Here is a 57,671-nt window from a genome sequence, read left to right on the forward strand (position 1 = left end):
TTATTAAAATAATACAGCACTTGGTAGAACAAATCATCTTTGTCAAGTGCTTTATTATTTTGCCGTAAAAGGTATATTCAAAATATATTGCACACTTGGGTAATTTCGATATAATTCCCGATATAATTTATGTCCGAATGCTGAATATTAAAACGGAAAAGTATTAAATTAAAAGGTATCTGTGTTATAATGTTATGTATGTATTTAGTTGAGAATTGCTAATAATAGCTGAAAATAAGTATATTCAATCAAAGTATTGGATTTTGATTGTGAGTTTAAACAATGAGTGTTAAAAAAACTTATTGGAGTAAGAATGAATAGAGTGTGAGCGAGGGCAGTCAGCCTTGAACGAGCCAGAAAAGGAGTATAATAGATGTCAGATTCTATTTTTGAAATTAAAGATTTGTCATTTAAATATTTTGACTCAGAATACCAAGCATTAAAGGATGTTTCTTTTTCAATTAAAAAGGGAGAATGGATTGCGATTATTGGACCTAATGGTTCAGGTAAATCAACTTTGGCAAAAATTTTGAATGGGTTATTAGTTCCAGATGCCGGAGAAGTGTATGTCAATGGACAATTACTTGATGAAAATACCGTTTGGGACGTCCGCCGTACAGTCGGTATGGTTTTTCAAAATCCTGATAACCAATTTGTTGGGGCAACTGTGGAGGATGATGTAGCATTTGGTTTAGAGAATCATGGTGTGCCACGTTCGGAGATGATACAACGTATCGAAGAAGCCTTGGCAGAAGTTAGAATGGAATCGTTTCGTAAAAGTGAACCGGCAAGATTGTCGGGTGGACAAAAACAGCGTGTGGCGATTGCGAGTGTTTTAGCCTTGCGTCCAGATGTTATCATTTTAGATGAGGCGACAGCGATGTTAGACCCACTTGGTCGTCGTGAAGTGATTGAAGCGATAAAGAAAGTAAAAGAACATCATCATTTGACGGTGATTTCCATTACGCATGATATTGATGAGGCGAGTTATGCTGACCGTATTTTAGTAATGAATCAAGGGGATTTGGTGGAGCAAAACACACCGGATAAGATTTTTGAGCGAGGTGATGAATTAATTCAGATGGGATTAGATGTGCCATTTGCTCAAAAATTAAAAGAAGGTTTAGCAAATAGAGGAATTAATGTTCCGGAAGAATATTTATCAGAGGAGGCACTACTTGAATGGTTAACAACATCGTATTTGAGCAAGTAGGCTATACATATAATGCAAACTCTCCGTTTGAGTACCGAGCGTTATATGATATTAATCTTGAAATACCAGCAGGAAAGATTACAGCGATTGTTGGGCATACAGGTTCAGGTAAATCTACTTTACTGCAACATTTGAATGTGTTAGTGAGACCGACAACTGGGTCTGTAACGATTGCAGGAGAAAAAGTTACGGCTACGTCGAAACATGAGTCATTGAAACCATTGCGTAAAAAAGTAGGAGTTGTCTTTCAATTTCCAGAGGCGCAGTTATTTGAAGAAACGGTCTTAAAAGATGTGATGTTCGGGCCGTTAAATTTCGGTGCGACAGAGGAAGCAGCAGAAAGGATTGCACGTGAAAAATTAGCATTAGTGGGCATATCCGAAACTTTATACAGTCGGTCGCCATTTGATTTGAGTGGCGGACAAATGCGACGTGTTGCGATTGCTGGTGTACTAGCTCTTGAGCCTGAAATATTAGTTTTAGATGAACCGACAGCTGGATTAGACCCAATGGGACATGTTCAAATGTTAGAAATGTTTGTGAATTTACAAAAGACACAAAATTTAACAATGGTAATGGTAACGCACCATATGGAAGATGTGGTGTCGTATGCAGAGCATGTGATTGTGATGAATCAAGGAACGAAATTAACGGAAGGTTCGCCAGAGGCATTGTTTCAAGATGATGAATGGTTAAATGATTATCAATTAGGATTACCAAATACATTACATTTTATGAAGCGTTTGGAAGAACGACTAGGTATTGCACACACACATTATCCATTATCAGTTGAAGCCTTAATTGATGACATTATTGCCTTGAAAGATGAGGAGGGAACTGATGTTAGATAAATTATTATTAGGTCGCTATATTCAATCGGATTCATTTATTCATCGTTTAGATCCACGTACGAAATTATTAGGTAGTTTTTATTTTATTGGGATTATTTTCTTAGCTAATAATTTATGGGGTTATGGTTTACTGATTCTATTTACTTTTTTAGCGATTGCATTGACAGGGATTAAGCTATCTTATTTTATTAATGGTGTCAAACCGATGATTTGGTTAATCTTGTTTACGGTTGTCTTTCAAATATTTTTCACTATTGGTGGTGAAGTTTATTTTCAATGGGGGCCGATAGTGATTACGTCATTAGGGGTAATTAATGCTATTTATATCTTTTTACGATTGGTATTAATTATTATGATGTCAACGATTTTAACTTTGACAACAGCACCATTGGAATTAGCAGACGGGATTGAACATATGTTACGTCCATTAGAAAAAATAGGTTTTCCGTCGCATGAAATTGCACTAATGCTTTCAATAGCCTTACGTTATGTACCGACATTAATTGATGAGGCACAAAAAATTATGAATGCTCAACGTTCTCGTGGTGTAGAATTTGACCAAGGGTCTTTTATTCAACGAATGAAAGCAGTGGTACCAGTACTTGTACCATTATTTGTCAGTGCATTTAATCGTGCCGAAGAAATGGCGACAGCTATGGAGGCACGTGGCTATCGTGGTGGCGAGGGACGCACAAAGTTCAGACAATTACAGTTTACAAGACAGGATTTTTGGGTTGTGTTGGCATTTGTTATTGTGACAGTTGCGTTGATTGCACTTCGTTTGTATGTGTAAGAGGTTGTTATGCCAAGATATGCAATAAAATTACAGTATGACGGTACGCAATACGTGGGGTATCAAGTGCAACCGAATGGGCCAACGATTCAAGCGGCCTTAGAAAAAGCACTTGCCACAATGGCAAAATTAAAAAAAGGAGAGCATATTCCGACATCTAGTTCAGGACGAACGGATTCAGGTGTGCATGCATTGGGGCAGGTAGTGCATTTTGATTATCCTGCTGCCATTCACCCTGAGGCTTTGCAGCGTGCACTCAATAGTTTATTGGACGATTCTATTTGTGTGGTGGCTGCTGCACGAGTTGCTGATGATTTTCATGCTCGGTATCATAGTGTAGCGAAAGAATATATTTATCGAGTGGATATCGGGCAGTTTCCGAATCCATTTAAACGTTTATATACAACGCACCATGGGTATCGCTATGATTTACAACGTATGCAGATAGCTATTCAATCCATTATTGGAACACATGATTTTACGAGTTTTTGCTCAACCAAGACGGACAAGGAAGACAAAGTCCGTACGATATATGAGGCACAAGTGTATGAAGATTTAGACAATCAAGAATTAGTCTTTCGTTTTTATGGCAATGGTTTTTTATATAATATGATTCGGATATTGGTTGGAACTCTATTGCAAATAGGTGACGGATTAAAGCCAGTTGATGAATTGGTACGCTTAATTGAAGTAAAAAATCGCAATCAAGCGGGGCCAACAGCTCCTCCACAAGGTTTGTATATGAATCGTGTGGAGTATGAAAATGAAATTTTTTAAAAAGATAGTCGTTGTTGTTCGGATAAAAAGACGAACGATACGGCTATTTTTTTGCGTTATTTCAATATTTGGTAGCGATTAGGATAGGATTAGGTCATAATAGGAGTATAGTAATTACGTTTATACAGAGATAGAAAGGATTCGTTAAGTATGAGTTATTTAAAAGAACGCATTTTAAAAGACGGAAAAGTATTGCCTAACAATGTCATTAAAGTGGATTCATTTATGAATCACCAAATCGACCCACAAATTATGCAAGAGATTGGGATTGATTTTTATTATCGTTTTCGTCAAGCTGGGATAACAAAAGTATTAACGATTGAAGCATCGGGGATTGCTCCGGCAATTATTACAGCTGCTCATTTTAAAGTGCCGATGTTATTTGCTAAAAAGACGCAGCCGTCTACATTGAAAAATCAAGAACGTTATGAAACAGATGTTCATAGTTATACTAAAAATGTAACTAGTCGTGTGATTATTTCAAAACAATATTTAAATGAAAATGACCGAGTGTTAATTATTGATGACTTCTTAGCGAATGGAGAAGCTGCGTTAGGTTTGATTGATTTAGTTGAGCAGGCAGGTGCAACTGTTGTTGGTGTTGGTATTTGTATTGAAAAATCATTTCAAGCTGGGCGTCAAAAACTAGAAGCAAAGGGCGTGCCAGTACATTCGATTTGTCGTATTTCTTCACTTGAAAATCAACAAATTCAGTTTTTAGAAAGCAATTAAAAAACAGCGAGAAACATAGCTTTTGTTTCTCGCTGTTTTTGTTAAAGTTATAGTGATTCTAAGGTCAAGATTGCTTGGTAAACATCGTCGCTAGTACAATCTGGTTTGGCTAAGTTAAAGGTTTCAGCGTCAGATGCAGCAAAATCGGCGATTGTGCGTGCATGAGTTTCAAGATTATCTGTTACATTAAATTCTGATAATTTTGCTTTGAAACCATTGGTATGATAGAAGTCTAACAGGCGATGAACTTCGTCCATTTGATTGAGTGCTACTAGTTGGACTAAAATGCCGTAGGCTACTTTGACTCCATGCTCAAATTCATGAGTTTCATGAACGAGCGACATTCCATTATGAACAGCATGTGCACCGGACATTCTTCCGTATTCACCGGCAAAACCACCGACAGAACCGGCAATGGCAAATATCGCATCGACCACACGATGAAATTCCGGTGAATATTGTTTTGTTTGCAAACTTTGAATAGCTAATTGGCTGTCACGCAGTAAGATTTCTTGCGTTAATTTTGCACTATTAAGCCCCATTGATACCATAGCTGGCCATGACTCAAGACGTTCAGCAATAGCGATTGCCTCATACCATTTTGCCAATGTATCGCCAATGCCACCCATTAAATATTTCAATGGAGAGTCTAAGAGTAAATCTAAATCAACTAAGCAAACATAAGCTGCACGTGGATAGTAGTCGACTGTTTTAAATGAGTGATTAGGGTGATAGACAGCAGATAATGGTGTGTAGGCTGCACATGTACCTAATACGGTAGGAATTGTGATATATTCGACATTCAATAATTCTGCTGTTCCTTTAGCCGTATCGAGCACCTTGCCACCACCAATTCCGATGACAATATCCGTATCGACAGGTGCTTGTTGAGCTAAATGAGCCATATTTTCATTGGAAGCTGTTCTATCGTATTTCAATACATTAAAGGCCCGAGTCCCGGGATAAAATTTCAAAAAAGCATCATAAGATAAATCGCCTGTAATAATTAAAGGCTGCTTAAACATAGAGATTTTTTCATCTAAATAACGTAAAGCCCCTGATTCGCTAATATATTGACCGACACCAGGACGTGTGACTTGAGCAAGTGTTAACATAAAGTGTTCCTTCTTTCTAAAATTATGATGCAGATGTTACAGATGATTTGGCTCTTTTACTGAACGGTAGGCTAAATGAATCACGTGCATCTCTTGCTGCACAAAGATTGGCATAAAGGCTACCAAATAAGGTATGTACGACTGCACCAGCAGCACCGGCTACGGCAACTATTGGTGAAAAATGAGCTAATCCTAGACTAGCAGCTAATCCAGTGTTTTGCAAGCCGATTTCAACAGCCATTGCACGAGTTGTTTTTTTATCTAACTTAAATAAAAATCCTAATAAGTAGCCGAAGCTATAACCACTTAAATTATGTAAGAATACAACGAAAAACATTAAGGCTCCTGTTGATAGTAAAGTGTCACGATTTACAGCAACAGTACCCATTAACACAACGAGTACAGCAACGGAAGATAGTGTAGGTAATGTTGCTCCGATTTTTTGCGTGTGCGAACCGAAGAAATAGTTAACTAATAACCCTAGTACCACAGGCACTAAAACTACTTTGACAATTGATAGAAACATTGCCATAAAACTTACTTCTAAATAAGCTCCACCATATAATGATAACATGAATGGTGTTAAAAGTGGGCTTAATAAAGTTGAAACACTAGTGGCACTAATTGATAAGGGAACATCACCATTTGCTAAATAGGTAATTACATTTGATGATGTACCACCAGGGACTGAACCAACTAGGATTAGCCCCAATGCCATTTCACTAGGCAAATGAAAGAGTTGCGATAGCATAAAAGCTGAAAATGGCATGAATAAATATTGGGCTACTTCAACTAATAAAATGCGAGTAGGTTTACGGAAGACTTCGCTAAAATCTTTTAAGGTCATGGTTAATCCCATTGTAAACATGATGAATTGTAAAAGATAAGTGACAATCGCTGTTGCCCATGTAAAATAATTTGGTAAGAATAGGGCAATCCCAGTCGCTGCTAAGACAGTCCAAGATAAGTAGTCACGGAATAATCGGTTAAAGTTTGTAAATAAATTCATTGTAATCGCTCCTTATATTTTTTATTAAGACAAAAGAAAAACCTTTCTCATTCACTATGAATGGGAAAGGCTGAAACTTATAAATCCCATTCTAGATTAACACGAATAGGACTTGTTTAATTGAATGAATCAACTAACTAAGTCCTGAAGTTAATAATAATAATGACATTATTAAAAGAATGGTATAACATTTGATAAGCTCCTCTCGCTGAATTAATGTAAGATTAATTTAACACACATAAAATTAAAAATCAACTATAAAATTAAAAAAACTCACATTTTCAATCGTTTGACTGTTAGGTAGTTCCTTAAATTACTTTACTACGTTAATTATATCAACTATAATGAAAGCGGAATAATATTGAGGGGATGATGAAAATGACAGAAACTGTAGTATTTCATAATGGCGTAACTATGCCAAGTATTGGATTTGGTACATGGCAATTACCGGAAGCTGATAATGTTGCCTATGATGCAGTGAAGCATGCGTTAAGTGTAGGGTATCGTCATATTGATACAGCACAAATTTATGGGAATGAAAAGGCAGTCGGTCTAGCGATTAAAGATAGTGAGTTAGCAAGAGAAGAAATTTTTGTTACGACTAAGGTTTGGAATAATCAGCGTGGTTATGAAAATACGAAGCAATCACTTGAAGAATCGCTTGAAAAATTACAATTAGAGTATATTGATTTAGTGTTGATTCATTGGCCAAATCCAAAAGCATTACGTGAGATTTCTCCGGATGAGTGGAAAAAAGCGAATGCAGAGTCTTGGCGTGCAATGGAAGATTTATACGAAGCAGGCAAAATTCGTGCGATTGGTGTGTCGAATTTCATGGTACATCATTTAGAATCATTGAAAGAACAAGCTCGTATTCAGCCAATGGTCAATCAAATATTATTGGCACCTGGTCTATTACAACAAGATGTTGTGAACTATTGTCGAGCGAATCATATTGTATTGGAAGCATACAGTCCTTTCGGTAGTGGTAAATTATTTAGCAATGAAATCGTAGCTGCAATGGCAGAACGTTATAATCGTTCAGCGGCACAAATTGCATTACGTTGGAGTTTAGACCATGGTTTTGTACCATTGCCACGTTCAAGCTCAGCTGAAAACATTCAAAATAACTTAGATGTTGATTTTGAATTAGCAGCAGCAGACCGTGAAATTTTGGATACATTAAAAGGTATTGCTGAATATCAAAGTCCTGATGAACGTGATTTTTAATTGAATAGAGAAAGAGCCCCTAAAGTATATAAAATACTTTGGGGCTTTATTTGAGTTTAAACTAATCTTATTGCTGATTAAATGCTGCAATAAAACGCATAAGAGCAGCGATACCTTGCTCGTCTTGTTTGAAGACACCTGCGTCTTCTAAGACACGACCAAATTTGTCAGCAACAGCTTGTTCAATAAGTGCTTGAATATTGTTTTCATTGATTTCTGTATGACGAGATTGAAGTTCTTGTGCCCACTCTTGGTGCATAGTTGCAACGGTTGAAAGTGGCGTAGCACCTAATAAGTATTGTTTTACTGCTTCTAATTCAGCGACTAAGCGTGGTGGTAGGATAGCGAGTCCCATTACTTCGATTAAACCGATATTTTCTTTTTTGATGTGTTGAACATCTTGATGTGGGTGGAACAATCCGTCTGGGTGTTCTTCCGTCGTACGATTATTTCTCAATACAATATCTAACTCAAAAGCATTGCCACGACGACGTGCAACCGGTGTGACCGTATTATGTGGCGTGTCATCAGTATAGGCGATAACATCTACGCTTTCATCAGAGTACTCACGCCAAAAGTTTAAAATAGCTTCTCCGGCATCTGCTACATCTTGACGTTTATCAGCAGTAAGTCGAATCACCGTCATTGGCCATTTGACCAATTGTGCAGAAACTGTCGGATATTGAGATAATTTAACAGTATCAAAGACAGTTGCACGTTCCATTGGGAAAGTATAGCGTCCACCTTGATAGTGGTCATGAGCTAATATAGAACCACCAACAATTGGTAAATCAGCATTTGAACCAGCAAAATAATGTGGTAAGCGTTCAACGATTGCAAGTAAATTATCAATCGCTTTGCGGTCAATTTTCATTGGAGTATGCTTTTCGCTTAAAAAGATACTATGTTCATTATAGTAAACGTAAGGCGAATACTGCATACCATAGTGGCGACCGTCTAAATCCAGACGTACCAAACGGTGTTGCTGACGAGCAGGGTGATTGCTGCGTCCTTTGTAGCCCTCATTTTCCATACAGAGTAAGCATAATGGATAATTAGATTGCTTTGCTGTTTTGGCTAGAGCAATTTCTTTAGGGTCTTTTTCAGGTTTAGATAAGTTAATGGTAATATCTAAATCTCCGTATTGTTTGTATGATGCGCTAAATTGAATGTTTTTAGCGATATTGCGTGTTTTAATATAATCATTTGTTTGCGATAAATGATAAAAATAGTTTGTCGCTTTTTCAGGATGTTCTTGGTATAATTTCCAAAATGTTTCATTTAATTGTGACGGACTTGGTGTAATTAAATCCATTACGGCTGCTTCAAATTGTTCTTTTGCATAGCCGATATTTTCAATCACATTATTTTCAACAGCATATTGTGTCAAATTATCCATTAAAGTTAGTAAATGTGTTTTATTGCTTACTTCATTGGTTAATTCATCAATATTTACTAAAGCCATTAAGCGATTCGTTATATAGTGGCGGTCAATCGGATTAATTAATTCTTGTTCAATTGCACTGTTGACAAAGTTATTAATGGTTACAGAGATGGCGTTTGTCATGAAAAGCCTCCTAATATTTTTTTAATCTAAATTTATTATACAATGTGTGGGCATCGCTTTCAAGACAACGGCGAGAAAGGTATCCTGTAAATTTGAAAGGCTGTCTCTATATAACAAAACAGCCAATTTTGTTAATCGGCTGTTTGCTGTTTATTTTTCACCACTTAATTTCCAAAGGAGCTGTATAGTCAGGAAGTTCGTGGTCAATTCGTTCGATGTAGTGTTTAAATATACGACTGCCGTTAGATTTGATGAGCTGATGAATTTTATCTAAATCACTAAAGTGACTTAAATCAAAGGACTGAATCGGTTTTCCTGCAAAAAATGCTAGATTGACTAGAGCGATATAATCAGCTACTTCTTCAAGAATTGGCTCATCGTCATGATACCAACCACCGTCAATCATTTCACGAAAAGCAAATTGACGGCTACTAATATTGAATAATTCTGCCATATAAGTAGAATATTCTGTTAAATTTTTGTCCGTTTGTTGAGTGGCTTTTGCCCACTGCTCTACCTTTAATGGCTCAGCCGTATAGGTGATTTTTTCATGGTTGAGTTGATACTTGCCGATATAGGACGGATATGATGAAAATGCTCCGGTCACAATATCGGTTAAGTGATGCCCACGTTCTTCGAGATGTGCCACATGTTGTGTGTGAATATGTCCACTGATAGTCAAAGGGATATTGTATCGGAATAATAATTCACGAAAATCAACTGCATTGTCCAGTGTATAGTTTTTTTCTAATTGAGAAAAATGGGTAATCGAATTATGGTGGACAACAGGTAGCACGTTTATATTTTTATCTTTGGCTTGCTTTAAAATGGATTCAATCCAAGTGAGTGTTTCTTTTTTGATAATACCATTGGTAGCTGGTACGCCATGCCCCTCTGTTTGTGTATAAATATTACTGTCAATCATCAATAGCCACAAAGAATCATTGAGTGAAGCAACATAACTTAGACTATGCTCATCTTGTTCGATTGCTTCATCGTAACCATGATTGGCATAAAGGGCTTTGAAATCTGGTGGCAATACTTGGCGTGTATGAAGAAAGTCCTCGCCGTCAAACTTTCGAGCCCAGCCACTGGAAATATCATGATTGCCAGGGATAACATAGACTTTTGTACCAAGTTCTTCAATTTTATCGAAAAAATTAGCTAAATCAGCCATGCTTTGATACTCGCCATTCAAACTTAAATCGCCGGATACAATTAAACTATCTGGTTTAGCTACTTGAATTTCGCCAATGAGTGCCTCCATGCGTTCCACTCCGTAGTCAAAGTCTTTTCCAGCACTTGTTTTTTGGATATGCTGATAAGCTTCGCCTTTATCATGTAATGACGGAGATAGGTAATGGACATCGGTGATGACCCAAATAGTTGTATCTTCTTGTGCTATGACTGGGGCAGGTATTAGCCATAGGAGTATTGTGAGTAGAAATAGGACTGTATATTTATTTAACATAAGAAAAACTCCTTAGTTAGACTTTTATGAGTTGAAAAGATATCTCATTGTCGTATTGTGTTTTATAGTTGATATGAAAATTTTATCAGACAATGGTAACAATGTACAAAAATAACGGATTGTTTGATACAAAAAGGAACTCACCTACCCTGTTAAAATCTTTTATACTTCTTGATTTCTGAATATGCCGTAAAGGAAGAATTATTGATGTGATAAGATTGCTTTGCTATATATTTGTCGCCTAACCATACTAACGACGGTTAGGGGGTGAGTGCTATGCGTATGGAAGAGCTCTTCATACTTATCTTCATTCCATTACTTGTCAATGTGGTATCAAATATCCTTTCTGAATGGTTAATCAGAATGTTTGAAGATAAAGGCGACAAAAAATAACCTGAGTAATTAGCCTTGCCTAATTACAAAAAAGAGTAGATGATTGCCCTCATCTACTCTTTTTGCTATACGCAAAAGCTCTTCACACTTCTTGCACCTTTAATGTACCATAAGATATGTGAGGAGTCAAAAGAATTGTTTTCTTAGGGGATAAACTCAGTGATTTCTATTAATATAAATCCATGTGAAATAATTAGTTTGAATGTGAAAAGTAGACAACTTATTTAAAAATTGTTATACTGAAAGCAACACACAAGGGGTGCCATTGGCTGAGATGAGTGATATTACTTGAACCCTTATAACCTGATCGAGTTAGTACTTGCGTAGGAATGTGGTTTGTTTAAGTATATATAACAAAACAGATGACACCTATCTTGTGCACTTTTATGGGGTACAAGGTAGGTTTTTTGTGTGATTCTACAATCGAAAGAAGATGATGAATAGCAGAAGAATCATAAAAATATTAAAGATAGTGTGAGCTAGGGTGTTTTACGAAGTGGACGTTAAGGCAACCTAAGCGACACAGAATAGGAGTGTTTTAAGTGGATATCAATTCACACTGGAAAAAAATAATGCCAGCTATCGTAATGAGTATAGTATTGGTAGGATTATGGGAGTTTACACAAAAACAAGGTTGGTTGCCACGTTTTATTATTCCAGCTCCGTCTGAAATCGTACAAGTTTTTATACATGAATGGAGAACCTTATGGGATAACAGTTTAGTGACTCTTGCACAAGCATGGTTAGGATTACTGATAGGTATTGCATTAGCATTTTTATTAGCGTTTATTATGGATTTAGTGTCATGGCTCAATCGTGCTATTTATCCATTATTAATTATTTCGCAAACGATTCCGACCGTTGCGATTGCTCCGATATTAGTGCTAGCACTCGGATATGATATGACACCTAAAATTGTACTCGTTGTACTAACCACCTTATTTCCTATCGTTATCAGTTTACTGGACGGTTTTGCTCATGCTGATAAACAGGCGATTCAATTGTTAGAATTAATGGGTGCTAGTCGTTGGGCAATTTTATGGCATGTGAAATTGCCGGGAAGTATGACTTATTTTTTCAGTGGACTTCGAGTGAGTGTTTCCTATGCTTTTGTCAGTTCTGTTGTAGCAGAATGGTTAGGTGGTTTTGTTGGATTAGGTGTGTATATGATTCAATCCCGTAAGGCATTTTCCTATGATAAAATGTTCGCCGTCATTGTATTGATTTCATTATTAAGTTTATTTTTTATGAGCTTAGTAAGTGTTGTTGAACGCTGGTTATTACCATGGCAATATCAAGAGAAAAAACGTAGCGGAGTAATACGCTAAGTTGGATTACAGAAAGGAGAACCAACAAGATGAAAAAACGAGTAATATTACGAATGCTGCTGTTTAGTATTTTATTAAGTTTACTGACAGTTAATGTATCAGCAGCCTCAAAGGTTGATTTAATTTTAGATTGGGTTCCAAATACGAATCATACTGGTCTATATGTTGCGAAAGCGAAAGGCTATTTTGACGCAATTGGGGTTGATTTAGAAATTCGCCGACCACCAGAAGGAAGTACGACTGAATTAGTCGGATTGGGTCAAGCACAATTTGGGATTAGTTTTCAAGATTCGCTAGCACACCGTTTTGCGAAAGGCTTGCCTGTGACGGCAGTTGCAGCGATTTTAGAACATAATACTTCTGGTGTGATTGCGAATGAATCTACTAATATCAAGTCTCCAAAAGATATGGCTGGTTTTAAGTATGGGACATGGAATGACCCAACCGAATTAGCGATGTTAAAATATATTATCGAATTAGACGGTGGCGATTATAGTAAAATGGAACTTGTTCCGAATCAAGCTGATAATTCAGTAGTTGGTTTGGCGAATAATCAATTTGATGCGGCATGGATTTATTATGCATGGGACGGAATTATGGCAGAACATCAAAAAGTGCCAACCAATTTCTTCTTTTTCAAAGATTATGCTAAAGAATTAGACTTCTATTCTCCAGTTATTATTGCGAACAATGATTATTTAAGTAAGCAACCAGAGCAAGCGAAAGCCATTCTTCAAGCCATTAAAAAAGGGTATCAATATGCAGCAGAACACCCAGAAGAAGCTGCAGATATTTTGATTCAAGCAGCTCCAGAATTAAAAGACCAGCGTGATTTTGTTGTAGCCTCTCAAAAATGGATTGCTGCTCATTATGCTGATGATGTGAGTAAATGGGGTGTGATTGACAAAACTCGTTGGGATAGCTTTTATCAATGGTTAGTAGACCATGAATTAGTTGATAAAACTTTATTGGACGGCACGTATTTTGATAATTCATTTATTCAATAATCATTAATAGGGGGGGACATATGTTAAAGGTAGAAGCTGTTAGCTATGCATATGACAATCATGATGTGTTAGCAGATATCAATTTAAGTGTTGAGAAAGGTCAAACAGTCGCTATTTTAGGTAGAAGTGGGGTAGGGAAAACTACCTTATTCAATTTGATTGCAGGGCATTTATCACTTCAGACTGGACATATTTCAATTGAGGGGCAAACAGCTATCAAAGGTAAAGTGAGTTACATGCTACAAAAAGATATGTTATTACCCCATAAATCAGTGGTTGAAAATATTATGTTGCCTTTGTTACTGCAACATGTTCCTAAAAAAGTAGCATACCAGCAGTCTGTTGAGTTACTAAAGCAATTTGCTTTAGAGAAATGGACGGATTATTATCCGAGTGCACTCAGTGGTGGAATGCGTCAAAGGATTGCTTTTTTACGCACAGCTACTTTTAAACGAGATTGGGTGTTGCTCGATGAAGCTTTTAGTGCATTAGATGCAGTCACTCGGCGTGAAATGCATCGGTGGTTTATCACTTATCGCCAAGTGATGAACTGGTCGACACTGCTGATTACGCATGATGTGGAAGAAGCACTATTACTTGCAGATAAAGTTTATGTATTAAATGGACAGCCTGGTCGTATCACGACAGAGTTGACGGTTACAGGTGAGCGAGATAAGTTTGAAGAAGTCGTTTTTCAGCCCGAATTTTTAGAACAAAAACGGATTCTTCTTCAAGCGTTAGATAATAATGTGTACACAAAAAGTCCGGTCTAAGCCGGACTTTTTTGGTGGTTAAAGTTCTGTTGTCTAATTTTGTTTCGAAAATTAAACAAGCAGTTCTGCGATGTTTTTTGAAAATAAGTCGTGTAAATCAAGGCAGTTTGCTAAGCGAAAGATTGATAAGGAATCTTCTATTAATTGATTTCCTACAGCGATATTGATATTGAATTTCTTTAAAAAAGCACCTTTGTACAGACGTAATAAAGTATTTTCAAACAACATCACTTCAGGTAGTTCCAAAGACTCTAAACTCGTAACAAAATATTGAGCACTTTCTCTGTAATTATTTTCGATACACAAACTAAGTGAATTTAAAATGACATTGAAACCAATTTCTAACATTTTTCCTGAGTCTTTCATCAACAATATTTTTTGTGGAACGGATTTCGAAAATGAGATGACAGATTCTAAAGGCAAAGCTTCCATACTATTGCCATATAGGATAAGTTCATAGAGTCCCCAGTTTTCACATCTAAATAAATAATCTAAAATATAATCCAATTCTTGAGAATTTAATTTATAATCAGAGTTTCCCATACCGTATAAGACAGCTTTAATCATGATGATATTTAACTGATTGTATTTATCGCCATGTGCTGAGTAGGCTTTACGTTCCATATCTAATAACAGAACTAATTTTTTCGTGTTGCCTGATAAGGCACTTGCTTGGATAGTTGACAATATTTCTTCAAAACCGTCGGCTTTATATTGATTTTTTAGAAAGAAAAATTCATTGGGTGATACTTTAATTTTTTCGAGCAAGTGAAAAAAACGAGTAATGCTAATATCTGAATCACCACGTTCAAATTTAGATAGCATTCCCTTTGATATTTGGTCATCTGCTAAAGAAGAAAGACTAATATTTTTACTTTCTCTAATGATGCGAAAATACAATCCTAAGTTATCCACCAAAGTCACTCCGTTTCATATAGTAATCATTTTTCTCATTGTATTATTTTAACGGTATATTAGCAATATCCACTGCGTGATATGTATGAACGAATGGAGAATGAATATGAGGAGGATTTACAATGTATAAATTAATAAAAGCACTAATTAGAAAATTGGAACAATTTGAACAGTTAAGCAATCAAGAACAGGTGAATCAATTCATCAAGCTGAAAAAGAGATTTCCGCAAATAAGTGTATGGATTGGAAAGGAGGAAATTAAATGATGCGAGTATTCATAAAACGTTACCGAAAACAGAATATCTGTGTTTTATTTCTAACCTTTGTGATGACATTAATACAAACTATTTCAGCAGTTATTCACACTATTTCTACGGATTCCTTGATACAAGGTGATGTGAAACGCTTTGTCGGTTGGAATTTAATCAGCTTAATGATGTGGGGGCTACTTTTTATCATTAATTATTTTGCGTCTGCCTATGAGGAAAAAGTCATTCAGTTAATTAGTAGTGATATTAGGGAGCATATTGTCAATAAGCTGGCAATCACATCGTTTCAAAATGTTAAAATGAATAATGACGGTACATATATATCTTGGCTAAATAATGATATTCAACAGATAGAGATGAATGGAATCAGACAATATTATGCTTTATGGGGGAATGTATTTTCAGTGGGATTATCAATTGTGGCACTTGTTTCCTATCATTATTCATTGGTGCTCGCGACATTTTTATTAATGGGACTTATGATGAAGTTTCCGTCATTGTTTGAGCAAAAAATGAATCGTTCGACAGAACACTTAGCTGCTGCGAATGAAACCTTTTTATCAAAGATTCAAGATATGATTTCTGGTTATGATATTTTTTATAGTTTTAATATTTTTACTCATATGAAACGTAATATTCAAAAGGCATCTTATAGCTTGATGAATGAGAAAGTCCAATATGTTAAAACAACAAAGTATGCTGAGGGATTTATTGGGTTTGTTAATATCTTTAGTCAAGTTGGTATTGTAACAGTAACTGGTATACTAGCTTTTTTTAATGTTGTAACACTCGGTGCGTTAAGTTCTACGGGTAGTTTAGCATCGGCAATATTTAATAGTGTGTCGCAAGGTAGTCAAAATCTCATGATGTTTAAAACAGTAGAAGTCTACTTTGATAAATATCAAGAATTTGAGCCTAAGCAAGCGGAGAATAATCGAGAAATTTCCTTTACAACAGCCATTGAACTTAAGAATATTCATTATGCGATTGCGGGGAAAACAATTCTTAAGGATATAAACTTTACGTTTGAAAAAGGTAAAAAGTATGTGGTATTAGGGGATAGCGGTTCAGGAAAATCAACGTTGTTAAATATTATTTCAGGGCGAATCCATGATTTTGACGGAAGTATTTTAGTAGATAATAGACGTATTGCAGATGCAAAAAATTTGCGTAATATCATCGGCTATATAGCACAACAACCACATATTTTTAATGCCACATTAAATCATAATATTTCATTGTGGCGTCATCTTGATTTAGGTGTTATCAATACGATAGCGTCTAAATTGCAACTCGATTCATTCGCAACATTGGATATGATGATTGAAGAAAACGGCAAGAATTTGTCAGATGGGCAGAAACAACGTATTGCATTTGCAAGAATGCTGCTTAATCAGCATAAAGTTTATTTGTTAGATGAAAGTACAGCAAATTTAGATAAAGAATCAGCGATTATGATTGAAAATATATTGTTGAATGATAAAGATGCGACGGTCATTATGGTGACACATCATTTGTATGAAGAAAATAAAGATAAATTTGATGATGTATTGTATTTATAATGGGTAGGTGATAACTTAAATAGCCTGTTTTCGATTTAATTTGAAAACAGGCTGTTGATAAAGTTCGTCTATTTATAAAGTATCGCCATAGATTTCTCGGTTTGACTGTCAATATTAGTGAAAGGTAAGGCTTTTTCCAGTTTATTCGCCATGTTGAATTTGATGATTAATTTTTGATTGGTTTCATCGTAATGTGTTTTCGCTGAGTGAACTTTGCCAATGGAATTAGTACCTAAAAATTAAACAAAATCATTTTTCCAACGCATCAAATTTGGCTTTCATGGTAGGGTTATTACGAGTTAATTTTTTAACCGTTAAATCTTCGGCTTTATTATTGGCTAAACGCAAATTATTTTCAGAAGATAACAGGGCTTGTTTTGTTTTCTCTAGATGAGAAATGGTTTTGTCGATTTCATCAATAGCAGTTTTAAACTTACGGCTGGCTAATTCATAATTTTTGGCAAATGCTTGTTTAAACACATTTAAGTCATCTTCAAAATTAGCGATGTCAATATTTTGTTCACGCATTAAAGCAATTTCTTGTTTGTATTGCAATGAATTAAGGGCAGCATTGCGTAATAAGGTAATCATCGGAATAAAAAATTGTGGGCGGATAACGTACATTTTTTCATATTCATACGATACATCGACGATACCACCATTATATAATTCGCTATCGGATTCGAGTAGGCTGACTAAGATTGCGTATTCGCATTTCTTTTCACGACGGTCTTTATCGAGTTCTTTAAAGAAGTGTTCGTTTTTCTTCTTCGTTGCCGTTTCATCGCCCTCGTTTTTCATTTCAAACATGATGGAGATGATTTCAGTCCCTTGCTCATCAAATTCACGATAAATGTAGTCACCTTTACTACCGGATTTCGCATCATTATCTTTACCGAATATAGCTTTTGGAAAGGCAGTAGCTCGTAAACGATTAAATTCGATTTCACAATGTTGTTCTAAACTTTCACCAATCATTTTGGTTGATTGTTTTGCTTTGAAATCTTTATAAAAGGCAATGGTTTCGTCCTTTTGTTTGAGTTGCAATTCATATTTTTCTTTTAAGTTATTTTGTTCTAAAGCAACTTCTTTCTCGTGTAATTGTAGTTGAGCCGTCAATGCGTCAATTTGCTTATCTTTTTGCGACTGCATTTCGAATAAGGTTAATTGATTTTGTTGACTGATTTGTTGCACTTGATGTTCTAGTTGTTGCAATTGTTGGTCTTTTGCATGGAGTTGTTTGGCATATTCCTGTTCTAATTGTTGCTTTATTTCAGTGATTGCTTGGCTATTTTTTTGCTTTTCTAATTCCAATGTATGTGTTAGCTCATTAAATTCTTGTTGTTGTTGGGCAAGTTTTTGTTGAAATTGTGTATTTAATTGTTCTTCTTTTAGTGCGATAGTTTGTTGATGTGTTTGTTCAATCTGAGTTAGGCGTTGGTGGATTTCTAAATCAAATTCTTGCGTCCTTACTTGACTGACAATCGCTGCATAATGTGTTTTATCAATTTGAAATGTTTCGCCACAATGTGGACATTTAATTGCGTGCATAATGATAACTCCTTTTATGGTTTGCATGAGCAGTTATAATGTTCGCTTTAGTAATAAGCTCTGTTTGCAAGGGGCATATCTTCAGTTTTTCCTGTCCCTATTTACTAAAAGTAGTGTAACACAAAAGTGCTTCAATGCGTAAAAAAACACCCTCCATTCCAAAGGGTGTTGTCATTTATATTTTTCGTTGTAAATAAGGATAGACACGTTGCGTAATCAAAATAGCAATAATAATTTTAAGGAAGTCGCCTAATAAAAAGGGAGTAAGCCCAATTGCTAGAATGTCACTAGCAGATTTTCCTAAATTCATTACATGATTGAGTACATAAGCTAAGTATGGCACTCCAATCGCATAGATGACGATGCTCGCTAATAGACTGTATAAAAATAAGGCTTTGTGATTTTGACGTGAGATTGATTTAAGTCCGATACTCATCAGTAAAGTTGCTGGAATAAAACTGATTGAAAAGCCTAGTGTTGGTAACAATGGGCCGGATTTAAAGCCAGCAAAGACTGGTAAGCCAACAATACCTAGTAATACATAACTAATCGTAATAATCGCTGCTTGTTTTGGAGTAGCTAGCATTCCAATGAGTAGTACCACTAAGGTTTGCAGTGTAATTGGAACTGGCCACATTGGGATAGAGAGTTGAGAACCAACAATGAGTAGGGCTAGTAATAGGGCAGTTAATGTGATTTCTTTTGTTTTCATATTAAGACTCCTTTTTTGTTCGTTTGGATTGCCTATGTTCTGTTTGTAAATTGTTTACTATCAAAATGTATTTCTTGACCTAGTAAAGTTTGAATATCACCATTATCAGTTTCGACAATGAGATGACCGTATTCATTGATGCCTTTAATCGTGCCATAGTGACTGCTTTGTTGTTGCTGATAATGAATGCGTTGATTGATACCAAGTAAATGTTGTTGATAAAAGGTTAAATAATCACGAGTATCGACTTGTTGATGATACTGTAAAAATAATTGTAAAAAGCGTTCGAGTAATTGAATATAATTAAAATTTTCTGGCAATGAGTTGCCAAATAGTGTACCGGCTACTTGTTGTGTGGCTGCATCTGCTTGACTAAAATCACCGGCTAAATTTAATCCAATTCCGATAATAATTCCATTTACTTGTCCAGATTCCATATCCATAATCGACTCACATAAAATGCCACCGACTTTACGATAATTAAAAAATAAGTCATTGACCCACTTAATTTGTATCGGCTGATTGAGAAATGGCGATAGGGATTGTCCCATAGCACTAGCACTCAATAGAGTGTACAGTGGAATGTCTTGTATCACTTTCGTATTGGGCTTAATGACGAGAGATATATACAAACCATGTTCAATTGATGAATGGAATTGACGTCCATGACGACCACGCCCTTTTGTTTGTTCGGTTGCGACAATCAGTGCTGGTTGATTGGGGTGCTGACCTAAATGTATTTTTGCTAAATCATTGGTAGAAGTGACTTGGTCATACAGTTGAATGTTTAATTCCGGCCAAATCGCTTGTAGTGAATAGGTCAGTTGAGCTTGGTTTAATGTGTTTGGTAAATGCGTTAAAGCATAACCACGTTTATGAAATTGTTCGATAGGATACCCTTGATTTTTTAACTCTTTCATTGCTTTCCAAACTGTATTGCGTGAAACATGTAATTGGTCAGCGATATATTGTCCAGAAATCGCATTAGGAAAGGCATTGAGTAGATACGATAATACGTTTTGTGTGGTAGATGACATCTTTGGCTCCTTTTGCTGAATGATTATAGTGCTAACAATATAAGGGAATTAGGTTTTTGTCAACCATATATCTTTAAAAGGTGACGCAAAACAAGTGAAAAATAAGTGGGACTGGGTACTATAGAATTTGTGCTCAGTCCCTTATTTTTTCACTATGATTATTTAGGAGAAATAATATGTAAATCTTTTGGTGCTTCATTGAGAACACGACAACCGTCTTCCGTCACTACGACTAAGTCTTCAATACGCACACCTAGTTTCCCTGGTAAATAAATGCCCGGTTCAATTGAAAAGACATTACCGACTTTGACTGTATCTTGGTTAAATGGGCCAACATCACTTGGCTCATGGACTTCGATACCGATACTATGACCAGTGCGATGTGTAAAGTATGGGCCGTATCCAGCTGCTTCAATGACATCACGTGCTGCTTTATCAATAGACGCAAAAGTGACACCAGGTTTGACTTGGGCAATTGCTGCTAGGTTAGCTGCTAATACAGTTTGATATACTTTTTTAGCTTCGTCAGACGGTTCTCCGTAAAATACCGTACGAGTCATGTCGCTAGCATAACCACCATAAAAACTTCCAATATCAATAATCACACTGTCACCGAGTTTAGGAGTATCTTCATTGGTGATGTGATGTGGGTCAGCCCCATTTGCTCCATAGGCAATAATTGGGTCAAATGAAAAACCGTCACACTCATGTTGCCGATATAATGTTGCGAGTTCGCCGACCATTGTAGCTTCTGATAATCCCATTGGCACTTTTTCGATAATGGCTGTCATTACTTGGTCATTACGATGTGATGCTTCAAGCATCGTTTCAATTTCTTCAGCTGATTTAACACCACGCAATCCGTCACTGACGGGACTACCATTTGTAAAGGTAGCTTGTGGTTTCAGTGCGATGAGTTCTAATAGGAAACGACTTGGCCAATCTTTATCGATACCAATATGTGCGTTAGCTGCGATTGATTCTGCTAAAGGTATCAATGCTGGTTCTCCGTCATAATGATAAATAACTTTTGTATTTTCCGGCAGAGAAACAGGTTCTGGGAATAAGCGATTCAAGTATAAATAAAAGTCGCCTTGAGCTGTTACGTGCAAAACATAGAAACGTTCTCCTGGGTGTAAATTTTCATATCCAGTTAAATAAAAAATGGTTGTCGGATTACTGATAATTAAATCTGACAATTTTTGTCGATTTAACTCTTCAATGAGTGAGGAAATACGTGTATAATGAATCATAAGCATTCTCCTTAATGTAAACTGTTACTATTATTATAGTAGAATGATTAGAAAAAAGAAACTAAGAACATAATACATGGGTAAGGGGGATTCCTTAACGAATCGCTCAATGCAAAAACGAATGATAGCAAGAAAAGTACATCAGTATTTTAATCAATTTGTCCAAAAATAAACCTTAATTAAAGGAGTGTTTATAGTAGGTATGTCATTACAAAAAAAGCGATTAATTATTCGTATCACGACAATTTTAGGTATTATCTTAGCTCTGGTAGGTTCGTATTTTATTGCTAAATCGAGTTATTTTAAGCCAGCTGGTGGGTTTTATACCTTATTAATTAAACTAGGACCATGGGCACCTATAATCTTTATTTGTTTACAAATTTCTCAAATTATCTATCCTATTATTCCATTTGGTTTGACGAATGTGATTGGAAATTTAGTGTTCGGTACTGGTTGGGGATTTGTATTTAACTGTATTGGAATGCTAATCGGTTCAAGTATTAATTTTTATTTAGGTCGACGATATGGGGAGCATGTCATCAAGGCATTTATTTCAGATGAACAATTTGATAAATATGTGCAAAAAATGAATGATAGTCGTGCATTTGAAAAATTATTGGCAATCGGCTTCATCTTGCCAGTTTTCCCAGATGATTTATTCTGTATGTTTTCAGGTATGTCTAATCTAACCTTTAAAAAGTTTTTCAGGTTGGTGGTGCTATATCGTCCGGTATCGCTCTTCGTCTTTACTTATGCGTGGGCAGCGATTATTCAATATATCGCAAGTTTTATTTCGTAATTAGGTGAGAAAGAGGGCATTCATTTGAAAAAAGTCATTCAAGGTTCTGTGCATTTGTATCAGAAATATATTTCACCGGCATTACCACCGTCATGTCGGTATTATCCGTCTTGCTCAAATTATATGTTAGAGGCAGTAGAAAAACATGGGGCATTAAAAGGTGGTGTCATGGGAGTGGCGAGAATTTGTCGCTGCCACCCATTTGTAACTGGAGGTCGTGATGAAGTGCCGGATTATTTTACTTTGAGGCGAAATCCGAATCAAAGAGATAAATAGATTTGTAGCTAAAGTATCGGAGAGCGAAAACATTCCAAGCGTTTTGCGAAGTGGACGTCAAGCCAACCCGAACGAACCAGAATAGGAGGCGGAACATTGATCGATTGGATAGTCCAATATATGGGAGATCAAACATTAGCAAAAGTTTTAGATATACTCATTGTATGGTTTATTATTTATCAAATATTATTATGGGCACGTGGCACACGTGTCATGAACCTATTAAAAGGAGTGGCATTGATTTTCATTGCACGAGCATTGAGTTCGATGCTTGGTTTACAGACAATAGACTGGTTGTTAAATCAGGTAATTTCATGGGGTGTCGTAGCAGCGATTGTCTTATTCCAACCGGAAATTCGTAAAGCCTTAGAAAATTTAGGACGGAATTTGTTTCGTAATCGTAAAAACAATCAAAATCCGAGCGATAAGTTAATATCTGATATTGAAAAATCAGTTCAATATATGTCAAGACGTAAAATTGGAGCATTAATTTCTATTGAATCCGAAGATAGTTTGGAAGAGTTCGTTAAAACAGGTATTCCAATGGATTCATATGTTAGTAATCAATTATTGATTAATATATTCATTCCGAATACGCCTTTGCATGACGGAGCGGTGATTATTTCGGATTATCGCATTGCGTCGGCATCTAGTTATTTGCCATTATCAGAAAGCACCTTAATTCCTAAAGAATTAGGGACACGTCATCGAGCTGCGATTGGATTAAGTGAAGTCACCGATGCTTTGACGGTCATTGTATCGGAAGAAACAGGTGCGATTTCACTCGTTAAACGTGGACATTTACATCGTGATTTATCAGCTGCTGAGTTAGACGAGTTATTGCATCAGTATTTAACTTCTGAAACGCAGGAGCAAGAAAAATCAATTAAGCAATTAGTAAAAGATTTCTTTTCTAGCACAATGCAAAAGGGGGAATCGTGATGAAAAAAAGTCCTTTTGATAATATTTGGATAATGCGAGCTGTATCACTGTTTTTTGCGTTGTTATTATTTGCATCAGTTGCTAATGAAAATGGACATTCTCGAGCACTACAAAAGGCGAATAATTCGGCAAGTGTTGAAACAAGTGTTACAATATCCAATGTGCCAGTTGCACTAGGTAAACATGAAGAAGGGACATTTGTGAGTGGTATGCCGGAAACGGTATCGGTACGCTTAACAGGACCTAAAAATATTATCAATCAAATATCAGCTGAAAATCTGACGGTGACAACCGAATCAATTGTTGGCATGAAAACAGGTGTCAAAGCAATCCGTTTTGTTGTGAATGGTTTACCAAAAAGTGTGGAATATAAGGTAACACCTGATTTGTTTTATGGAACGATTTCGGTTAAAGAAACGGTGAGTCGTGAAATTGAGTATGAGGTTGCTGATAATGCGATTGCTGAGGGTTATGAAGTGACTAATGTGAAATTATCAGCACAAGAAGTCACATTGACTGGTGACCAAGATGAAATTGCCAAAGTGGCACGAGTGGTGATGATTATCAATTCACATACACCGCAAACATCGAATTTTACTAAACGTTATCGACTGCAAGTGCTTGATGAAACAGGGAAGTTATTAGATGTGAATATTTCACAACCAGAAATCGAAGCGACAGTGGAAGTAAAACCAAAAACACAAATGGTGCCATTACGCATTGTTTCAACAGGGCAACGCTCTGATTTGGTTTATCAATATGATTTTACTGAGCAATCGGTGGCTATTCTGCAAGACAGTAACATCGCTGCATTAGATGTGTATGTAGATGTTAGTGAATTGATACAGTCAGGAAAAGTGATAGGATATGTTGACCAAACGAATGGTGTGACAAATCCAACAACGATTGAAGTCAATGTAACGGTAACACCGATTGAGTCAAGTAATAATACTGAGGAAACGACTATATCAACAGTATCGACAGAAGAAATAACAACTGAAACGAATGAAGAAACAACTCAAAATTAATGTGTATGAGGATAAAGGAGATAAAATGGGTAAATATTTTGAAACAGACGGTGTACGTGGGGTAGCTAATACCGAATTGACACCAGAATTAGCATTTAAATTAGGTCGTTGTGGAGGACATGTGTTACGTCAACACGCACCAGAAATTGAGCATCCACGTGTGTTGGTAGGTCGTGACACTCGTATTTCAGGACAAATGCTTGAGAGTGCTTTGATTGCAGGATTATTATCTGTGGGTATCGAAGTAATGCAATTAGGTGTGATTTCAACACCAGCTGTTGCTTATTTAACACGCACGCAAGGTGCAGTTGCCGGAGTAATGATTAGTGCATCTCATAACCCAGCTCAAGACAATGGAATTAAATTTTTTGGAGCTGACGGATTCAAATTATCTGATGACCAAGAATTAGAAATCGAAGCCTTATTAGATGCACCAGAAGATAAGTTGCCACGTCCAAGTAGTCATGGATTAGGTACAGTTGAAGAATTTAATGAGGGTGCGATTAAATACATTCAGTATCTTCAAACAACTATTTCAGGTGACTTATCAGGAATCTCTGTCTGCTTAGATGCTGCACATGGTGCAACAAGTCCATTAATCAATCAATTGTTTGCAGACTTAGAAACTGATTTTTACACAATGGGCGACCGTCCAGACGGTGTGAATATCAATGACCATGTTGGGTCAACGCACCCAGAAGCACTACAAGAATTTGTAAAAGAAAAAGGTGCTATGGTAGGTCTAGCATTTGACGGTGACGGTGACCGTTTAATCGCAGTAGATGAAAATGGTGAAATCGTTGACGGCGATAAAATTATGTTCATTTGTGGGAAACATTTAAAATCGAAAGGTCGTTTAGCAGAAGATACGATTGTATCAACTGTTATGAGTAATATTGGTTTCCACAAAGCTGTTGAAGAAAATGGAATGGTCGCATTGAAAACGGCAGTTGGTGACCGTTATGTCGTAGAAGAAATGCGTCGTGGCAATTACACATTAGGTGGCGAACAATCTGGACACATTGTCTTCTTAAATTTGAACACGACTGGTGACGGCTTGCTTTCAGCGATTCAATTATTGGCTGTTATGAAAGAAACAGGTAAATCATTATCTGAATTAGCTGCTGAAGTGGAAATTTTCCCACAATTATTGGTGAACATTCGTGTGCGTGATAAGCATACTGTTATGGACGAGCCAGAAGTAAAAGCTGTTATTGAAGAAGTAGAGGCAGAAATGAATGGTGACGGACGCATTTTAGTACGTCCAAGTGGAACAGAACCATTATTGCGTGTTATGGCAGAAGCGTCAACAGACGAAAAAGTACATCGTTATGTACATACAATTGCTGATGTTATCCGTCGTGTGCGTGGATTAGAATAGAACAAAGGCTGGGTAGAAGTTTGAAATTTAGACTCAGCTTTAAACAATCTATAATCTCAAAAATACATTGCTATTTTTGGGGTTATTTTTTATTATGAACATAGGAGTAAAGATAAAGATGCAATGAATGGAGAGCAACATGAAACAATCGAAGAAAGAATTAACACAACAATGGTTGGAGAATCATCATGCAGAAAAATGGTTGCGTTGCATTCATTGTGGAGCACCACTTCAACTAGAGCAGTATGCACTGGTTTGTCAAAATGGACATCGCTTTGACGGAGCAAAGCAAGGGTACTATTATTTAACGACCAAACAATTAATCGCTACAAAATATGACCAAGCACTCTTTGATGCAAGACGCTATGTGATTATGCAAACACCATTTTATCGTGCGTTGCATACTTTTCTAGTTGATTACGTTAACCAACATCAACCGACACTAGTGTTAGATGCTGGAAGTGGTGAGGGTAGTCATTTGTCCTATATAGAAGATAAGGCGGAATATGTATTGACAGCTATCGGTATTGATTTATCAAAAGACGGCATACAGTTAGCGACTGCTTATAATGGGAAACAATTATCTTTAGTTGGCGATTTGGCACATATGCCGATAGGTGATAGCCAAGTTGATTTGATGTTATCTATTTTGTCGCCAGCTAATTATCAAGAATTTAATCGTCTATTATCTCCTAGGGGCATGGTATTAAAAGTTGTTCCTAATTCGGATTATTTAATTGAAATTCGTCAGGCTTTACAACCGTATCATGAAAGTCCTATGGAAATGTATGACAATACACAAGTGATTGAAGTATTTCAAAAAGCCTATCCAAAATGTCAAAGTGTGCGTGTGCGTGACCATGTTCCGCTGGATAAGAAAGCAAAGCAAATGTTAGTGGCGATGACACCACTTGCGTGGCAATTATCTGATGAAGAAAGACAATTAGTTGTAGAAGCATTACCGGATAAAACTACGCTTGATGTGAGTGTATTGATGAGTGAGTAGAGGAAAAGAATGTATGGATATATAGTGGCTAAGCTTTTTATATATAGATAATTGTATTAATATTTATCTACAAGGCTCACTAATCATTGCAATTTAAAAAGTGAAACGGTAGAATAAAAGTTATGAAAATGAATGACAAATGGATTGGGCTGAATGTCAGTGACAGTTTTATTGATGAGATGACTGTATTTACTTCACCGAGATGTTGAGTTCAATTTGAATTGTCCGATAAATTAATAGAAAAAGAGGATTCAACATGAACGCAAAAGCAATCATTCGTGAAATCATTAGTACCATTATTACCTTTATCGTAGTATTTGCTATCGTATGGGGAGTTCAAAAAACGATTGTACAGCCATTTAAAGTTGACGGTCATTCCATGGACTATACTCTACAACATGGTGAACGGTTATTTATGTGGAAATTAGCTGATATTGAACGTTTTGATGTGGTAATTTTAAAAGCACCGTCAGACCCAGAACATAAATTATACGTTAAGCGTGTTATCGGATTACCTGGAGATAACGTTGAAGTTAAGAATAATCAATTAGTGCTAAATGGCAAAGCAATGGACGAGCCTTATTTAGCTGCAAAGCAAGCAGAATATCCAGGGAACTTTACGAGTGATTTTAATTTGGAATCTATTACAGGTCAAGCAACTATCCCAGAGGGATATGTCTTTGTAATGGGAGATAATCGACAAAATTCATTGGACGGACGCAGTTTTGGATTGATTCCAATGGATTATGTTATCGGAGAAGCTGACGTAGTGATGTGGCCAATCAATAAAGTGGGCTTGTTAACTAAGTATAAGCTAAATGATGCTCAAGATGCGATAGTACAAAGATAATATAATGTATGAGCTTAAGATATTTTACGAAGTGGATTTCAGTTAACAAAGAAGTTAATCATAAAATCACGCTTGTGTTTTAAAAACGGAGTCGTTATAATAGTGACAGGTATAGATTAGTAACTTTTCAAGTGCATCGATAGAGAACGTTGTCTTAGGCTGGAAACAACGGGTGGACGGATTGGTGAACCTACTATAATGTAATCAGTTGGGTGGACTCCCTTATCAGTCATAAGTTGGTTTATCCATAGGGATAAGCAAATAAGGTGGTACCGCGGAGTAGCTGTTCTTCGTCCTTAATTTCTAAGGATGAAAAACAGCTATTTTTAATACATAGTGCGATAATGAGCGTTCTGAAATGAACCACTGGAGAAAGTCGTCGGCGTGCGAGAAATGCACAGAGAAGACTTTTGAAGTGGACGTCATTTCAGCTCATTGGAGCCGGAATAATACATAGTGCGAGCTAGGGTGTTCTGGCTTGAATCACTGGAGCAAAATACCGACGTGCGTGTAAACGCACAGAGGAATTTTGTGAAGTGGATGCCAAGCCAACCTAAACGAGCCAGAATAGGAGAGAAAACAAATGGTAACACGTCGTGAAGATTTTTCAAAATGGTATTTACAAACAATTCAACAAGCAAACTTAATGGATTATTCACCAGTACGTGGGTGTATGATTTTTAAACCTGACGGATATGAAATATGGGAACATATTCAAAAAGCAATGGATGCACGTTTCAAAGAAGAAGGTGTGCGTAATGCGTATTTCCCAATGTTAATTCCAGAATCATTTTTCCAAAAAGAAAAAGACCATGTGGAAGGGTTTAGTCCTGAATTACCATGGGTAACGGAAGCAGCAGGGGAACAATTAGAAGAACGTTTAGCATTGCGTCCTACATCTGAAACGATTATCGGTGATGCGTTCAGTAATTGGATTCAGTCATATCGTGACTTACCAATGGAAATTAATCAATGGGCAAATGTTTTCCGTTGGGAAAAACGTACAATGCCATTTTTACGCACATCAGAATTTTTATGGCAAGAAGGACATACAGCTCATGCCACAGCTGAAGAAGCAGTGAAACGTACAATGCGTATGTTAACAATTTATCGTGAAGTTGTGGAAGGAACTTTAGCAATTCCAGTATTTATGGGTGAAAAAACACTGTCAGAACGCTTTGCAGGGGCTGAACAAACATTTTCAATTGAAGCGATGATGCAAGACGGTAAAGCAGTTCAAGCTGGAACATCTCATTATATGGGTACACGCTTTGCTGAGGCTTTTAATATTAAGTTCTTAAATACAGACAATGAGCATGTACATGCCTTTACAACATCTTGGGGAACTTCTACTCGTTTAATTGGGTCGATGATTATGACACATAGTGATGATCAAGGTTTAGTCTTGCCACCAGCGGTTGCACCGACACAAGTTGTCTTTATTCCAGTTGGACCTTGGCAAAAACAACCAGCAATCATGGAGAAAATTACTGAACTAAATGTTGAATTGACTAAAGTTGGTATTCGTACTCAAATTGACGATACAGATAACCGTCCAGGTTTCAAATTTAATGAGTGGGAGTTGCGTGGAGTACCAGTACGAATCGAAGTTGGGCCACGTGATTTAGAAAATAATCAAGTGATGTTAAAAGCACGTGATACTGATGAAAAAGTAGCTGTATCACTTGATGATTTCACAGCAACGATTCAAGCAGAGTTACAAACGATGCAAGGACGCTTATTAGAAAAAGCACGTCAAATGAATCAAGCAAATATTTATACAAATATAAATACATTAGAAGAATTGAAAGCCCATATTGAAGCAAAACGTGAGGCTGGTGAAGTTCCAGGTTGGATTTTAGCAGGTTGGGACGGAACAGAAGAAAGTGAAGCGAAAATTAAAGAAGAAACAGGCTTTACAACTCGTAATATGCCATTTGCTGGGCAAGTTGAAGAAAAGACAACGTGTATTGTAACTGGAAAACCAGCGAAACATACAGTTTGGTTAGCACGTGCGTACTAATTAGGTAGGAGAAGTTGTCAATACCTTAGATTTAGAAATGTTGCATTTTAATAAAAAATATACTATGATATTTTCTATATTGAAAAGATTTATATTAATTGATGTGGCGAGTGTTGATTGCACGAGCCTATTCGGTTAATGTTATGGAATAAAAAGGAGTGTAAAAACCATGGACCCCTCGGGGAATTCGTTATTTAATCAAATTTTGATTATTATTGTGTTAACTGCTGTAAATGCTTTTTTTGCTGCGAGTGAAATGGCCTTTGTATCGGTGAATCGTAAACGTATTGCGACTTTAGCTGAAGAAGGTAATAAAAAAGCAGTCAAAGTATTACGTCTATTGGATAATTCGGAGGACTTTTTAGCGACCATTCAAGTTGCGATTACCTTGGCAGGATTCTTATCATCAGCTCAAGCAGCGACAAGTTTTGCGAGCTACTTTAAAAATTGGTTGCCTGCATTTCCAGGTGTAGAAACGGTAGCGATTTTTATTGTGACGATGATTCTGTCTTATATTACACTCGTATTTGGCGAGTTATATCCAAAACAAGTGGCACTTCAAATGCCTGAGAAGATTACTCTAGCAACAGCAGGGACTATACAGACGATACAAGTGGTATTTAAACCGTTCGTATCCTTATTATCTGCCTCAACTGGCTTATTGCGTAAAATTACCCCAATTGATTTTTCAGCACGTGATGAGAAATTTACACGTGAAGAGATGAAAGCTATCTTGGCTGAAAGTAGTTTAGAGGGAACAATTGATGCAGCTGAGTTAACGATGCTGGAAGGTGTCTTATCACTTGATTCTAAATTAGCACGTGAAGTAATGGTGCCGAGAACGGATACGGAAATGGTTGATATTGAAGATGATTATCAAGACATTTTAGAAGAATTATTAAATAGTCCGTTTTCACGTATTCCATTATATGAAGCGGAAAAAGATAATGTTATTGGTGTTATCCACATGAAAAATGTAATTAAAGCTGCACGTGAGCATGGGTTTGATAATATTGATTTTAGAGAAATTGCATCAGAACCTTTGTTTGTGCCGTCAACGATTTATATTGATGATTTATTAGTTGAATTTAAACGTGAACAAACTCATTTAGCGATTTTACGTGATGAATACGGTGGGGTTGAAGGGATTGTTACTTTAGAAGACTTATTAGAAGAAATCGTCGGTGATATCGAAGACGAAACAGACGTGGCTAGTTCAGGTGATATTCGTAAAATTGATGAGGAAAATTACTATATCAATGGTGGTTTGTCAGTTGAGAAATTCAACAATTATTTTGATGAATCATTAAGTGATGAAGAAGTTGATACTATCGCGGGTGCGATTATTTATGAAATTGGATACGTGCCTGATGATAATGAACGTGTAACGGTGCGTGCTAATGACTATGTGATGACAACCAGTCATGTTGAAAATGGTCGTATTCGTGGTGTCCATGTTCAAGTCGATAAGGAACACACCATTGAAACAGAATTTAACTTGTATGATGATGACACTAAGGCATACGTGCCAATTAAAGAAGTGTTAGAAGAATTAGCTGATTAAGCATAGCATTTTGAAATCAAAGTAAGGAGTCGATGAATCGGCTCCTATTTTGTTATCTAATATAATTGAATGGAATATCTCATTCCAAAGTCTTATTGTATTTTGATGAATAAAGGAATATGATTAAGCATAAGGCTGATGAGAAATATAGTAGTGTTTTTCCCACTGCATACGATAGTTGAAAATGGTAATCAGAGTAGATTCAGTTATCCAATGCTAGCCAAAACGAAGAATAATCGCTATAATGAATAATTATAACGCAAGAATAATTTGGATTTTTAGTGAGTTGGTAGTGATAGGTAGAAATACTAAAAGTGGATTTTCTGCGTTAAAGAGAACTATACCAGAGAGGAAATTAATGTGAATAATCGATATGAATGGAATACACTATTAAAACTGGGGGCAGTTGCCATTGGGTCTATTGTGACTTTAATGAGTATGTACCTATCGTTTGTAGTGACTTTTTCTGGAACGATTCCGAGTAAGGAATTTGTCGGATTGCATCAAAGTTGGCCATGGATTATTTTGGGCTTTATCGTCATCAATTTATTGTTTGGAACTTATATATTTTATAATAAATCGAAAACAGATATTTTATATTTTACACTTTTAAGTCAAATTGTCTTATCCGTCTATGTAATGGCATTGTCCTATGTTGCGAATTGGGAAACTATTTCACGTTCAGTTGTGTTATGGAATGTCGCAATTGGAACTGTCGTGATGTTCTGTTATAATACTGCGGTTTATTGGCTGTATCATCGTTTACGAGGGCAAAAGAAAATATTAGTCGTTGGCCAGCCGGATAGAGTATTAGAGGCAGTGCATAATTTTGAGTGTATGGGCAATAAGCGTCATACGGTAACTCATGTTATTTTAAATAATTATTATCATAATGTTAAAAAATGGTCGAAAGCTGTCGATATTGTCTACTTAACAGGATACATTGAAGAAAGTGAACGGCTTAAAATTTACGAGTTTTTAATGAAACAAAATAAAAAGTTGTTTATTAGTACGGAATTTGAAAACTTAATGATGGTGAATCCTAATATTATGAGTTTTGAAGATGAAAGTATTATTGAAGTTTCACCATTTAAAATTTCTGCTGAAGATGCTTTGATTAAACGTTTAGTTGATATTATGGTGGCACTTGTTTTAATCGTGATTACGTTACCGATTATGTTAGTAACGATGGTTGCGATAAAATTAGATTCACCTGGACCTATCTTTTATAAACAAGAACGAGTGACTATAGGACATCGGACGTTTAATATTTTAAAATTCCGTTCAATGAGTGCGACGGCTGAAAAAGATACAGGGCCAGTGTTAGCAGCATCAAATGATAGTCGTGTAACACGTGTAGGTAAGGTGATTCGTAGTTTACGAATTGATGAATTGCCACAATTGTTCAATGTGTTATTGGGCGATATGTCATTAGTTGGACCAAGGCCTGAAAGACCATTCTTTGTCAGTCAATTCCAAGAACAGAATCCATACTATGCCTTACGACACCATGTGCGTGCCGGTATTACAGGATATGCACAAGTCTACGGTAAGTACAGTACCGACTTTAATAATAAGCTGAATTTTGATTTGTTGTATATTAAAAACTATTCATTAGCCTTTGATTTAAAATTACTTTTTCAAACAGTGAAAATATTGTTCGACAAAGTGAGTTCAAGAGGTGTAGAAGAAACAGTTCTAGAAGAAGCTAAATGGCAGGATTATCGTGATAAAATGTTAATTATTGAATAAATTAAGTAAAACACGAATATTGACAAAATTTAATCATATAAAATTTATTGTTTCGTCATATTTTCAAGTGAAAAGTATGATATACTAAAGATGTAATTGAAAACTAGGAGGAGATTTACACATGAAAAATTGGAAGAAAAAATTAGTAGCCTTAACTGCAACAACATTATTAGCTGGTGGTCCTGCATTAAGCACGGTATCAGCACAAGAAAAATATGACCAAGCATTTTTTACTGAGTTAACGAAAGCAAATCAAGGGTATTCAGCTTTAAAATTTGACGGAACGATTAAAGTTTCTGCTCTTTCAGACGGACAATCAGCTGATTTAGGAATCCTTAAATATGACGGACAATTTAATGCAGAACCATTGTCTGCAGCTTTTAATGGTAGTGTCTCATCATTATTTTTAGGTAATCAAAATTTAAGTTTGACTGCTTATTTAAAGGATAATATTGCTTATGTACATACACCAACTCCAGAAACAGAAGAAAAGACTTGGTCTGCTGTTGATGTAGCAAGTCAAATCGAAGAAGTTAAACAACAATTTGAAGCACAAATGGCTCAATTTAATGCAGCTACTGAACAAAGTGCTGAAGCTAGTGCTAAATTTACAGATGTTAACGAAACGGATTCAGAGTATGTGTTATCATTGAAAAAAGATATTACGGCCGATGAATTATGGGAAGCTATTTCGACTTCTGTTGATTTTGAAAAAATTATGAATGAAGCGATTGCTCAAGCAGAAGCTCAAACAGGTGAGACATTGAGTGCTGAAGAACGTGCTCAAATTGAAAGTGTCTATTCAAAAGAAAGCTTAGAAAAATTCTTGAAATGGAATCCGGTTATTGAAGCGCACTATGATAAAACAACAAAATTGATGACATCAATGCACTTCAGTATCACGATTAATACAGAGGATATTGTGCCTGCGACAGGTGAAGAAACAGAGTCAACTTTACCAAGTATTATCAATGTTGTAATTGATATGAATTTCTCTGAGCATGGTGTTGAACAAGCGATTGACGTGCCAGAAGATGCGTTAGCAACTGAAGTACAACCAATGGAAACAGCAGAATAATCATTTTGTGATATAAGCACCTTTAGCTGCGGCTAAAAGTGCTTTTTTGCTTTTTAAAAGGGCATTTTCTTGACATTAGATAGTAAAAAACGTATTATGATATTTTGTAAAAGTAATGATTATCCTTATGGAGATGATATAGTGCGACAATGAGCGTTTTGAAATGAATCACTGGAGCAAAATACCGGCGTGCGTGAAAACGCACAGAGGGATTTTGTGAAGTGGATGTCATTTCAGCTCATTGGAGCCGGAATAACATGGTGTGACAATGAGCGTTCTGAAATGAACCATTGGAGCACGAGATAGGAGAAAGAGCATGCGATTATTAACAGTAAAGGATTTATCCTTTTACTATGACCGAGAAAAAGTACTGAATAATGTTAATTTTCATGTAGATGCTGGTGAATTTATTATTTTAACCGGTGAAAATGGTGCAGCCAAATCCACCTTAATTAAGAATATTTTAGGGCTATTAAAGCCAGCTACTGGAACGATTGAAATGGCAAAAACTAATGCTTTAGGAGAAAAATTATCGGTTGGATATGTGCCGCAAAATGTCACAGCTTTTAATGCTGGATTTCCATCAACTGTAAAGAGATTAGTCGAATCAGGGCGATACAGTAAAAAACGGTGGTTTAAAGCTCTAGACGATCATGATAAAGAACATGTGAATCGAGCATTGAGTGCAGTGGGCATGGCACATTTAATGGATAAAAAAATAGGTGAATTGTCTGGTGGGCAAAAGCAACGTATTAATATTGCACGAGTGTTTGCGACAGACCCTGATTTTTTTGTGTTAGATGAACCGACGACAGGAATGGATATTGCCTCAAGACGTTCGTTTTATGATTTATTGAAACATAGTTGTGAATATCATGGTAAAGCAATCTTAATGGTAACACATGCAGATATGGAGATTGAGGGCTATTATCATCGTGAAATCCGTTTAGTGAGAGAGGAGGGGTCACCATGGAGATGTTTCAGTATGAATTCATCCAAAGAGCATTCTTAGCCGGTGGTGCTATCTCGCTGATTACACCGATACTAGGGTTACTATTGATATTACGTCGTCAGTCGCTCTTGGCAGATACTTTAGCCCATATTTCCTTAGCTGGAGTGGCATTAGGTATGATATTACAAGTTAGTCCAACTTATTCTACATTAGTTGTAGTAGTGATTGCGTCGATTATTATTGAGTATTTGCGAATGGTGTATCGTGATTTTTCAGAAATTTCAGTGGCATTAATGACAGCAACAGGAATGGCAGTTGCTTTAGTTTTAGTGAGTTTGAATACGAATGCAGCGAATTTTCGGATTGAACAGTATTTATTTGGTTCAATTATTTTAATCACTGACCAAGAAGTGCGCTTGTTAATGTTATTAGCAGTCTTGATGTTAGTGCTATACATTGTGTTTAGACGGCCATTATACGTGTTGACTTTTGATGAGGCGACAGCTAAAACGGCTGGTTTACCGGTTAAAATGATGTCGATTATTTTCTCGGTAGTGACTGGTATAGCGATTAGTATTATGATGCCAATTGTAGGGAGTTTGTTGGTGTCTGCCTTAATCGTCATTCCGTCTGCAACGGCGATTAAAATATCGAATAGTTTCGCTAAAACAATTGTGATTGGAATATTCATCAATTTAGTGGGGATATTTTTAGGATTGACGATGTCATATCGTTTTGATACACCACCGGGTGCATCGATTACATTATGTTTTGTTATTATTTTTATCATCGTATCAGGAATTTCTCGCTTGAAAACGATGATACGGAAATAAAAGATTATTAGACTCTAATATTGGCTACGGGTAGTCGGTGTTAGAGTTTTTTGTTGTGCGGAGAATTCACTTTATTTTACAATATGTTTTTCTTTGTTGATAACCAAACCAATGTTCTGTATAATATAAATAGAAAGAGTTGAGCTAGAACTCGACTCTTGTGTAGAACCGTTTAAGACGGTGGCTACCACTTATATTAGATTATAAGCCGTTTAACCAGCCAAAGTTAAGGACGGCTTATTTTTTATGCTTGTCTGTAAATATTTGATAGCACAAAGCAATCAAGTTGATAACAACACTGCTAAACAACAAGATTGTTTGTACTGTTTCAAATGCAGCCAAACTGCTACTCCTTTCTTTAAGATTTCAGTACTTACAATCATAAGCACCGCCGCCTATTTAGGCTTGCTTGGGCTGCCTCGACGTCTACTTCAGACATTTCCTCAGTGCGTTTTGCACGCACGTCGGCAATGTCCTCCAGTGATTCGAGGCATAACACCCTTGCGCACACCATGATTTTTCGAATGGGTAGCCGCCGTCTTTACTTTTCTACATCTTTAGTATATCAAACACGCTTAGAATTCCAATGTAATCGTTTTATTTTTTGCAGGTGGATGATATACTTTAGTTTTTATCATCGAGTAGGAAAAGTGTTCAAGTGTATAAAATTATGGTAAAATAATGGCTATGCATGAGAGGAGTGTTTTTATGGAACAAACACTGTCCCAAATTCAATATGCACAGCTGAAAAAGTTATTGCAGTATCATGATTATTTTGCGATTAATCGTGAAATGCAACAAGAAAAACTAAGATTAAATCTACGTTTTATGATGTGCTTGGAATTAGTACAAGCTATGATAACAGTTGATATACCAAAGATAAATGAATCAGCAAAATCGCTTGGTTTTAATTCACTTTTGTCGGAAACGATATTAGAACAAAAATCCTATTGCTATTTACAAGCAATGACGATAAAATTAATACGCCGTGAATATAGTGATTATTTACGAGGACTGACACCTTTGTTAGTCGATGTCTTAAGAGTATTGATTGAACATGAATTTTTACCAGAATTATCTCAGTATATGGAGTTAGTTGAAAAAGAAACGAAACAAGGTGAAAAGTTATATCGTGGTATTCAATGGTCAAAAGACAAAATCGAATCAGATAATAATATTATTCGCCGAGCATGGCAAAAATATTACGGAAATTACTTCAATTATGACCAGTATGTGAGTTCAAGTCATCTCATCAAACTTATCGAAACCTATTCTAATAATTCCCAAGTCATTGAAATAACAGCGAACATCAGGCAGATTGAAAAATATTTGCGAAATTTGGTAGCACATGAAGTGGTTAATGTTGATGAAACCTTTTTCCAAAAACGGATAGGGTATTCGCCCCAGCAAGTACATGACTTATTGATTGAATTATTTAAAATAGCTGGAATGACGAATGAACATCAATTATATAGTATCAAATGGTTAAACAATACTTTAAATCAGTATTTAGACCAACAGTTTAATAAATAAAATGAATGAAATCAGTTAGGAGATAAACAATGAAAAAATTAGTGATTCGTGGAGGTAAACCTTTAAAGGGAGAAATCACAATCAATGGAGCAAAAAATAGTGTCGTTGCCTTGATTCCAGCTGCGATTATGGCAAATTCTGAAGTGGTATTAGAAGGTGTGCCGGATATTCAAGATGTCCATTCATTAATTGAAATTTTGGCAGATTTTAATGTCAAAACACATTTTGAAAACAATGTATTAAGAATTGACCCAAGTGAAATTATTTCGATTCCAATGCCAACAGGTAAAATCCAAAGTTTACGTGCGTCTTATTACTTTATGGGGGCGACGTTGACTCGTTTTGGTGAGGGTGTGATTGGTTTGCCAGGTGGTTGTTTCTTAGGGCCACGTCCAATCGACCAACATATTAAAGCATTTCGTTCATTAGGTGCAGAAATAAACGATGATTACGGTGTGGTAACATTGACGACACCGAATGGGTTAGAGGGTGCTCATATTTATATGGACGTTGTATCAGTAGGAGCGACTATCAATGCCATTTTAGCATCTGTTCGTGCTAAAGGACGTACGATTATTGAAAATGCAGCTCGTGAGCCAGAAATTATTGATGTAGTTACTTTACTCAATAAAATGGGTGCTAAAATTCGTGGAGCTGGTACGAGCGAAATTCGTATTGACGGGGTAGAAGAATTGCATGGTGTGACACATACTATTATTCCTGACCGTATTGAAGCAGGAACATACATTTCAGCTGCCGTTGCTATGGGTCAAGGTGTACGAATTAATAATGTTATTTACGAGCATTTAGATAGTTTTATTTCAAAATTAGTTGAAATGGGCGTTAAAATGGAAATTATGGAGGACAGTATTTATGTTCATCCAGTGGAACAATTAAAAATGGTCAGCATTAAAACATTACCATATCCAGGTTTTGCGACTGATTTGCAACAACCAGTGACACCAGTATTGGTAATGGCACATGGACATGGCACGATTATTGATACGATTTATCCACAACGAGTGAAACATATACCAGAATTGAATCGCATGGGTGCTAATATTCGTGTGGACGGTGATATGATTCGCATGGAGGGTCCAAGTAAATTAATGGGTGCTCAAGTGAAAGCGAGTGATTTACGAGCTGGAGCTTGTTTGGTCATCGCTGGGTTAATGGCTGAGGGTGAAACGGTTATTACAGGTGTTGATAACATCTTGCGTGGCTATACGGATATTGTTGGTAAATTACAAGCCGTAGGTGCAGATATTGAAATGATTGAAGAATAATTAATGGATTTGGTTGGGCAAAAGAGAGAAAGGTAATGGAAACTTTCATCACTTTGTCCAATCGTTTTGTAGAGAAAGAAAGCGAGTGATAGTATGTCAGATGCATTCTCACTAGAAACATTATTAAACAGTGAAGTAAAACAATTATATGCTTACGCAAGAGAATTAGAAATTCCAAATTATAGTCAATTGAGTAAAAAGGAATTAGCCTTAGCCGTCATGCGTACGCAAGAGGAAAAACAAGGTTTCTATTATGTTGAAGGTGTATTGGATATTATTCCGAGTGAGGGGTATGGCTTTTTAAGACCGATTAACTTCTCGCCAAGTCATGAAGATATTTATATTTCAAGTTCTCAAATACGGCGCTTTGAATTAAGAAATGGAGATAAAGTAGCTGGGCCTGCTCGTCCACCGAAAGCGAGCGAGCGATACTCTGGCTTGATGCAAGTGAGTTCGGTTAATGGTAAAGACCCTGAAGAAGCTAAAAATCGTGACCATTTCCCAAGTTTGACAGCCATTTATCCAGACCGGCAAATACAATTGGAGTATGATGCGAAAAAGACTGCTAATCGTATGATTGATTTAATTGCACCTATTGGCTTTGGACAACGTGGGATTATTGTTTCACCCCCTAAAGCTGGTAAAACAACAGTATTAAAAGAACTAGCGAATGGGATTAAAGCGAATTACCCAGATACTGAATTAATTGTATTATTAATTGACGAACGTCCGGAAGAAGTAACCGATATTGAACGTAGTGTGGACGGCGAAGTGGTGTATTCAACCTTTGACCAACGGCCAGAAAATCATGTGCGTATCACAGAATTAGTATTGGAACGTGCGATGCGATTAGTTGAAGACGGTCGAGATGTCATTATCTTAATGGATAGTATGACACGTTTGGCTCGTGCATATAACTTAGTAGTTAAGCCGAGTGGGCGTACATTAAGTGGGGGGGTTGACCCAGCTGCTTTCTACTTGCCTAAGCGTTTCTTTGGTGCAGCACGGAATGTTGAAAATGGTGGCTCGTTGACGATTTTAGCGACTGCCTTAGTTGATACAGGGAGCCGTATGGACGATGTTATCTATGAAGAATTCAAAGGGACAGGTAATATGGAACTGCATTTATCACGTCAATGGGCAGAACGTCGTTTGTTCCCAGCTGTAGATATCTTACGTTCCGGCACACGAAAAGAAGAGTTGTTAATGCCGAAAGAAAAATTGGAACAAATTTGGCGTCTGCGTAATTTAATGGGTGAAGATGTATATAGTTACACACAACAGGTGATTGAACTATTGGGTCGTACGGATACTAATGAGGCAGCTTTTGTTCAGCTTGAAGCCTTTTTAGAAGCTGTCTCACCGACGAAAAAAATGACGAAACGCACGACAAGAAAGAGTGTGTAGTATGGCGAAACATACGAAAACAAATGTGATGCGTTGGTTGGATACAGCTGGAATTTCGTATCAAGAGCATGAACAATTGAATGGAAATTCGCCGAATAGCAGCCCTATTTATAAGACGCTTGTGACCGTTGGTAAATCTAAGGCACATTATGTCTTTGTCATTCCGATTGAACGCTCATTGGATTTGAAAAAAGCTGCGAAAGCAGTAGGAGAAAAATCGATTGAGATGATAAAGGAAAAAGAATTATTGCCGTTAACTGGTTATGTTCATGGTGGATGTTCGCCGATTGGTATGAAAAAGCTATTTCCAACGGTATTTGATTTGTCGGCACAAAGTACCGAGCGTTTAATTTTTAGTGCCGGTAAGGTGGGATTGTCTGTTGAGTTAGATGTCCATGAATTTGCTGAGCATTTTTCATTAAAATTTGAAGATGTCGCAACAGATTGAAATAATATAAGAACATAGTGCGACAATGAGCGTTTTGAAGTGGACGTCATTTCAGCTCATTGGAGCCAGAATAAAACATAGTGTGAGTGAGGGTGTTCTGACTTGAACCACTGGAGAAAATTACCGTCGTGCGAGTATCGCACAAAGGGAATTTGCGAAGTTGGATGTCAAGTCAACCCGAACGAGCCAGAATATGCGAGTAAGGGCGTTTTTCCAGTGGTGTAAGCTAACCTAAGCGAGCAAGAAAAAGGACTAAAGGATATGTTAAATGAAATGATGCATCGACCAGTGGTGATGCAAGAATTAGTAGAATATATGAGAAAGGCACAATTGCCATTTGACGGTATGTTAGGTGAAATTGAAGCCTTTGCAAATGAACGTGGGATTCCAGTAATTCCTCATGAAACTGCAAAGTTTATTGATTTCTTTTGTGCGACGGTTGAACCGAAGTCAATTTTAGAAATTGGAACGGCGATTGGTTTTTCTGCCAGTTTAATGGCACAACATTTACAAGCAGACGGACACTTAACAACGATTGACCGTTATGCATTGATGTATGACCGAGCAAAAGAAAATTTTGAGAAAATGGGCTTTTCGGACAAAGTGACCTTGATTGAGGGAGATGCTGCTGATGTCTTACCGACATTAGAGGGGTCGTATGATTTGATTTTTATGGATAGTGCGAAAGCGAAATATATCGAGTTCTATCCTGAATGTATGCGTCTTTTGAAAATGGGTGGCGTATTGATTATTGACGATATTTTTCAAGGTGGCACTATTTTAGAAGATGAAAGTGAGCGACCAAAACGTGTGCGTAAAATTCATCGTAAGTTAAATGAATTACTCGATACCGTACTTCAAGATAAAAATCATCGTTCATGCTTAGTGCCATTAGGTGACGGAATTTTAATGGTGCGTAAAGAAAGTGAATGGGTATAAACGGTTATAGTGGATATGAATCCTCAGGCATAAGGCTTGAGGATATTTTTATTGTTTCTCAAGTATAAAACAGCTATGGATGCAAAATTAAAAAAAGATTAGAGATAGACTTGATTAATTATATTAGTGTGATAAACTTATAATAAATAATAATTAAAGTTTATATAGAGAAAGGAAGAGAGCGAATGAAAAATGTCAAAAAATTATGGAAATGGCTATCACCTTATAAATTAAGATTTCTATGGATAGTATTACTTGCAGCAACGATGTCCATTGCTCAAGTATTAGCTGCTTTGACGGTTGCTGATATTTTAAATGCCGTAATTAAATTGAATCAAGCAGCTTTTTTTAAAGCAACATTATTGGCATTGACATTCTTTGGGGTAACGATTATTGTTGATTATTTACATAGTGTAAATGTTTCGATTGTAAGTGAGGCAGTAGTCGCAGATATTCGTCTTGCGAGTTTAAAGGCGATTGAACAATCGGAGTTTCGTGCGTTTCATAAAGAAAAATCTGAAAATTACGCTGCGAGTATGGTAACGGAACTGGATATTATTTCATCACGCAGTTTGTCTTCCTTTTTTAAAATTATTGCAAATGTTTGTAATTTGGTATCGAGCATTATTGGGTTGACCTATTTGCATGTATCGCTAGTGATAATGGCGTTTGTTTTAGCTGCTTTGATGTTTACAATTCCGACTTTATTCCAAAAACGTATGCAAGAAATGGCACAGAAAGTCGCTGATAGTAATAGTAATTTACTCGTTAAAATGGGGCACTGGTTAGGCGGCTATTCAATCTTAAATGATTATAATGCAAAAAATATGTTGCAAACACAATTAATAAAGCCAATTGATGATGTAAAACAGGTCAAAATTGCAGACGGTAAGTTGACGGCTGGTGTATCAGTTGTGTCAGGAGTGCTTTCTTTAAGTGCTCAAATGGGTATGATTGCCTTAACTGGATTTTTAGCTGTGAATCAGTTGGTATCGGCAGGGACGATTATAAGTACGGGTAATTTGGCTGGAATGATTTTTAGTCCATTGCATGTATTAATGGTTTACATTAGTCAGTTTCAATCTGGGTTTGGTACATTGGATAAAGTGGAGAACATCATTTCAGCACTGGAAGAGACGCCAACAGGTAAGGCAATTCAATTGGCAAGTGAACAGACTGTGTCAGTGCAATCAAGGAATTTGTCGGTTACATTTGATGACGGTAGAATGGTACAATTACCTAATCTTTCTTTAGAGGGGAAACGTCACTATGCGATTGTAGGGCCGTCTGGTATTGGGAAGTCTGTGTTTTTAGGGCTACTATCTAAAAGTATCAGCGATTATGAGGGAACTCTGCACTTAAATGGACAAGAAATAAAAGAGTTAACGGAACGCTCGGTCAAAGATTTAATGGCATATGTGCCACAGAGTACCTATATTTTTAATCTTTCGGCAAAAGAGAATATTTTGTTGGGTAATACCAATGTTTCCCAAGCACATTATCAAGAAGTCATTGCTCGTTCCGGATTAGAAAGTGTCTTTGCGGCATGGCCGGACGGTGATGCTACATTAATCGGAGATGCACATCACAATATTTCCGGTGGTCAAGCACAACGGATTGGAATTGCACGTGCGTTGTTGAGTGATAAGCCAATCATGCTGCTCGATGAAGTGACGGCGAATTTAGACCAAGCAACAGCGTATGATATTGAAAAAACAATTCATGCTTTTGATGACCGTTTAACAATTAGTGTGACCCATCATTTAGGTGAAAATAATCGAGCATTTTATGATGAAGTGATTGATTTTAGTTAATATAAAATGAGGCAAGTAGATTCAATGTGCTTGCCTTATTTCTGTTGCATAAAAATATTGATATTCGTCATGTTATAGCCCATAATCAAGTTATACGAAAATTTTATAGGTGGGATTAAAATGGATATTAATTTATTGGATTTACAAAAGCGAGTACTACAAAATAAAATTAATCATGGCTTTAATACAACGGATTTAAAATTTGAAATGTTGTTACTATATAGCGAAGTGAATGAGTTATTTAAAGGCTGGCTGAAAAAAGATACCGAGAATATGGCGGAAGAATTGGCAGATATTATGATTTATGTGCTAGGCATTGCTGAAATGTTAGAAGTGGATTTGTCTGAAAAGCTGCTAGAAAAAATAGATATTAATGAGAGAAGAGTGTACCACCAAGACGGTAGTAAAACAGTTAAGGATTAGGATAGATAGGTGAAGCGAGGTATATTGTAGTAATTCTTTCAATAAGAATAGGTAATAGTGGCTTATTCCTATTAAAGGAATTGTTATTATAGTTTTGGTTAGTTCGTTAAGTCTTTTTAGAAACTTATAATATATCAAGCCAATTTTGTTTGGCATGAAGTATTCGATGAATTGTGACAGTCTTACTTTCATCGTGTATTTTAAAAAATATAATATAATGCTTAACTAGACATTTTCTAAATTTTTTATGTCTAAGATAGTTATCGTTAACGAGTCCATAGCGATGAGGCATAGTACGAAGATTGGAAACAGCATATTCAATATCATCGAGTAAATCTGATGCAGTGAATGGTGCATCAAAATTATGAGAAATGTAATGGATTAGATTTTTTAAATCTCGATGAAAAGTTTCAGAAACAAGGATGCTATATTTTTCCATTTTTTAATTCTTTCCTCAAGGTTTCCATTGAAGCTTCAAAAGTTAGAGTACGACCGTTTGAAAAATCAGCTTCGCTTTGTTCTAGAAGTTGATATAATTCGTATTGTCCCATGAATTTGTTGAATAAATCAATGCTCATGACAACTAGGTCACCGCGACCATTTTTAGTAATAAAAATAGGTTCGCTAGTTTCATTACAAAATGAAGAGATTTCATTATAATTGTTTCGTAAATCTGTACTTGATTTAATATGTGGCATAATAGCACCTCCTTTTAGCTAAAGATATTATACCGTTATTTCTTTAGTGAATCAATATAACATATGATGTTTAATGCAGAAACATTAAAAGATAAGGTGCAATCAGTTAAAAAATCAGTTTATTTGTTGAGTATTACTTGTTGTATTTGTAATTGTAATTGATGAGTTTCTACAAATTTAATTTTGTAGTATATGAAATATCGCTCTGTTTCCTTGGTTGAAACAAGCGATGTTTTTTTGTTATAATTCAGAAATAAAAAGAGCTAAAAACATTCCTTAAAAGGGAAAATTTTTTAATCTCTCACTCACAAAAGGAGTATTTCTATGATAAAACTAATAGCAATCGATTTAGACGGCACTTTTTTAACAGATACGAAAGAAGTGCTCGCTGAAAATGTTAAAGCAGTGCACCGTGTGGCTGAACAAGGTGTCAAAGTCGTGATTTGTACGGGACGAACTTTACCTGGTGTGCGTCGTTTTATCGAAGCGATTGGGTTGGACCAAGACGAAGATTATACCATTTTGCAAAATGGTGCTGCGACTTATCGTTTGCCGGATTACTCCCTTGTATCAGCAACTTATCAGTCTGTATCGAATCGTAAAGCATTGATTGATTTCTTTTTTGAAACAAGATGTTCTGAGATACAATTAGTTGCTTTTGACCAAGACCATTTATTCTTAATTGAAGATAAGACGCCGATTGATATTGTTGCAAAAGATGCTGCCACTTTAAAAACAGATGTGACAAGTATCTCTATTGATGAATTTTTAAAGATTGATAATATTTTCAAAATGATGGTTCTAGGACCAAAAGAGAAATTAGATGAGTGGTCAAAAGGTTTATCAGCAGAGTTGCATGAGGCATTTAGTGTGGTTCGCAGTCAACCGGTGATTATTGAATTTTTATCACCGAACACAAATAAGGCGACTGCCTTAATGCAATTATGTCAAACATTAGGAATTGAAGCGACAGATGTTATGGCTATTGGTGATGAGCAAAACGATATTGAGATGTTAAAATGGGCACATCATTCAGTGGCAATGGGCAATGCTACCGACGAAATTAAGGTACTAACACGCTATATTACGAGTTCAAATAATGAAGCTGGTGTGGCTGCTATTTTGAATCAAATCGTTTGAAAAAAGAGTGAATGCTGTAAAAATTTGTCATGACATTACATATTTAATTCAAACTTTTTTCATAATTCTATGTTACTATTCTTTGTGTAAGCAAGAATGTCGCAATGAAAAAAATATTTTGTTATAATTGACGACGCATGTAAGATTGGGAAGGAGAGATAAGGTGAAAAAGACATTATTAATTAGTACGCTCACTTTATTATTATTGGGAGTTGGGTATAGTGCTGGTATTGGTTACTATGCTGAAAAATTTCAAGCAAATACAAAATTTGGAACGGTTGATATTAGTAATTTAACATTAGAAGAAGCATTGAATAAAATAAATGCTGATTTAAGTCAATCAAAAATTAAAGTAATGGAAAATGGGAAAGAATTAGGTGCTTTTACATTAGAAGAATTAAATGGAAAAGTGAATGCTGAAGAGGTATTGACAGCAGCCTATCAATCACAAGATCCGTCACAATGGATAAAAGGATATTTTTCATCTGAAGAGTATGACAATCTGCTATTAAACCATGTTCAAATTGATGACCAAGATTTAACTAATGCATTAGAACGCTTAGGAATTAACAATGCTGAACGTCAAGCAGCAAAAGATGCGTCGATTCAATATTCAGACGCACGTGGATACTATGTTGAAGAAGCAGAAACAGGTAATCAATTAGACTTAGAAGCAGTTAAAGAGATGATTGTCAATGGATTGCAAACAGGCGAAGAAACGATTGAAGTGAATACAGCGTATTTAAAACCGCAATTGACTTCAGAAGATGAAAAAATTACGTCTACGATGCAAGAAATTGAGAAATTTGCTAGTACAAAAATTACATTAGAAATTTCTGGTGAATCTATTGTAGTTCCAAAAGAAGAAATTTTGAAGTGGATTAATTTCGATGAAAGCAATCATATTGTTGTAGACCAAGATGCAGCTCAAGCGTATGTGAGAACATTGAATGAAAAATATGCAACGTATGATAAAGTGCGTCAATTTTCAAGTACACTACAAGGAACTGTTTCTGTACAACCGGGGACACTTGGGTGGTCAATTGACAGTGAATCCGAAGCAGCACAATTAGTTGCTGATTTAAAAGCAGGGAAAGATGTCACTCGTACGCCTGAAATTGTAGGGTCTGGTTACGGCTCAGACGGTGACGATATTGGTGGTACATATGTCGAAATTGATATGTTAAACCAAATGATGTATGTGTACCAAAATTATGAGCAAGTATTATCAACGGCGATTGTAACAGGTATGTCAGGTTCTTCTGATACGATTCCAGGTGCATATACAATTTGGAATAAGGAACGTAATGCAGTTTTAAAAGGAACTCGTGTTCAAACAGGTACTCATTATGAACAACCGGTTGATTATTGGATGCCATTTGATACAACAGGTCAAGGGATTCACGATGCTAACTGGCAATCTAGTTTTGGAGGCGACGCCTATCTTTATTCAGGTTCTCAAGGATGTATCAATACCCCACCTGAAGTTATGGCAGTTGTTTTCTCAATTGTTGAAGTCGGAACTCCTGTGATTATTTTCTAATCGCTAAATCATCACTGAACGATTATAAATTCAAGTATAAAATTCGCCAGGCAAACGCTTGATGTATATCAAGAATAGTCTGGCGAAATTTTTTATAGCTTGACATCGCAAACAATATAGGAATATTTTGACTAATTTGATGAAATCGGTATAATAAAGATGATTAGGATAAAACGATAACATTACAATTTATTCTAATATCTTAAATAGCAGACGATATAGGTGAATGAAAGAGTTATAAGTGATAGAACACTTATGACAAAAGAAAGATACAAATAGAGTGTGAGTGAGGGTGTTCTGACTTGAATCACTGGAGGAAACTACCAGAGTGCGAGAAACGCACAGAGGGGATTTACGAAATGGAAGTCAAGTCAACCCGAACGAACAAAGATAAGGAGGAATTGCAGTGAAAAAGATTCTAGTAGTCGATGATGAAAAAGCGATTTCGGATATTATTGCCTTTAATTTACAAAATGAAGGCTATCAAGTAGAAACAGCCTATGACGGGCAAGCAGGGTTAGATAAGTTTCATGAAGTCAGTCCTGACTTAGTATTACTCGATTTAATGTTACCTAAAATGGACGGCTTAGAAATCTGTCGTGAAATTCGAAAAGGAAGTTCTGTGCCGATTATTATGTTAACGGCGAAAGATTCTGAAATTGATAAAGTATTGGGACTTGAATTAGGTGCCGATGATTATGTAACGAAACCATTTTCTAATCGTGAATTAATTGCACGTGTTAAGGCGAATTTACGTCGTCACGGAAATCGTGAGACTCAAGACGAGCAAAATAATTCAAATGAAATTGTTATCGGTGAATTAACAATTCATCAAGATGCGTATATCATTTCAAAACGTGGTGTGGAAATTGAGTTGACACATCGTGAATTTGAATTGTTACATTATTTAGCGAAACATATTGGGCAAGTAATGACACGTGAACACTTACTTGAAACCGTATGGGGTTACGATTATTTTGGAGATGTGCGAACAGTCGATGTTACGGTACGTCGCTTGCGTGAAAAAATTGAAGATGCACCGAGTCATCCAACATATATTGTGACACGTCGTGGTGTTGGGTATTTCTTGAAGACACCAGAACAGGACGCTTAAATAGATGAAGAGACAATTTTCTTTTATTCAGTCGATACATATTAAAATTCCAATGTTGTTCATCTTTATTTTGTTGATTGCTTTTCAATTTATCGGAGTCTTTTTTATCGATCAATTACAATCGCAAGCTGTCACAACTTTTAAAGAAACATGGAATACGCAATCTAGTTTTTTAATTAATAATGTTCGACCTCTATTAGAGCCGACTGACAACAACAGTCAGTCGGCTTCAAATATAGAGTCACAGTTAAGTCAAATATTAGCAACCTTTACAACAGAAGAAGCAACACGTATTTATATTTTAAATACACAAGGATATGTTCTGGCAACTAATCAAAGTGGGCTTATCAATACAATTGGGCAGCGTACTGAAAATGAAAATGCTCTTTCGGTTGCGACCACTCGTCAAGCTTATGCACAGGAATTGCATGACTATGTACGGAATAATCGAATGTATATTTTGATTCGACCAATTATGTCACAAGATAATTCACAATTTTTAGGTATCGTGTCGATTGAAGCGAGTATGAACCCAATCTATAATCAAACAAATTCGGTTATGCTTGTGTTTCTTCAATCGGCTGTAATTGCGATTATTGTAGCATTTGTGATTGCTTTACTGTTATCGCAAGCATTAACACATCCGATTGCTGAAATCAGACGTCAAGCGATGCGTATTTCAGACGGGGTATATAATTATCCAGCGAGTGTTTATGGACAAGATGAGTTAGGGGACTTAGCGTTTACGGTCAATGAATTGGCAGTTAAGGTTAAGGAGAGTCAAGAATCAATTGAAGCCGAGCGGCAGCGATTGGACGGAATTTTACGACACATGACCGACGGCGTTATTGGTACCGACCGTCGTGGAAATGTATTGCTAGTAAATGAGCGTGCTGTTGAGTTATTGAATTTAAAACAACAGGATGCACTAGGTATTTCAATTTTATCTTTATTAGGTATTAAGGAAAGCTATTCAGTTAAAGATTTGCTTGTTGGGGACAATGAAGTGTTGATTAATCGCCCAGACGGCACAATTTTAAAAGGTGAAATTGCGATTATTCGTCGTGATACTGGCTTTGTAACTGGACTAGTATGTGTGTTAACCGATATTACGGAGCAAGAGAAAACGGAGCAAGAACGCCGTGAATTTGTATCCAATGTATCGCACGAATTGCGTACACCATTAACAAGTGTGAAAAGTTATAGTGAAGCTTTAATTGACGGTGCATGGAAAGATAATCAGATTGCCCCACAATTTTTAGATGTTATCCAATCTGAAACAAACCGAATGATTCGAATGATTGGTAATTTATTGGATTTATCGAAAATTGACGGTGGTCAAATTAAGCCACAAATGGAATTGATTGACTTTAAACGAATTGTAGCACATATTTTGGATAGATTTGTCTTCACCTTGGAAAATGGAGAAAGTGAGAAGAAATATACTATTCATCGAGATTTTACAAATCGTGAAATCTATTTAGAAATCGACCAAGACCGTATGACGCAAGTGATTGATAATATTATGAACAATGCGATTAAGTATTCACCAGACGGTGGCGAAATTTTCGTTAAAATCGAAGAAACAGAAAATGTGGTAATACTAAGCATTCAAGATGAGGGATTAGGTATTCCGCAGAAAGATATTCCACATTTATTTGAACGCTTTTATCGTGTGGATAAAGCACGTTCTCGTGATCAAGGTGGAACAGGTTTAGGTTTAGCCATTTCCAAAGAAGTCGTAGAATTACATGGAGGTCGTATTTGGGTAGAAAGTGAAGAGAATAAAGGTAGTACTTTCTTTGTTGAATTGCCTTATGCGAATTTTGATTTGGACTTAGATGATGATGAGGGGTGGGATTAACGATGAAAAAATTATCTTTTAGTAATGTTATTTTAACGATTGTTATAGCTATTAGTTTATTTTTAAGTTATTTACTCATCTTTGGCAATATTACCATTTGGTCTATTTTAAGACCGGGTCAAGAAACAGCACAGGTGAATATCCAAAATGATAATGAAACAGCTGTGTCGAATTACTATCAAACGGCGAATCAACGATTGCAAGAAGTTTTGTATCCAACGAATGTTATTATTTCTCAAGATAATCAAGCATATTTGTTAAACCACGAGACAACATTAAAAAGTATCACTACTTTATTGAGTCAACGTCGTGCAACTTTGTCAGGTGATGTGAAAATACCGGATGAAGATGAATACTTGAAATTAATGACACAAAAACGAGTTGAATTAGAGTTTACAACCGTCTTACCATTTCATTTGTTAGATAATTTTATTAAAGATGAAACGGACGAAGAGGATTTTACATTTAATCGGATTATTATTCCAACCAATTCATCAGGAAAAATTTATCTTGTGAATGCAATGACGCATCAGTATATGGAAGCGAAGTTTCCGAGTGGCACGACAGGAAGCAACTTTTTAAAAGAAGCTGAAAATGCTCGTGAACAATGGGTGAAAGCTGAACGGTACAGCTTATCGACTGGGAATCATGTATATTTACCGACGCAAAAAGTCACCATTCCAACGCAAGTCTATACATTGAATATTGTGCCGGAAAATAGTGTCGTTACCTCACTTTTTGGAAATAATCGAACATGGCGTTCAGTAGTGGTGAGTGAAGATTCAGATAATAATAGTATTACCTATCGAAATGCCAATATCGAAATCCAATTAAATCCGCTTGTTCAAATATTAGCGATTAACTATAAAAATAATTCACAAAATGAAGCAAAAAATTTAACGCAGCAAATCGAACAGAGCTATGCACAAGTGCGTCAATTTGAATATTGGACACAAGGCTTACGTTATAATTCACAATCGAATCATTCAACAGCTGTATTTCAGCGGTATCTATTAGGATATCCTGTTTTTTCACCGAATAACACAACACCGTATGCGAGCAGTCGCGTATCTTTTCGTAATAATAATTTAACGTCTTCTATTACACGTTTGACAATGTCGATGCTTTTTTTAGAAGCTCATATCCAAGATCAAAGTCGTGATATGGAATTATTAGATGCGAGTAGCTTGCTTTATGAATTAAATGTGGCAGGTTTTGATGTTTCAGATTTCAGTAATGTTGTCATTGGGTATGAATGGCAACATGATATGGCGAATTTTCAAAAGGTGAATTTTGTCCCAAAATGGTTTTTTGAGAAAAATAATGTATATTATTCATTAAATCAATTAAAAGAAGGAGCAATAAAAGTCGAACGTGAATCAAATGTGGAAAATCGTCAAGCGATAGCGGAACAGGAGGAGCAAAATGGATTTTAAACGTATTCAAATGATGCTCATTCTATTTTTCTTAATCTTTGATGTTTATTTAGGTATTCGTATTTATCAAGAAATTCAAGAAACAGTAGTACGACAAAGTGATTATCAACAATCGAGTTTAGAACAGCGTTTATCTGCACGTGGCATTGTTTTGAATTCGCCATTAGATGAAACAGTGGTCGAAGGGGTATTGGTTAAGACCGAAGATTCGCAATATTTACGAACACATGTGCAAGAATTGCCAGAAGAAGCATTAGATATCACTGTAAATGATAATGGCATTTTGACTGCTATATTTCCACAACCACTGGATTTAGGGGGGCGTATCAATGCGCAAATGACAACCTTACCGGCTGAAGTGGCACAATGGATTCATGAAAATTTTTTAGGTGATCCAAATTTGTTCATCAAAGGTGAGCAATATACACAATATTGGTATTTGCCGTCAACTCGAACGATTATTTTTTGGATGACAGCCATTGATAATATTCCAATTGTAGACGGGTCGGCGGAGATTCGAATCCAATTAGATGAAAACTATAATATTATCTCATATACGCAAACGTATCAATCGGATTTTGTAGCACTAGATGAAACGAAACCGCGCCGCTTGATTACGGCACGAGACGCAGTTGATGTACTCGATGCCAGAATCCAAACGAATCTACCTTCTAATTCGACTATTATTCATATCACATTGAGTTATACGAAATATAAAGAATGGGACGAGATAAATATTTACCTACCGGTTTGGAATATTGTGTATCAACGTTCAGACGGACAAACGGGCTCAATGTTAGTTGATGCGATTAAGGGGCAAGTAGTCGAGCGTATGGCGACACCAACTGTCACACCTTAATGGTTAATGTAAGCTGTATTTATTCTGTGAAATAAGTACAGCTTTTTTGTTGTAGCTATGGTAAAATATGACGAATTGGGTGTCATGCGAGCGATACGTCAAATCAAAAACAAGTGAAAAGCCATAGTGAGTATGGTAAGATAGAAAACGGAAAAAAGTGATAGAGAAATTATTTAAATTGGTAAACATAATGTGGCAAATTACGCTTTTAAAAGAGAAACTTATTGAGTACAGATAAAGTGGACATTATGGCAGTAGTTTGCAGCAGAATAGGAGTGATAGCATGCGTTTAGTAGCAATGGATACATCATCTAGTTGGCTTAGTGTGGCAGTGGCAGATGACACAACGGTATTAGCAAGTCTTAATGAACAAACAAATTTACAGCATGGAACAGTGCTTATACCACGTATTCAACAATTATTATCGGAGCATTCAATTTCGTTGGATTCTATTGAGGGATTGGTCGTAGGCATGGGGCCAGGTTCTTATACCGGTTTGCGTATTGGTGTAACGGCAGCTAAAATGTGGGCTATTAGTAAATCACTTCCTTTATATGAAGTTTCTAGTTTGGCGTTAATGGCAGCGAGTATTTCAAATCCGAAAGTAGATGCTGCGATTATTCCCCTAATGGATGCCAGACGTTTGTCTGCCTATATTGGATATTATCATTATGCCCAAGGTAAATTAGTCGCAGTAGAACCAGATTGTCATCAAGATTGGCAAGAGTGGGTGGTAACACATCACTCCGTTTTAGAGCAATATCAAACGATTTATTTAGTAGGTGAGGCGATTGAACCATTTGCTGACATATTGCGTGAACAATTGTCACAAGTAGAAATTGTGGTACAAATGGCATATCCTAAGACAGATGTTGCCTTGGAATTAATCCAAGAGCCAGTAGCGGATGTACATGTATTAGCACCAAATTACACACAAGTCACGCTAGCTGAACGTGAATGGGCAGAGAAAAAGGAACAGTTGCATGATGATGAAATGGTTCAAACAACAGTTCAATAAATGGCGAAATTGGTTTGCGACGGAACAGCAATCTTTAGATAAACTCCCATTTTTAATGGAAGAAATTATGATGCCAGCTATCGCATTGGAACAGGATATGATGATGCGATTTGCGACAGGTAAAGATATTCCAACATTCGAATCACTTGAAGTAGCTTGTTATAATGGATACTTAGCATGGCAACAACAAGATTTTGTCCATGATTGGTTATACAATCCGTATGCCGTCTACATTGTAGTTGAGCATCAGCAACAAATTATCGCTCTAATTAGTGGACGTATGCGACATCGTCAAGCTCATATTAGTCATGTCATGGTGCTGCCGGATTTTCAAGGCAAAGGGTTAGGGCGACGATTAGTACAACAATGGTTAGCCATTGTATCGGAGCGAAAGATTGAACAAGTGATACTAGAAGTACGTCAAAGCAATCAGCTAGCCCAACAACTCTATCAAAAAGCAGGCTTTATCGTTATTGACCAGCGAGAAAATTATTATTTTAATAATCATGAAACAGCCCTTATTATGAGTTGGCGTAATAAACAAATTGTGTAGTAAAGGAAGTGAATCAGTGGAATATAAAGTCGTCCCTATAAAAGGCAGACAAATGATGTCGCCGATAAAAGAACAAATTGTATCGTTCAACCAAACATTTGGTTGGAGTGCAGAACAGAGCGAAGCTGATTTTGTGAATGAACATAGTGAATACTATTGCTTAGTGGATAAAGATGTAGTGCTTGGTTATATTAGTTTACATCATGTGTTGGACGAAGTGTCAATCAATCATGTGTTTATCCACACCGATTATCGCAAGCAAGGATTAGCGAGTGCATTGGTGGCCTTTGTGATTGAGCAATTAGCGTATCGGCAAGTGAAGCATCTTTTTTTAGAAGTGCGTTCACATAATGAGGCGGCGATTCGTTTGTATGAGACTAGTGGCTTTGAATTATTAGGTAGACGCAAAAATTATTATCAGAATCCAGTTGAAGATGCTTTAATCTATCAAAAGAAAGTAGGGTAAAGAATGAGTGAAACATCGCTAATATTAGCTTTTGAGTCAAGTTGTGATGAAACCAGTGTTGCTGTAATAAAAGACGGTACACAATTGTTAAGTAATGTGGTGGCGTCACAAATTAAAAGTCATATGCGTTTTGGTGGCGTTGTACCAGAAGTGGCGAGTCGTCATCATGTTGAACAAATTACCCAAGTGTATGAATTAGCACTGCAACAAGCAAATGTTACCATCGATGACATTGATGCGATTGCTGTGACGCAAGGTCCTGGATTAGTAGGTGCATTGCTCATCGGTATTACGGCTGCTAAAACTTTAGCGTTTGTTCATCAAAAACCATTGATTGCCGTCAATCATTTAGCAGGACATATTTATGCTACCCAATTGCAAGCAAAATTGAATTTTCCACTCTTAGCATTGATTGCCAGTGGGGGACATACGGAATTGGTCTATATGCAAGACCATATTCATTTTGAAGTGATTGGCGAAACGCAAGATGATGCCGTAGGTGAGGCTTATGATAAAGTCGGACGTTTATTAGATTTACCTTATCCAGCAGGCAAATACTTAGACCAAATGGCACAAAAGGGAACAGATACTTACTCGATTCCACGTGCGATGCTGCATGAAGATAATTTTGACTTTAGCTTTAGTGGTATGAAAAGTGCGGTGATGAATTTGGTTCATAATGCTAATCAACGGGGTGAAACGATTATCTCAGAAAATTTGGCGACTAGTTTTCAAACGGCTGTCATTGAAGTGTTAGTTGAAAAGACAGTTCGTGCAATTCAAGCCTATCCTGATGTGAAACAATTTATTTTAGCTGGGGGTGTGGCTGCCAATAGTGGTTTGCGTCAAGCATTAAGTGAGCGTCTGAAAGATATTGAAGTATTGATTCCACCATTATCATTGTGTGGCGATAATGCGGCGATGATTGGTGCTGTAGCACATCAACTCTTTTTGGCGAAAGAATTTGCCCCATTGGATTTTAATGCTGTTCCAGGGTTAGATTTATAGCAGAGAGTTAAAGATTTATGCAAATCGAAAATAATAGCAACTCTAGGCATCAAGTAGAGATACAAATGTGTTATCTTCACTTGTGCCTAGGGTTATTTTTTTGCAAAATTTTTGAGTTTTCTATGTTCATTTTACAGGTTTTTCAGTTCTGAAAACGATTTTCTTCGATTGAAATTAAAAAAAAATTAGAAAATCACTTGATTTATTTGAAAATTAACTGTATGATACATAAAAAGTTGAAATTTCATTTATTTTTAATAATATGCGTGATTTTTTAACGTTAAAATAAATTGGAGGCAAATCAAATGAGAAAATTTTTCAAAAAAGCGGCAATGATAGGAGCGGCTCTGTTATCATTATCAACTGTTAGTCCATTCTTTACGGTATCAGTGGGAGCACAAGCTGAACAAGTTTTAAACTTAGTGACAACGTCTGAACCACCGACTGTCGACCCAGCTTTGGCATCTGATAGTTCATCAGGTGCAATCATTAAAAATGTTTTTGAAGGTCTAACAACAATTAAAGAAAATAAAGCTGTTCCAGGTGTTGCTGAATCATGGGAAATGAGTGAAGACAGCTTAGTCTATACATTCAAATTACGTGAATCTAAATGGTCAAATGGCGAACCGGTTACAGCAGGAGATTTCGAATATGCTTGGAAACGTGTGCTAAACCCAGAAACAGCATCTGAATATGCGAGTCTTTTATACATCATCGAAGGAGCACAAGCCTATAATACTGGTGAGGGGAAAGAGGAAGAAGTAGCTATTAAAGCTATTGATGACCAAACATTAGAAGTAAAATTAACAGCACCTGTTGCTTATTTCCCGGAATTAATTGCACACTATACATTCATGCCAGTGCATAAAGCAACAGTTGAAAGTGATGAAAATTGGGCAATGGAAGCAGGCGACAGCTATGTTGTTAACGGACCATTTGTATTGTCTGAATGGAATCACTCAAGTGACTATGTGTTAACAAAAAATCCAAATTACTGGGATGCTGAAAATGTATCGTTGGAAACAGTCAATGTTCAAATGGTGGAATCTGAGGCAACAGCTAATGCGATGTTCCAAAATGGCGATATTGATTACTTAGGTTCACCATATCAAACAGTATCTTTAGATGCGATTGATTCATATAAAGCTGACGGCCGTTTAAATGTAGCAGATTTTGCAGCGATTTACTGGTACAAAATCAATACAACTGATGAAGTGTTAGGCAATGCCAATGTTCGTAAAGCATTAGCGTTAGCAATTGACCGTAATGGGTTAGTAACGAACATTACAAAAGGTGAGCAACAACCAGCTTTAGGTTATGTGCCAGCAACAATCGCAGGATTTGAAGAAGACAGAGGTTACTTTGCTGACGCTGACTTCGAAAAAGCGAAAGAATACTTAGCTAAAGGGTTAGAAGAATTAGGCATGAAAGACCCAAGTGAGTTAACGGTTAATATTTCAATTAATACGTCTGAAGCACACTCAGCGATTGCACAATACATTCAAGAGGGTTGGGCTAAAAACTTAGGTATCAACGTGAATATTGATAACTCAGAATGGCAAGTATACTTAGATAAATTAAATGTATTAGATTACCAAATTGGACGTCTAGGTTGGATTGCTGATTACAATGATGCGTCTTCATTCTTGAGTATGTATGATACAGCTGAGAATGGTAACAATGATACTGGTTGGAGCAATGAAGCATTTACAAAATTACTTAAAGATGCAGAGTTAGAAACTGATGCAGCTAAACGTACTGAATTGCTAAAACAAGCAGAGGCAGTGATGATTGACGAAATGCCAGTTATTCCAATTTACTACTACACAAACTTATCAGTTAAAAAAGATAATGTTAAAAACATGGGAGCTGACGGTTTAGGAAATGTACCATTAAAATCAGTTGTTGTCGAATAATATTGTGTCTTGAATTAAAAAGATTGGATACAGCGAAATAGAATAAGCATATTGCAATGGGGTGGGGCAAAGCAACAGCTTTGATTCCACTCCGATTTCGCTGGTTAGTACTATATATGAGTGTTAACTTGGGCAAACACTTTCCTGTGGGGTACGAGAAATAA

General features: G+C 36.4%; 54 protein-coding genes and 1 riboswitch. Of the genes, 42 read left to right on the forward strand and 12 right to left on the reverse strand.

The genetic code is table 11. From position 1 onward, the window contains the following. The first annotated feature begins 373 nt into the window (after positions 1–373). The 5 genes from JDW14_00660 (at position 374) to JDW14_00680 (ending at position 4,366) form a co-directional block, all read left to right on the forward strand. On the forward strand, positions 374–1,213 hold the full coding sequence (locus tag JDW14_00660; GenBank protein ID QQD65675.1) for an energy-coupling factor ABC transporter ATP-binding protein: 840 nt from the start codon (positions 374–376) through the stop codon (positions 1,211–1,213). Beyond that, the gene (locus tag JDW14_00665; GenBank protein QQD65676.1) at positions 1,183–2,064 is read left to right on the forward strand and encodes an energy-coupling factor ABC transporter ATP-binding protein; all 882 of its coding nucleotides are present in this window, start codon (positions 1,183–1,185) and stop codon (positions 2,062–2,064) included. The genes JDW14_00660 and JDW14_00665 overlap by 31 nt, the downstream gene beginning before the upstream one ends. Then, positions 2,054–2,857 (forward strand): energy-coupling factor transporter transmembrane protein EcfT, encoded by an 804-nt coding sequence (locus JDW14_00670; protein ID QQD65677.1) that lies wholly within the window; start codon positions 2,054–2,056, stop codon positions 2,855–2,857. The genes JDW14_00665 and JDW14_00670 overlap by 11 nt, the downstream gene beginning before the upstream one ends. 9 nt (positions 2,858–2,866) lie before the next feature. After that, positions 2,867–3,634, forward strand: coding sequence for a tRNA pseudouridine(38-40) synthase TruA (truA, locus tag JDW14_00675; protein ID QQD65678.1), 768 nt, complete (start codon positions 2,867–2,869; stop codon positions 3,632–3,634). A 150-nt stretch (positions 3,635–3,784) separates the two neighbouring features. Continuing rightward, positions 3,785–4,366, forward strand: a complete 582-nt coding sequence (locus JDW14_00680) for a xanthine phosphoribosyltransferase (protein ID QQD65679.1) — start codon at positions 3,785–3,787, stop codon at positions 4,364–4,366. A 47-nt stretch (positions 4,367–4,413) separates the two neighbouring features. Here JDW14_00680 and JDW14_00685 read toward each other — a convergent pair whose 3' ends face one another. Continuing rightward, positions 4,414–5,481, reverse strand: a complete 1,068-nt coding sequence (locus JDW14_00685; protein QQD65680.1) for an iron-containing alcohol dehydrogenase family protein — start codon at positions 5,479–5,481, stop codon at positions 4,414–4,416. A gap of 22 nt (positions 5,482–5,503) precedes the next feature. Beyond that, on the reverse strand, positions 5,504–6,490 hold the full coding sequence (locus JDW14_00690; GenBank protein QQD65681.1) for a bile acid:sodium symporter family protein: 987 nt from the start codon (positions 6,488–6,490) through the stop codon (positions 5,504–5,506). A 378-nt stretch (positions 6,491–6,868) separates the two neighbouring features. Here JDW14_00690 and JDW14_00695 point away from each other — a divergent pair, with 378 nt between their 5' ends. Then, the gene (locus JDW14_00695) at positions 6,869–7,720 is read left to right on the forward strand and encodes an aldo/keto reductase (protein ID QQD65682.1); all 852 of its coding nucleotides are present in this window, start codon (positions 6,869–6,871) and stop codon (positions 7,718–7,720) included. Positions 7,721–7,787: 67 nt separating this feature from the next. Here JDW14_00695 and galT read toward each other — a convergent pair whose 3' ends face one another. Continuing rightward, positions 7,788–9,287, reverse strand: coding sequence for a UDP-glucose--hexose-1-phosphate uridylyltransferase (gene galT / locus JDW14_00700; GenBank protein ID QQD65683.1), 1,500 nt, complete (start codon positions 9,285–9,287; stop codon positions 7,788–7,790). A 157-nt stretch (positions 9,288–9,444) separates the two neighbouring features. Further along, positions 9,445–10,758 carry a metallophosphoesterase gene (locus tag JDW14_00705; protein QQD65684.1) on the reverse strand — a complete coding sequence of 438 codons (1,314 nt, stop codon included), beginning with the start codon at positions 10,756–10,758 and terminating at the stop codon, positions 9,445–9,447. Between the two features lie 638 nt (positions 10,759–11,396). Continuing rightward, positions 11,397–11,498, forward strand: a riboswitch (TPP riboswitch). A 240-nt stretch (positions 11,499–11,738) separates the two neighbouring features. Here JDW14_00705 and JDW14_00710 point away from each other — a divergent pair. The 3 genes from JDW14_00710 to JDW14_00720 are packed head-to-tail and all read left to right on the forward strand — an operon-like array spanning position 11,739 to position 14,259. Next, positions 11,739–12,479 carry an ABC transporter permease gene (locus JDW14_00710; protein ID QQD66459.1) on the forward strand — a complete coding sequence of 247 codons (741 nt, stop codon included), beginning with the start codon at positions 11,739–11,741 and terminating at the stop codon, positions 12,477–12,479. Between the two features lie 29 nt (positions 12,480–12,508). Beyond that, positions 12,509–13,486, forward strand: a complete 978-nt coding sequence (locus JDW14_00715) for an ABC transporter substrate-binding protein (protein ID QQD65685.1) — start codon at positions 12,509–12,511, stop codon at positions 13,484–13,486. A 20-nt stretch (positions 13,487–13,506) separates the two neighbouring features. After that, positions 13,507–14,259 carry an ABC transporter ATP-binding protein gene (locus JDW14_00720; protein ID QQD65686.1) on the forward strand — a complete coding sequence of 251 codons (753 nt, stop codon included), beginning with the start codon at positions 13,507–13,509 and terminating at the stop codon, positions 14,257–14,259. Positions 14,260–14,310: 51 nt separating this feature from the next. Here the strand turns inward: JDW14_00720 and JDW14_00725 are convergent, their stop codons facing one another. Then, entirely contained in the window at positions 14,311–15,174 is an 864-nt protein-coding gene (locus JDW14_00725) for a hypothetical protein (protein QQD65687.1), read from the reverse strand. A gap of 122 nt (positions 15,175–15,296) precedes the next feature. Between JDW14_00725 and JDW14_00730 the strand changes: the two genes are divergently transcribed. Both JDW14_00730 and JDW14_00735 read left to right on the forward strand, forming a co-directional pair. Next, positions 15,297–15,440 (forward strand): hypothetical protein, encoded by a 144-nt coding sequence (locus JDW14_00730; protein ID QQD65688.1) that lies wholly within the window; start codon positions 15,297–15,299, stop codon positions 15,438–15,440. Continuing rightward, complete coding sequence (locus JDW14_00735; GenBank protein ID QQD65689.1) at positions 15,437–17,005, forward strand: ABC transporter ATP-binding protein; 1,569 nt, start codon at positions 15,437–15,439, stop codon at positions 17,003–17,005. The genes JDW14_00730 and JDW14_00735 overlap by 4 nt, the downstream gene beginning before the upstream one ends. Before the next feature lie 249 nt (positions 17,006–17,254). Here JDW14_00735 and JDW14_00740 read toward each other — a convergent pair whose 3' ends face one another. The 4 genes from JDW14_00740 to JDW14_00755 all read right to left on the reverse strand — a co-directional run bounded on the left by JDW14_00740 (position 17,255) and on the right by JDW14_00755 (position 21,555). Next, a complete protein-coding gene (locus JDW14_00740; GenBank protein ID QQD65690.1) occupies positions 17,255–18,556 on the reverse strand; it encodes a DUF2130 domain-containing protein in 1,302 nt (433 codons plus the stop codon). 175 nt (positions 18,557–18,731) lie between these two features. Then, positions 18,732–19,268, reverse strand: coding sequence for a biotin transporter BioY (locus tag JDW14_00745; GenBank protein QQD65691.1), 537 nt, complete (start codon positions 19,266–19,268; stop codon positions 18,732–18,734). A gap of 32 nt (positions 19,269–19,300) precedes the next feature. Further along, a complete protein-coding gene (locus JDW14_00750; protein ID QQD65692.1) occupies positions 19,301–20,305 on the reverse strand; it encodes a biotin--[acetyl-CoA-carboxylase] ligase in 1,005 nt (334 codons plus the stop codon). A gap of 158 nt (positions 20,306–20,463) precedes the next feature. Then, on the reverse strand, positions 20,464–21,555 hold the full coding sequence (locus JDW14_00755; GenBank protein ID QQD66460.1) for an aminopeptidase P family protein: 1,092 nt from the start codon (positions 21,553–21,555) through the stop codon (positions 20,464–20,466). 205 nt (positions 21,556–21,760) lie between these two features. On the opposite strand from JDW14_00755, the gene JDW14_00760 reads away from it, so the two are divergent. From JDW14_00760 to JDW14_00820, 13 genes are all read left to right on the forward strand, one after another. After that, positions 21,761–22,357, forward strand: a complete 597-nt coding sequence (locus JDW14_00760; GenBank protein QQD65693.1) for a TVP38/TMEM64 family protein — start codon at positions 21,761–21,763, stop codon at positions 22,355–22,357. A 24-nt stretch (positions 22,358–22,381) separates the two neighbouring features. Beyond that, a complete protein-coding gene (gene yidD / locus JDW14_00765; GenBank protein ID QQD65694.1) occupies positions 22,382–22,633 on the forward strand; it encodes a membrane protein insertion efficiency factor YidD in 252 nt (83 codons plus the stop codon). A gap of 120 nt (positions 22,634–22,753) precedes the next feature. After that, positions 22,754–23,575, forward strand: coding sequence for a TIGR00159 family protein (locus JDW14_00770; GenBank protein ID QQD66461.1), 822 nt, complete (start codon positions 22,754–22,756; stop codon positions 23,573–23,575). Beyond that, complete coding sequence (locus JDW14_00775) at positions 23,575–24,603, forward strand: hypothetical protein (protein QQD65695.1); 1,029 nt, start codon at positions 23,575–23,577, stop codon at positions 24,601–24,603. Before JDW14_00770 ends, JDW14_00775 begins: the two co-directional genes overlap by 1 nt. A gap of 25 nt (positions 24,604–24,628) precedes the next feature. Beyond that, positions 24,629–25,984 carry a phosphoglucosamine mutase gene (locus JDW14_00780; protein ID QQD65696.1) on the forward strand — a complete coding sequence of 452 codons (1,356 nt, stop codon included), beginning with the start codon at positions 24,629–24,631 and terminating at the stop codon, positions 25,982–25,984. Positions 25,985–26,123: 139 nt separating this feature from the next. After that, the gene (locus tag JDW14_00785) at positions 26,124–26,990 is read left to right on the forward strand and encodes a methyltransferase domain-containing protein (GenBank protein ID QQD65697.1); all 867 of its coding nucleotides are present in this window, start codon (positions 26,124–26,126) and stop codon (positions 26,988–26,990) included. A 256-nt stretch (positions 26,991–27,246) separates the two neighbouring features. Next, the gene (gene lepB / locus JDW14_00790; protein QQD65698.1) at positions 27,247–27,840 is read left to right on the forward strand and encodes a signal peptidase I; all 594 of its coding nucleotides are present in this window, start codon (positions 27,247–27,249) and stop codon (positions 27,838–27,840) included. A gap of 583 nt (positions 27,841–28,423) precedes the next feature. Beyond that, the gene (locus tag JDW14_00795) at positions 28,424–29,863 is read left to right on the forward strand and encodes a proline--tRNA ligase (protein ID QQD65699.1); all 1,440 of its coding nucleotides are present in this window, start codon (positions 28,424–28,426) and stop codon (positions 29,861–29,863) included. A gap of 169 nt (positions 29,864–30,032) precedes the next feature. Then, positions 30,033–31,427, forward strand: coding sequence for an HlyC/CorC family transporter (locus JDW14_00800; GenBank protein QQD65700.1), 1,395 nt, complete (start codon positions 30,033–30,035; stop codon positions 31,425–31,427). 360 nt (positions 31,428–31,787) lie between these two features. Further along, positions 31,788–33,179, forward strand: a complete 1,392-nt coding sequence (locus JDW14_00805) for a sugar transferase (protein ID QQD65701.1) — start codon at positions 31,788–31,790, stop codon at positions 33,177–33,179. 121 nt (positions 33,180–33,300) lie between these two features. Beyond that, positions 33,301–34,257, forward strand: coding sequence for a hypothetical protein (locus JDW14_00810; GenBank protein QQD65702.1), 957 nt, complete (start codon positions 33,301–33,303; stop codon positions 34,255–34,257). Between the two features lie 316 nt (positions 34,258–34,573). Then, positions 34,574–35,269 carry a metal ABC transporter ATP-binding protein gene (locus tag JDW14_00815; GenBank protein ID QQD65703.1) on the forward strand — a complete coding sequence of 232 codons (696 nt, stop codon included), beginning with the start codon at positions 34,574–34,576 and terminating at the stop codon, positions 35,267–35,269. Then, positions 35,227–36,042 carry a metal ABC transporter permease gene (locus JDW14_00820; GenBank protein QQD65704.1) on the forward strand — a complete coding sequence of 272 codons (816 nt, stop codon included), beginning with the start codon at positions 35,227–35,229 and terminating at the stop codon, positions 36,040–36,042. Before JDW14_00815 ends, JDW14_00820 begins: the two co-directional genes overlap by 43 nt. A 237-nt stretch (positions 36,043–36,279) precedes the next feature. Here JDW14_00820 and JDW14_00825 read toward each other — a convergent pair whose 3' ends face one another. Continuing rightward, positions 36,280–36,384, reverse strand: a complete 105-nt coding sequence (locus JDW14_00825) for a hypothetical protein (protein ID QQD65705.1) — start codon at positions 36,382–36,384, stop codon at positions 36,280–36,282. 366 nt (positions 36,385–36,750) lie between these two features. On the opposite strand from JDW14_00825, the gene JDW14_00830 reads away from it, so the two are divergent. From JDW14_00830 to JDW14_00860, 7 genes are all read left to right on the forward strand, one after another. Then, positions 36,751–37,575 (forward strand): hypothetical protein, encoded by an 825-nt coding sequence (locus JDW14_00830; protein ID QQD65706.1) that lies wholly within the window; start codon positions 36,751–36,753, stop codon positions 37,573–37,575. Between the two features lie 29 nt (positions 37,576–37,604). Further along, positions 37,605–38,861 (forward strand): UDP-N-acetylglucosamine 1-carboxyvinyltransferase, encoded by a 1,257-nt coding sequence (locus tag JDW14_00835; protein ID QQD65707.1) that lies wholly within the window; start codon positions 37,605–37,607, stop codon positions 38,859–38,861. A gap of 93 nt (positions 38,862–38,954) precedes the next feature. Further along, the gene (rho, locus tag JDW14_00840) at positions 38,955–40,268 is read left to right on the forward strand and encodes a transcription termination factor Rho (protein ID QQD65708.1); all 1,314 of its coding nucleotides are present in this window, start codon (positions 38,955–38,957) and stop codon (positions 40,266–40,268) included. Position 40,269: 1 nt separating this feature from the next. Continuing rightward, a complete protein-coding gene (locus JDW14_00845; GenBank protein QQD65709.1) occupies positions 40,270–40,716 on the forward strand; it encodes an aminoacyl-tRNA deacylase in 447 nt (148 codons plus the stop codon). A gap of 261 nt (positions 40,717–40,977) precedes the next feature. Beyond that, positions 40,978–41,655 (forward strand): O-methyltransferase, encoded by a 678-nt coding sequence (locus JDW14_00850; GenBank protein ID QQD65710.1) that lies wholly within the window; start codon positions 40,978–40,980, stop codon positions 41,653–41,655. A 185-nt stretch (positions 41,656–41,840) separates the two neighbouring features. Then, the gene (locus JDW14_00855; GenBank protein ID QQD65711.1) at positions 41,841–43,469 is read left to right on the forward strand and encodes an ABC transporter ATP-binding protein; all 1,629 of its coding nucleotides are present in this window, start codon (positions 41,841–41,843) and stop codon (positions 43,467–43,469) included. A gap of 120 nt (positions 43,470–43,589) precedes the next feature. Then, the gene (locus JDW14_00860; GenBank protein ID QQD65712.1) at positions 43,590–43,892 is read left to right on the forward strand and encodes a hypothetical protein; all 303 of its coding nucleotides are present in this window, start codon (positions 43,590–43,592) and stop codon (positions 43,890–43,892) included. Positions 43,893–44,016: 124 nt separating this feature from the next. On the opposite strand, the gene JDW14_00865 is transcribed toward JDW14_00860, so the two are convergent. After that, positions 44,017–44,331 carry a type II toxin-antitoxin system RelE/ParE family toxin gene (locus JDW14_00865; GenBank protein QQD65713.1) on the reverse strand — a complete coding sequence of 105 codons (315 nt, stop codon included), beginning with the start codon at positions 44,329–44,331 and terminating at the stop codon, positions 44,017–44,019. Continuing rightward, on the reverse strand, positions 44,318–44,590 hold the full coding sequence (locus tag JDW14_00870; protein ID QQD65714.1) for a type II toxin-antitoxin system Phd/YefM family antitoxin: 273 nt from the start codon (positions 44,588–44,590) through the stop codon (positions 44,318–44,320). The genes JDW14_00865 and JDW14_00870 overlap by 14 nt, the downstream gene beginning before the upstream one ends. A 324-nt stretch (positions 44,591–44,914) precedes the next feature. Between JDW14_00870 and JDW14_00875 the strand changes: the two genes are divergently transcribed. From JDW14_00875 to JDW14_00925, 11 genes are all read left to right on the forward strand, one after another. After that, positions 44,915–45,730: an HAD family phosphatase gene (locus JDW14_00875; GenBank protein ID QQD65715.1), complete on the forward strand. Its 816-nt coding sequence runs from the start codon at positions 44,915–44,917 to the stop codon at positions 45,728–45,730. A 163-nt stretch (positions 45,731–45,893) separates the two neighbouring features. Beyond that, positions 45,894–47,273 (forward strand): peptidoglycan binding domain-containing protein, encoded by a 1,380-nt coding sequence (locus JDW14_00880; protein QQD65716.1) that lies wholly within the window; start codon positions 45,894–45,896, stop codon positions 47,271–47,273. Positions 47,274–47,673: 400 nt separating this feature from the next. Further along, the gene (locus JDW14_00885; protein QQD66462.1) at positions 47,674–48,387 is read left to right on the forward strand and encodes a response regulator transcription factor; all 714 of its coding nucleotides are present in this window, start codon (positions 47,674–47,676) and stop codon (positions 48,385–48,387) included. 4 nt (positions 48,388–48,391) lie between these two features. Continuing rightward, entirely contained in the window at positions 48,392–50,251 is a 1,860-nt protein-coding gene (gene walK / locus JDW14_00890) for a cell wall metabolism sensor histidine kinase WalK (protein QQD65717.1), read from the forward strand. Between the two features lie 2 nt (positions 50,252–50,253). After that, positions 50,254–51,687, forward strand: coding sequence for a hypothetical protein (locus JDW14_00895; GenBank protein QQD65718.1), 1,434 nt, complete (start codon positions 50,254–50,256; stop codon positions 51,685–51,687). Beyond that, entirely contained in the window at positions 51,677–52,546 is an 870-nt protein-coding gene (locus JDW14_00900) for a two-component system regulatory protein YycI (protein ID QQD65719.1), read from the forward strand. The genes JDW14_00895 and JDW14_00900 overlap by 11 nt, the downstream gene beginning before the upstream one ends. Positions 52,547–52,829: 283 nt before the next feature. Continuing rightward, positions 52,830–53,564 carry a tRNA (adenosine(37)-N6)-threonylcarbamoyltransferase complex dimerization subunit type 1 TsaB gene (gene tsaB / locus JDW14_00905; GenBank protein QQD65720.1) on the forward strand — a complete coding sequence of 245 codons (735 nt, stop codon included), beginning with the start codon at positions 52,830–52,832 and terminating at the stop codon, positions 53,562–53,564. After that, entirely contained in the window at positions 53,530–54,117 is a 588-nt protein-coding gene (gene rimI / locus JDW14_00910) for a ribosomal protein S18-alanine N-acetyltransferase (GenBank protein QQD65721.1), read from the forward strand. The genes tsaB and rimI (JDW14_00910) overlap by 35 nt, the downstream gene beginning before the upstream one ends. 16 nt (positions 54,118–54,133) lie before the next feature. Then, positions 54,134–54,583, forward strand: a complete 450-nt coding sequence (gene rimI, locus JDW14_00915; GenBank protein QQD65722.1) for a ribosomal protein S18-alanine N-acetyltransferase — start codon at positions 54,134–54,136, stop codon at positions 54,581–54,583. 3 nt (positions 54,584–54,586) lie between these two features. Further along, positions 54,587–55,591, forward strand: coding sequence for a tRNA (adenosine(37)-N6)-threonylcarbamoyltransferase complex transferase subunit TsaD (gene tsaD, locus JDW14_00920; protein QQD65723.1), 1,005 nt, complete (start codon positions 54,587–54,589; stop codon positions 55,589–55,591). A 305-nt stretch (positions 55,592–55,896) separates the two neighbouring features. Next, positions 55,897–57,507: a peptide ABC transporter substrate-binding protein gene (locus JDW14_00925; GenBank protein QQD65724.1), complete on the forward strand. Its 1,611-nt coding sequence runs from the start codon at positions 55,897–55,899 to the stop codon at positions 57,505–57,507. Positions 57,508–57,671 lie beyond the last annotated feature (164 nt).

It is taken from the genome of Aerococcaceae bacterium zg-252, from assembly GCA_016237705.1.
GTDB lineage: Bacteria > Bacillota > Bacilli > Lactobacillales > Aerococcaceae > Globicatella > Globicatella yangjingiae.

What these genes read in the sequence shown, in the direction of transcription:
- JDW14_00660 (QQD65675.1), top strand. Translation starts at nt 374, where the DNA reads ATGTCAGATTCTATTTTTGAAATTAAAGATTTGTCATTTAAATATTTT.
- JDW14_00665 (QQD65676.1), top strand. Translation starts at nt 1,183, where the DNA reads ATGGTTAACAACATCGTATTTGAGCAAGTAGGCTATACATATAATGCA.
- JDW14_00670 (QQD65677.1), top strand. Translation starts at nt 2,054, where the DNA reads ATGTTAGATAAATTATTATTAGGTCGCTATATTCAATCGGATTCATTT.
- truA (QQD65678.1), top strand. Translation starts at nt 2,867, where the DNA reads ATGCCAAGATATGCAATAAAATTACAGTATGACGGTACGCAATACGTG.
- JDW14_00680 (QQD65679.1), top strand. Translation starts at nt 3,785, where the DNA reads ATGAGTTATTTAAAAGAACGCATTTTAAAAGACGGAAAAGTATTGCCT.
- JDW14_00685 (QQD65680.1), bottom strand. Translation starts at nt 5,481, where the DNA reads ATGTTAACACTTGCTCAAGTCACACGTCCTGGTGTCGGTCAATATATT.
- JDW14_00690 (QQD65681.1), bottom strand. Translation starts at nt 6,490, where the DNA reads ATGAATTTATTTACAAACTTTAACCGATTATTCCGTGACTACTTATCT.
- JDW14_00695 (QQD65682.1), top strand. Translation starts at nt 6,869, where the DNA reads ATGACAGAAACTGTAGTATTTCATAATGGCGTAACTATGCCAAGTATT.
- galT (QQD65683.1), bottom strand. Translation starts at nt 9,287, where the DNA reads ATGACAAACGCCATCTCTGTAACCATTAATAACTTTGTCAACAGTGCA.
- JDW14_00705 (QQD65684.1), bottom strand. Translation starts at nt 10,758, where the DNA reads ATGTTAAATAAATATACAGTCCTATTTCTACTCACAATACTCCTATGG.
- JDW14_00710 (QQD66459.1), top strand. Translation starts at nt 11,739, where the DNA reads ATGAGTATAGTATTGGTAGGATTATGGGAGTTTACACAAAAACAAGGT.
- JDW14_00715 (QQD65685.1), top strand. Translation starts at nt 12,509, where the DNA reads ATGAAAAAACGAGTAATATTACGAATGCTGCTGTTTAGTATTTTATTA.
- JDW14_00720 (QQD65686.1), top strand. Translation starts at nt 13,507, where the DNA reads ATGTTAAAGGTAGAAGCTGTTAGCTATGCATATGACAATCATGATGTG.
- JDW14_00730 (QQD65688.1), top strand. Translation starts at nt 15,297, where the DNA reads ATGTATAAATTAATAAAAGCACTAATTAGAAAATTGGAACAATTTGAA.
- JDW14_00735 (QQD65689.1), top strand. Translation starts at nt 15,437, where the DNA reads ATGATGCGAGTATTCATAAAACGTTACCGAAAACAGAATATCTGTGTT.
- JDW14_00740 (QQD65690.1), bottom strand. Translation starts at nt 18,556, where the DNA reads ATGCACGCAATTAAATGTCCACATTGTGGCGAAACATTTCAAATTGAT.
- JDW14_00745 (QQD65691.1), bottom strand. Translation starts at nt 19,268, where the DNA reads ATGAAAACAAAAGAAATCACATTAACTGCCCTATTACTAGCCCTACTC.
- JDW14_00750 (QQD65692.1), bottom strand. Translation starts at nt 20,305, where the DNA reads ATGTCATCTACCACACAAAACGTATTATCGTATCTACTCAATGCCTTT.
- JDW14_00760 (QQD65693.1), top strand. Translation starts at nt 21,761, where the DNA reads ATGTCATTACAAAAAAAGCGATTAATTATTCGTATCACGACAATTTTA.
- JDW14_00770 (QQD66461.1), top strand. Translation starts at nt 22,754, where the DNA reads ATGGGAGATCAAACATTAGCAAAAGTTTTAGATATACTCATTGTATGG.
- JDW14_00775 (QQD65695.1), top strand. Translation starts at nt 23,575, where the DNA reads ATGAAAAAAAGTCCTTTTGATAATATTTGGATAATGCGAGCTGTATCA.
- JDW14_00780 (QQD65696.1), top strand. Translation starts at nt 24,629, where the DNA reads ATGGGTAAATATTTTGAAACAGACGGTGTACGTGGGGTAGCTAATACC.
- JDW14_00785 (QQD65697.1), top strand. Translation starts at nt 26,124, where the DNA reads ATGAAACAATCGAAGAAAGAATTAACACAACAATGGTTGGAGAATCAT.
- lepB (QQD65698.1), top strand. Translation starts at nt 27,247, where the DNA reads ATGAACGCAAAAGCAATCATTCGTGAAATCATTAGTACCATTATTACC.
- JDW14_00795 (QQD65699.1), top strand. Translation starts at nt 28,424, where the DNA reads ATGGTAACACGTCGTGAAGATTTTTCAAAATGGTATTTACAAACAATT.
- JDW14_00800 (QQD65700.1), top strand. Translation starts at nt 30,033, where the DNA reads ATGGACCCCTCGGGGAATTCGTTATTTAATCAAATTTTGATTATTATT.
- JDW14_00810 (QQD65702.1), top strand. Translation starts at nt 33,301, where the DNA reads ATGAAAAATTGGAAGAAAAAATTAGTAGCCTTAACTGCAACAACATTA.
- JDW14_00815 (QQD65703.1), top strand. Translation starts at nt 34,574, where the DNA reads ATGCGATTATTAACAGTAAAGGATTTATCCTTTTACTATGACCGAGAA.
- JDW14_00820 (QQD65704.1), top strand. Translation starts at nt 35,227, where the DNA reads ATGGAGATGTTTCAGTATGAATTCATCCAAAGAGCATTCTTAGCCGGT.
- JDW14_00830 (QQD65706.1), top strand. Translation starts at nt 36,751, where the DNA reads ATGGAACAAACACTGTCCCAAATTCAATATGCACAGCTGAAAAAGTTA.
- JDW14_00835 (QQD65707.1), top strand. Translation starts at nt 37,605, where the DNA reads ATGAAAAAATTAGTGATTCGTGGAGGTAAACCTTTAAAGGGAGAAATC.
- rho (QQD65708.1), top strand. Translation starts at nt 38,955, where the DNA reads ATGTCAGATGCATTCTCACTAGAAACATTATTAAACAGTGAAGTAAAA.
- JDW14_00845 (QQD65709.1), top strand. Translation starts at nt 40,270, where the DNA reads ATGGCGAAACATACGAAAACAAATGTGATGCGTTGGTTGGATACAGCT.
- JDW14_00850 (QQD65710.1), top strand. Translation starts at nt 40,978, where the DNA reads ATGTTAAATGAAATGATGCATCGACCAGTGGTGATGCAAGAATTAGTA.
- JDW14_00855 (QQD65711.1), top strand. Translation starts at nt 41,841, where the DNA reads ATGAAAAATGTCAAAAAATTATGGAAATGGCTATCACCTTATAAATTA.
- JDW14_00860 (QQD65712.1), top strand. Translation starts at nt 43,590, where the DNA reads ATGGATATTAATTTATTGGATTTACAAAAGCGAGTACTACAAAATAAA.
- JDW14_00865 (QQD65713.1), bottom strand. Translation starts at nt 44,331, where the DNA reads ATGGAAAAATATAGCATCCTTGTTTCTGAAACTTTTCATCGAGATTTA.
- JDW14_00870 (QQD65714.1), bottom strand. Translation starts at nt 44,590, where the DNA reads ATGCCACATATTAAATCAAGTACAGATTTACGAAACAATTATAATGAA.
- JDW14_00875 (QQD65715.1), top strand. Translation starts at nt 44,915, where the DNA reads ATGATAAAACTAATAGCAATCGATTTAGACGGCACTTTTTTAACAGAT.
- walK (QQD65717.1), top strand. Translation starts at nt 48,392, where the DNA reads ATGAAGAGACAATTTTCTTTTATTCAGTCGATACATATTAAAATTCCA.
- JDW14_00895 (QQD65718.1), top strand. Translation starts at nt 50,254, where the DNA reads ATGAAAAAATTATCTTTTAGTAATGTTATTTTAACGATTGTTATAGCT.
- JDW14_00900 (QQD65719.1), top strand. Translation starts at nt 51,677, where the DNA reads ATGGATTTTAAACGTATTCAAATGATGCTCATTCTATTTTTCTTAATC.
- tsaB (QQD65720.1), top strand. Translation starts at nt 52,830, where the DNA reads ATGCGTTTAGTAGCAATGGATACATCATCTAGTTGGCTTAGTGTGGCA.
- rimI (QQD65721.1), top strand. Translation starts at nt 53,530, where the DNA reads ATGATGATGAAATGGTTCAAACAACAGTTCAATAAATGGCGAAATTGG.
- tsaD (QQD65723.1), top strand. Translation starts at nt 54,587, where the DNA reads ATGAGTGAAACATCGCTAATATTAGCTTTTGAGTCAAGTTGTGATGAA.
- JDW14_00925 (QQD65724.1), top strand. Translation starts at nt 55,897, where the DNA reads ATGAGAAAATTTTTCAAAAAAGCGGCAATGATAGGAGCGGCTCTGTTA.